The 57,671-nt window shown below is 62.1% G+C and carries 43 protein-coding genes (1 of these 43 cut by a window edge); 25 read left to right on the top strand and 18 right to left on the bottom strand.

All coding sequences use genetic code 11. The features are described from left to right. The 3 genes in view from dsbD to dsbG are tightly spaced (each overlapping or abutting the next) and all read left to right on the top strand, a layout consistent with a single transcriptional unit that may run on beyond the window. Positions 1-600, top strand: partial view of a protein-disulfide reductase DsbD gene (dsbD, locus tag AC09SL_RS01275; RefSeq protein WP_058545826.1) — the end only. The gene continues 1,128 nt to the left of window position 1, outside the view; only the last 600 of its 1,728 coding nucleotides appear in the window; the start codon falls outside the window, past its left edge; the stop codon is at positions 598-600. Then, on the top strand, positions 600-1,469 hold the full coding sequence (locus AC09SL_RS01270; RefSeq protein ID WP_058545827.1) for a TlpA family protein disulfide reductase: 870 nt from the start codon (positions 600-602) through the stop codon (positions 1,467-1,469). Before dsbD ends, AC09SL_RS01270 begins: the two co-directional genes overlap by 1 nt. Further along, positions 1,445-2,212: a thiol:disulfide interchange protein DsbG gene (dsbG, locus tag AC09SL_RS01265; protein WP_058545828.1), complete on the top strand. Its 768-nt coding sequence runs from the start codon at positions 1,445-1,447 to the stop codon at positions 2,210-2,212. The genes AC09SL_RS01270 and dsbG overlap by 25 nt, the downstream gene beginning before the upstream one ends. 210 nt (positions 2,213-2,422) lie before the next feature. Here dsbG and AC09SL_RS01260 read toward each other — a convergent pair whose 3' ends face one another. After that, on the bottom strand, positions 2,423-3,235 hold the full coding sequence (locus AC09SL_RS01260) for an alpha/beta fold hydrolase (RefSeq protein WP_058545829.1): 813 nt from the start codon (positions 3,233-3,235) through the stop codon (positions 2,423-2,425). Positions 3,236-3,453: 218 nt separating this feature from the next. After that, positions 3,454-16,440, bottom strand: coding sequence for a non-ribosomal peptide synthetase (locus AC09SL_RS01255; protein ID WP_064106900.1), 12,987 nt, complete (start codon positions 16,438-16,440; stop codon positions 3,454-3,456). 270 nt (positions 16,441-16,710) lie between these two features. On the opposite strand from AC09SL_RS01255, the gene AC09SL_RS01250 reads away from it, so the two are divergent. Then, a complete protein-coding gene (locus tag AC09SL_RS01250) occupies positions 16,711-17,259 on the top strand; it encodes an RNA polymerase factor sigma-70 (RefSeq protein WP_024619408.1) in 549 nt (182 codons plus the stop codon). A gap of 151 nt (positions 17,260-17,410) precedes the next feature. Here the strand turns inward: AC09SL_RS01250 and AC09SL_RS01245 are convergent, their stop codons facing one another. The 3 genes from AC09SL_RS01245 to AC09SL_RS01235 form a co-directional block, all read right to left on the bottom strand. Then, positions 17,411-18,424, bottom strand: coding sequence for a GNAT family N-acetyltransferase (locus tag AC09SL_RS01245; protein WP_058545478.1), 1,014 nt, complete (start codon positions 18,422-18,424; stop codon positions 17,411-17,413). 70 nt (positions 18,425-18,494) lie between these two features. Then, positions 18,495-19,271, bottom strand: coding sequence for a substrate-binding periplasmic protein (locus tag AC09SL_RS01240; protein WP_058545503.1), 777 nt, complete (start codon positions 19,269-19,271; stop codon positions 18,495-18,497). Positions 19,272-19,387: 116 nt separating this feature from the next. Further along, on the bottom strand, positions 19,388-20,014 hold the full coding sequence (locus AC09SL_RS01235) for a TetR/AcrR family transcriptional regulator (RefSeq protein WP_058545479.1): 627 nt from the start codon (positions 20,012-20,014) through the stop codon (positions 19,388-19,390). Between the two features lie 179 nt (positions 20,015-20,193). Here AC09SL_RS01235 and AC09SL_RS01230 point away from each other — a divergent pair, with 179 nt between their 5' ends. The 6 genes from AC09SL_RS01230 (at position 20,194) to ppnP (ending at position 28,056) form a co-directional block, all read left to right on the top strand. Continuing rightward, the gene (locus AC09SL_RS01230) at positions 20,194-22,011 is read left to right on the top strand and encodes an acyclic terpene utilization AtuA family protein (protein WP_058545480.1); all 1,818 of its coding nucleotides are present in this window, start codon (positions 20,194-20,196) and stop codon (positions 22,009-22,011) included. A gap of 148 nt (positions 22,012-22,159) precedes the next feature. Then, on the top strand, positions 22,160-23,776 hold the full coding sequence (gene atuC / locus AC09SL_RS01225) for a geranyl-CoA carboxylase subunit beta (protein WP_058545481.1): 1,617 nt from the start codon (positions 22,160-22,162) through the stop codon (positions 23,774-23,776). Positions 23,777-23,809: 33 nt separating this feature from the next. After that, positions 23,810-24,967 carry a citronellyl-CoA dehydrogenase gene (gene atuD / locus AC09SL_RS01220; RefSeq protein ID WP_058545482.1) on the top strand — a complete coding sequence of 386 codons (1,158 nt, stop codon included), beginning with the start codon at positions 23,810-23,812 and terminating at the stop codon, positions 24,965-24,967. Between the two features lie 135 nt (positions 24,968-25,102). Continuing rightward, positions 25,103-27,073 carry an acetyl/propionyl/methylcrotonyl-CoA carboxylase subunit alpha gene (locus AC09SL_RS01215; RefSeq protein ID WP_058545483.1) on the top strand — a complete coding sequence of 657 codons (1,971 nt, stop codon included), beginning with the start codon at positions 25,103-25,105 and terminating at the stop codon, positions 27,071-27,073. 62 nt (positions 27,074-27,135) lie between these two features. Further along, a complete protein-coding gene (locus AC09SL_RS01210; RefSeq protein ID WP_058545484.1) occupies positions 27,136-27,678 on the top strand; it encodes a 3'-5' exonuclease in 543 nt (180 codons plus the stop codon). A gap of 93 nt (positions 27,679-27,771) precedes the next feature. Then, complete coding sequence (ppnP, locus tag AC09SL_RS01205; protein WP_058545485.1) at positions 27,772-28,056, top strand: pyrimidine/purine nucleoside phosphorylase; 285 nt, start codon at positions 27,772-27,774, stop codon at positions 28,054-28,056. Positions 28,057-28,260: 204 nt separating this feature from the next. Here ppnP and AC09SL_RS01200 read toward each other — a convergent pair whose 3' ends face one another. Beyond that, positions 28,261-29,070, bottom strand: coding sequence for an MOSC domain-containing protein (locus AC09SL_RS01200; RefSeq protein WP_058545486.1), 810 nt, complete (start codon positions 29,068-29,070; stop codon positions 28,261-28,263). Positions 29,071-29,141: 71 nt separating this feature from the next. After that, complete coding sequence (locus tag AC09SL_RS01195) at positions 29,142-30,065, bottom strand: chemotaxis protein CheV (RefSeq protein ID WP_058545487.1); 924 nt, start codon at positions 30,063-30,065, stop codon at positions 29,142-29,144. 483 nt (positions 30,066-30,548) lie between these two features. On the opposite strand from AC09SL_RS01195, the gene AC09SL_RS01190 reads away from it, so the two are divergent. The 3 genes from AC09SL_RS01190 to AC09SL_RS01180 all read left to right on the top strand — a co-directional run bounded on the left by AC09SL_RS01190 (position 30,549) and on the right by AC09SL_RS01180 (position 32,801). Further along, complete coding sequence (locus AC09SL_RS01190; protein WP_058545488.1) at positions 30,549-31,019, top strand: hypothetical protein; 471 nt, start codon at positions 30,549-30,551, stop codon at positions 31,017-31,019. Positions 31,020-31,251: 232 nt separating this feature from the next. Beyond that, entirely contained in the window at positions 31,252-32,145 is an 894-nt protein-coding gene (locus AC09SL_RS01185; RefSeq protein WP_058545489.1) for a sensor histidine kinase, read from the top strand. Next, positions 32,142-32,801 (top strand): response regulator, encoded by a 660-nt coding sequence (locus AC09SL_RS01180; protein WP_058545490.1) that lies wholly within the window; start codon positions 32,142-32,144, stop codon positions 32,799-32,801. Before AC09SL_RS01185 ends, AC09SL_RS01180 begins: the two co-directional genes overlap by 4 nt. On the opposite strand, the gene yegS is transcribed toward AC09SL_RS01180, so the two are convergent. Further along, positions 32,785-33,702 carry a lipid kinase YegS gene (gene yegS, locus AC09SL_RS01175; RefSeq protein ID WP_058545491.1) on the bottom strand — a complete coding sequence of 306 codons (918 nt, stop codon included), beginning with the start codon at positions 33,700-33,702 and terminating at the stop codon, positions 32,785-32,787. The two genes, AC09SL_RS01180 and yegS, sit on opposite strands and share 17 nt — an antisense overlap. A 347-nt stretch (positions 33,703-34,049) precedes the next feature. On the opposite strand from yegS, the gene AC09SL_RS01170 reads away from it, so the two are divergent. Then, positions 34,050-34,358 (top strand): hypothetical protein, encoded by a 309-nt coding sequence (locus AC09SL_RS01170; RefSeq protein ID WP_226921063.1) that lies wholly within the window; start codon positions 34,050-34,052, stop codon positions 34,356-34,358. Between the two features lie 59 nt (positions 34,359-34,417). On the opposite strand, the gene AC09SL_RS01165 is transcribed toward AC09SL_RS01170, so the two are convergent. Together AC09SL_RS01165 and moaB are read right to left on the bottom strand one after the other, a co-directional pair. Continuing rightward, positions 34,418-35,605 carry a molybdopterin molybdotransferase MoeA gene (locus AC09SL_RS01165; RefSeq protein WP_175359756.1) on the bottom strand — a complete coding sequence of 396 codons (1,188 nt, stop codon included), beginning with the start codon at positions 35,603-35,605 and terminating at the stop codon, positions 34,418-34,420. Positions 35,606-35,627: 22 nt separating this feature from the next. Then, positions 35,628-36,167, bottom strand: coding sequence for a molybdenum cofactor biosynthesis protein B (gene moaB / locus AC09SL_RS01160; RefSeq protein WP_058545493.1), 540 nt, complete (start codon positions 36,165-36,167; stop codon positions 35,628-35,630). A gap of 78 nt (positions 36,168-36,245) precedes the next feature. Between moaB and mobA the strand changes: the two genes are divergently transcribed. Both mobA and AC09SL_RS01150 read left to right on the top strand, forming a co-directional pair. Then, on the top strand, positions 36,246-36,848 hold the full coding sequence (gene mobA, locus AC09SL_RS01155; RefSeq protein WP_058545494.1) for a molybdenum cofactor guanylyltransferase MobA: 603 nt from the start codon (positions 36,246-36,248) through the stop codon (positions 36,846-36,848). Between the two features lie 75 nt (positions 36,849-36,923). Further along, on the top strand, positions 36,924-37,145 hold the full coding sequence (locus AC09SL_RS01150; RefSeq protein ID WP_003199454.1) for a YgdI/YgdR family lipoprotein: 222 nt from the start codon (positions 36,924-36,926) through the stop codon (positions 37,143-37,145). 100 nt (positions 37,146-37,245) lie between these two features. On the opposite strand, the gene AC09SL_RS01145 is transcribed toward AC09SL_RS01150, so the two are convergent. The 3 genes from AC09SL_RS01145 to AC09SL_RS01135 form a co-directional block, all read right to left on the bottom strand. After that, the gene (locus AC09SL_RS01145) at positions 37,246-38,136 is read right to left on the bottom strand and encodes a pseudouridine synthase (RefSeq protein ID WP_058545495.1); all 891 of its coding nucleotides are present in this window, start codon (positions 38,134-38,136) and stop codon (positions 37,246-37,248) included. Positions 38,137-38,208: 72 nt separating this feature from the next. Then, positions 38,209-38,529 (bottom strand): hypothetical protein, encoded by a 321-nt coding sequence (locus tag AC09SL_RS01140; RefSeq protein ID WP_058545496.1) that lies wholly within the window; start codon positions 38,527-38,529, stop codon positions 38,209-38,211. A 91-nt stretch (positions 38,530-38,620) separates the two neighbouring features. After that, positions 38,621-38,857 (bottom strand): glutaredoxin family protein, encoded by a 237-nt coding sequence (locus AC09SL_RS01135; protein ID WP_058545497.1) that lies wholly within the window; start codon positions 38,855-38,857, stop codon positions 38,621-38,623. Between the two features lie 189 nt (positions 38,858-39,046). Here AC09SL_RS01135 and AC09SL_RS01130 point away from each other — a divergent pair, with 189 nt between their 5' ends. After that, a complete protein-coding gene (locus AC09SL_RS01130; protein ID WP_058545498.1) occupies positions 39,047-40,759 on the top strand; it encodes a cation:proton antiporter in 1,713 nt (570 codons plus the stop codon). A gap of 8 nt (positions 40,760-40,767) precedes the next feature. Here the strand turns inward: AC09SL_RS01130 and AC09SL_RS01125 are convergent, their stop codons facing one another. Continuing rightward, positions 40,768-41,976, bottom strand: coding sequence for an ammonium transporter (locus AC09SL_RS01125; protein WP_058545499.1), 1,209 nt, complete (start codon positions 41,974-41,976; stop codon positions 40,768-40,770). Positions 41,977-42,315: 339 nt separating this feature from the next. Here AC09SL_RS01125 and AC09SL_RS01120 point away from each other — a divergent pair, with 339 nt between their 5' ends. The 7 genes from AC09SL_RS01120 to AC09SL_RS01090 all read left to right on the top strand — a co-directional run bounded on the left by AC09SL_RS01120 (position 42,316) and on the right by AC09SL_RS01090 (position 52,616). Then, a complete protein-coding gene (locus AC09SL_RS01120; protein WP_058545500.1) occupies positions 42,316-42,630 on the top strand; it encodes an ElaB/YgaM/YqjD family protein in 315 nt (104 codons plus the stop codon). Between the two features lie 2 nt (positions 42,631-42,632). Further along, positions 42,633-43,022 (top strand): phage holin family protein, encoded by a 390-nt coding sequence (locus AC09SL_RS01115; RefSeq protein ID WP_058545501.1) that lies wholly within the window; start codon positions 42,633-42,635, stop codon positions 43,020-43,022. Further along, positions 43,019-43,354: a hypothetical protein gene (locus AC09SL_RS01110; RefSeq protein WP_058545502.1), complete on the top strand. Its 336-nt coding sequence runs from the start codon at positions 43,019-43,021 to the stop codon at positions 43,352-43,354. The genes AC09SL_RS01115 and AC09SL_RS01110 overlap by 4 nt, the downstream gene beginning before the upstream one ends. Positions 43,355-43,560: 206 nt before the next feature. Beyond that, a complete protein-coding gene (locus AC09SL_RS01105; protein ID WP_053183171.1) occupies positions 43,561-44,889 on the top strand; it encodes a deoxyguanosinetriphosphate triphosphohydrolase in 1,329 nt (442 codons plus the stop codon). 404 nt (positions 44,890-45,293) lie between these two features. Next, on the top strand, positions 45,294-45,920 hold the full coding sequence (locus AC09SL_RS01100; protein ID WP_014337291.1) for a response regulator transcription factor: 627 nt from the start codon (positions 45,294-45,296) through the stop codon (positions 45,918-45,920). A 9-nt stretch (positions 45,921-45,929) separates the two neighbouring features. Further along, positions 45,930-49,550, top strand: coding sequence for a transporter substrate-binding domain-containing protein (locus AC09SL_RS01095; protein WP_058543219.1), 3,621 nt, complete (start codon positions 45,930-45,932; stop codon positions 49,548-49,550). A gap of 117 nt (positions 49,551-49,667) precedes the next feature. Next, positions 49,668-52,616 (top strand): HD domain-containing phosphohydrolase, encoded by a 2,949-nt coding sequence (locus tag AC09SL_RS01090; protein ID WP_058543218.1) that lies wholly within the window; start codon positions 49,668-49,670, stop codon positions 52,614-52,616. Between the two features lie 188 nt (positions 52,617-52,804). Here the strand turns inward: AC09SL_RS01090 and AC09SL_RS01085 are convergent, their stop codons facing one another. Together AC09SL_RS01085 and AC09SL_RS01080 are read right to left on the bottom strand one after the other, a co-directional pair. Beyond that, the gene (locus AC09SL_RS01085; RefSeq protein ID WP_058543217.1) at positions 52,805-53,287 is read right to left on the bottom strand and encodes a GAF domain-containing protein; all 483 of its coding nucleotides are present in this window, start codon (positions 53,285-53,287) and stop codon (positions 52,805-52,807) included. Beyond that, entirely contained in the window at positions 53,284-54,174 is an 891-nt protein-coding gene (locus tag AC09SL_RS01080) for an ATP-binding protein (RefSeq protein ID WP_058543216.1), read from the bottom strand. Before AC09SL_RS01080 ends, AC09SL_RS01085 begins: the two co-directional genes overlap by 4 nt. 163 nt (positions 54,175-54,337) lie before the next feature. Here AC09SL_RS01080 and AC09SL_RS01075 point away from each other — a divergent pair, with 163 nt between their 5' ends. Next, positions 54,338-56,659 (top strand): hybrid sensor histidine kinase/response regulator, encoded by a 2,322-nt coding sequence (locus AC09SL_RS01075; RefSeq protein ID WP_058543215.1) that lies wholly within the window; start codon positions 54,338-54,340, stop codon positions 56,657-56,659. Here the strand turns inward: AC09SL_RS01075 and AC09SL_RS01070 are convergent. Beyond that, complete coding sequence (locus AC09SL_RS01070) at positions 56,643-57,104, bottom strand: MarR family winged helix-turn-helix transcriptional regulator (RefSeq protein WP_058543214.1); 462 nt, start codon at positions 57,102-57,104, stop codon at positions 56,643-56,645. The two genes, AC09SL_RS01075 and AC09SL_RS01070, sit on opposite strands and share 17 nt — an antisense overlap. Beyond that, complete coding sequence (locus AC09SL_RS01065; protein ID WP_003199416.1) at positions 57,101-57,586, bottom strand: glutathione peroxidase; 486 nt, start codon at positions 57,584-57,586, stop codon at positions 57,101-57,103. The genes AC09SL_RS01070 and AC09SL_RS01065 overlap by 4 nt, the downstream gene beginning before the upstream one ends. Positions 57,587-57,671 lie beyond the last annotated feature (85 nt).

Genomic DNA, 57,671 nt, shown 5'->3' with positions numbered 1-57,671 from the left:
GGTTCGTTGTGGGTCGGTCTGTGGGGCGTGCTGCTGTTGATCGCCGCCTACAGCGCCTGGCGCCAGACCGAAGGCTTCGGCCGCACCGCCTATATCTGCGGCAGCGCCTCGTTGCTGTTCGGCCTGTGGGGCAGCCTGCTGGTGATCGGCGCAGCGGGCGGCGGCGATGACTTCTTCCAGCCCCTGAAGGTCTACGCCGGCACCGAGGGCAGCGCGACCGTCAGTGCTCACGACGCGTTCGTCACCGTCAGCGAGCCCGCCGCCCTGCAACGGGAACTGGACGCCGCCAAGGCCCAGGGCCAGTGGGTGCTGCTGGACTACTACGCCGACTGGTGCGTGTCCTGCAAGATCATGGAGAAACAGGTTTTCGGCCGCAGCGAAGTGCTGGACGCCCTGAGCGGTGTGCGCCTGCTGCGCCTGGACGTCACCGCCGACAGCCCCGCCAGCCGCGAACTGCTGGGCCGTTACCAGGTGCCGGGGCCGCCGAGCCTGCTGTGGATCGGCGCCGACGGTAAAGAGCGCCGCAGCCAGCGGATCACCGGGGAAGTCGATGCCAAGGCGTTCCTGGAGCGCTGGAACCTCACCCGGGACGCGCGCTGATGCTGACGTTTACTTTGGGCACCTTTGCCATCGCCCTTAATCACCTGTTGCTCATCAGCGCCCTGGCGCTGGCAACCTTCGTGGGTTGGCGGGTGGCCAAGCGTGGAGGCGAAAACCCTGAGTCGGTGCTTTTCGTGCTGTTTCTGCTGGGCCTGCTGGCCGCACGAATCGGCTTCGTCGCCGCCTATTGGCAACATTACCGGGACGACCCGTGGCAGATCGTCGACCTGCGCGACGGTGGCTTCCTGGCCTGGCCGGGCATCGTGGCGCTGCTGATTGGCGCCTTGTCGTGGGCCCGGCGCCGTCCGCCCCTGCGTCGGCCATTGGGCTTCGGCGTCGGCAGCGGCTTGCTGTTCTGGCTGGTGGCGACAATGTCGTTGGCGATTTATGAACAGGGCACTCGGCTGCCGGACATCAACCTGCGCACCGCCGACGGCGAGACCGTGAAACTCACCGATTATCAGGGCGGTCCCCTGGTGATCAATCTATGGGCCACCTGGTGCCCGCCCTGCCGGCGTGAAATGCCGGTGCTCGAAGAAGCCCAGCAACAGCGTCCGGACCTGACCTTCCTGTTCGTCAATCAGGCCGAAAGCATGCAAAGTGTCAGCACCTACCTGGCCACCCAAGGCCTGAGCCTGACCAACGTATTGTTCGATGGCAGTGGCCGCCTCGGCCAGGCTGTCGGTTCCATGGCCCTGCCGACCACCCTGTTCTACAGCGCCGATGGTCGCCTGCTGGGCAGCCACCTGGGGGAATTGTCGGAAGCGAGCCTGGCTCGTGCCCTGGAGAACTTCGAAACGCCGGACTCGTCCACGACACCCCACTCCGCCATAAGGAAATCGCCATGCCCCGCCTCCGCCACCTGCTGACCCTGGCCGTCGCCGCCACACTGTCGCAGGCCCCGCTGCTCCAGGCCGAAGAATTGCCGGCGGCGATCAAGAAGATCGAAGCCAAGGGCGCAAAAATCATCGGCACCTTCGACGCGCCGGACGGCTTGCGTGGTTACGCGGCGCAATACCAGAACCGTGGCATGGCGCTGTACCTGACCCCGGATGGGCAGCACGTCCTGCTGGGCAACCTGTACGACGCCGACGGCAAGGACCTGAGCGCCGAGCCACTGCAAAAACTGGTTTATGCACCGATGGCCAAGGCCATCTGGGCGAAGATGGAGGGCAGCAACTGGATCACCGACGGCAGCAAGGACGCACCGCGCACGGTGTACCTGTTCAGCGATCCGAATTGCCCGTACTGCAACATGTTCTGGGAACAGGCACGGCCCTGGGTCAAGGCCGGCAAGGTGCAGTTGCGCCACATCATGGTGGGCATCATTCGCGAAGACAGCCCCGGTAAATCCGCTGCCTTGCTGGCGGCCAAAGACCCGGAAAAAGCCCTCGCCGAGCATGAAAAGGCCGGCAAGGGCAGCTCGCTCAAACCGCTCAAGGACATACCGCCCGCCATCCAGGCGAAACTGGACGCCAACCAGCAATTGATGGACGAGCTGGAACTGTCCGCCACCCCGGCGATTTTCTATCTGGATGAAAAAGGCGACCTGCAACAGCAGCAAGGCGCGCCTTCACCAGACAAACTGGTGAAGATTCTCGGGCCGAAGTGATCCAAAGTCCAAAACTGCTCTTGTGGCGAGGGAGCTTGCTCCCGCTGGGGTGCGCCTGGAGCTGTGTAGGAGCTGACGAGTGCAACGAGGCTGCGATCTTGTCCCAGACAATTGAGTCCCAAGCGAAAGATCAAGATCAAAAGATCGCAGGCTTCGCCAGCTCCTACAGCCCCAGCGGGAGCAAGCTCCCTCGCCACGGTTAGCCAGCAGTCAGTGCTTGCGCGTCAGGAACTCCAGCAACGCCCCGGTCACGAATTCTGGATTCTCCAGGTTGGAGATGTGCCCCGCTTCCGGAATCGACACATGGGGACACCCGATCAATTCGGCCATCTCCAGCGACTCGGACGGCGGACGCGGTTTGTCCTGGTCGCCAAACATCACCGTCGTGCGCTTGGCATCCAGTTCATGCAGGCGCGGCAGGATATCGTCCCGGCCAAAAATGATCCGCCCCAACGGTACGATGCTGTCGCGCAAGCGATCAACCGGCAGTGCGGCCAATGTGGCGCGAAACTGTTGGTAGAGCGCCGACTGCGGGTCGATGCCCGGCCGGAAGAAAATCGGCACGATAATGTCCAGCAACGGTTCGGGAATACTGCCGCCAGCTTCGATCTTGTCGAACAGCGAGAAATAATATTGTCGAGTCGGCTCCGGCTCGACACCAACATAGGTGTCCATCAATACCAGCGACTGCACGCGCTCAGGCGCCGCCAGCGCCAGCCGCGCGCCCCACATCCCGCCCACCGAGAGCCCGACCAGGTTGAAGCAGTCGATGTTCAAGTGATCCATCAATGCCAATGCCTGACGAGCCAGGTCGTCCAGGGAGGTCATGCCCTCAGGCAAACGCCCGGACTGGCCGTGCCCCCACAAGTCCAGGGCGATGACCCGATAGTGCTGGGACAACACCTCGATCTGCGGCGCCCACATGGTGTGGTCCCACAGATAGCTGCTGCCCAGCAGCACCACCGGGCCCTGGCCTTGGTCCAGGTAGTGAAGCGGTTGTCCGTCGATCGTTGCAAAGGGCATGGGTAAGCTCCTTGTTTGAGTCTGGGAAAAAAGCCTTGGGGAGACTGAGCTGTGCTAGGTGAGCAGTCAACCTTTGAGCCAGCAGTGCCTGTGCTGCCCCCATCGCGGGCAAGCCTTGCTCCCACAGGGTTGATGCTCGAACACAAATACTCTGTTCACAGCTGATCCCTGTGGGAGCAAGGCTTGCCCGCGATGAAGCCGCTACAAGCGCTGCAAAACTACAACCCTTCCAACTCCGCCATCAAATCATTCAACCGATCCACCTTCTCCTCAGTGATCTCGCTGGCCGCCAACCCATCGATGTAGTCAGCCAGCTCCCGCACCGTGCTGCATTCGAACATCGCCCGCAGCGGTACGTTGCGTTGCAAGGCCTTTTGCACCCGCGAGGCGATTTGCGTCGCCAGCAAGGAATGCCCGCCCAGCTCGAAGAAGTTGTCCCGAACCCCCACCCGCTCGACTCTCAATACCTGGGCCCAGATGTCGGCCAGGGTCTGTTCCAGCTCATTGCCGGGGGCCTGGTAGTCCTGGCTTTGCAACTGGCCGATCTCCAGGGCCGGCAAGGCCTTGCGGTCGAGCTTGCCGTTGGCATTGAGGGGCAGGCGGTCGAGCCATAACCAGTGCAGCGGCACCATGTATTCCGGCAGTTCATTGCGCAGGCGCCGCTTGATGCACTCAAGGCGTTCGACCGGCGTCAATGACGACTCGGCGGCGACCAGGTAACCCACCAGATGCTTGCCATTGGCGCCCTCCTGTACTCCGACAGCCGCATCGCGGACCTCGGTTTGCTCGTGCAGGCGCGCTTCGATTTCGCCCAACTCGATGCGGTAGCCACGAATTTTCACCTGATGGTCGATGCGTCCAACGTATTCCAATACCCCATCGCTGCGCCGCCGCGCCAGGTCGCCGGTGCGGTACAGCCGCTCCCCCGGCGCGCCGAACGGGTTCGGCACAAACACCGGAGCCGTGCGCAACGGATCGCTGACATAACCACGCCCGACCCCGGCGCCCGCCACGCACAACTCACCCACCGCGCCCAGCGGCACCAGGTCCAGCGCGCCGTCGAGCAGGTACAGACGATTGTTGTCGGTGGGCGTGCCAATCGGCAGATACGTGCCACGGGTCGAGGCCAGGTCGACCCGAAAGAACGCCACGTCATCGGAGCATTCCGCCGGGCCGTAGGCGTTGACCAGACCGATGTCCGGGTAACGCAGCAACCATTGATGGGCCAGTTCCGGCGGCATCGCTTCGCCGGTGGGCAGCATCCAGCGCAAGCCATCCAGGCCGATGCGTTCCTGGGCGAGCATGCCCTGGATCAGCGATGGCACGCTTTCCAGCACGCTAATGCCCTGCTGCTGTACATGCTCCAGCAGCCCTTGCGGGTCGTGGGCGATGGCGTTGGGCACGATGTCGACCCGGGCGCCGAACAACGGCGCGGCCAGGAACTGCCAGACCGAAATATCGAAGCTCTGGGACGCCGTCTGGGCGATCACATCCGCCTCGCTCAGCGCCAGGTACGGCACCTTGCTCAGTTGGTTGTTGAGCATGCCCCGCTGTTGCACCATCACGCCTTTGGGCAGGCCGGTGGAGCCAGAGGTGTAGATCACGTAGGCCAGGTTATCCGGCCCGCTGTAGACGCCCGGGTTTTCCAGCGAAAGAGCGCTGGCCTGGACGGCTTCCCACACCAGCAACTTCGGGCGCCCGGAGCAGGCGAACTCATCCAGCAAGGCCTGCGCCTGGGCCTGGCAGGCCTGGGTGCAAACCAGCAACGGCGTGCGGCTCAATTCGATGATGCGGCTCAGGCGCTGGCTCGGCAGGCCCGGGTCCAGCGGCAAGTAGCCGGCACCGGCCTTGAAGCTGCCGATGATCATGCCCAGCAGCTCGGCATCCCGTTCGGCCAGCAGCGCCACCGGCTGATCCAGGCCGACACCGGCAGCGATCAGGGCATGACCGAGGCGGTTGCTGCGCGCATTCAATTCAGCGTAGCTGTAGCTCGCGTCCAGGCAACTGACCGCAGGACGTTGCGGATGAGCCGCGACCCGCGCCTCGAACAGTTCGACGTAGCTCTGTTCCAACGGATAGGCACGCTCGCTCTGGTTGCAGCCTTCGATGAGCAAATCCTGCTCTTGAGCACCGATCAGCGGCAGCTCGCTCATGTCGCCGTGCAAGCCCTCCATCAACGCCAGCAGCAACCGCTTGAACTCACCCAGCAGCCCCTGGACGGTACTTTCATCGAAGTAGCGCTGGTCGTACGAAAGGTGCAGGCCCAGGTCATCCCCCGGATAGCAGACCGCCGTCAGCGGGAAGTTGGTGTGGGTGCGGCCCGAGTCCGAAGTGGCGTTGAGGCTTTGCGCGCGGTCCAGCACCGAGACCTCCACCGGCGCGTTCTCGAACACGAACAGACTGTCGAACAGCGGCTGGCCCTTGGGCAGTTCGCTGACCTCCTGAATGCTCACCAGCGGCAAGTATTCGTACTCGCGCAGTTGCATGTTGCTGTCCAGCAGATCGCTGAGCCACTGGCGCACACTGCAACGCTGATGGTCCTCAGGCATTTGCACGCGCAAGGCGACGCTGTTGATGAACAGCCCCACGGTGCGTTGCATCTGCGGCAGCTCCACCGGGCGTCCGGCCACAGTGACGCCAAACAGCACGTCGCGATCCCCGCTGACCCGCCGCAGCACCAACGCCCACGCCGCCTGGGCAAAGGTGTTGGCCGTCAGTTGATGGGCCTGGGCCAGTTCCCGCAGCCGTGCGCCATCCCGGGCATCGAGACGGGTGTAGCAGTCGCCGACGCTCATGCCGCCGCTGTCACCAGCGTGCTCGCGCAGCAACGGCCGGTCGCTGGGGATCGGCGTGGTCCGCTCAAAGCCTTGCAGGTTGTGCCTCCACCACTGCCGGGCTTCGGCCAGGCTCTGGTGCTGCAACCAACCGATGTAGTCGCGATAACGCGGCGGCACAGCCAACTGCGGTTCGCGGTTTTCACCCAGGGCGGTGTAGATCTCGAAGAAGTCGTCCATCAGCAGCGAACGGCACCACGCATCGATGAGGATGTGGTGGTTACTCATCATGAACCAGTAGCGTGCCGCGCCGACCCGAATCAACCGCAGGTGGAACGGCGCCTGGTTCAGCAGATCGAAACCGGCCTCGCGCTCGTTCTTGAGCAGCGCCTGGAGCCTGGCTTCCTGGGCGTCTTCGGGCACCTCGGACCAGTCGAGGTAATCCACCGGCGTGCGGCCCGGCTTGTGGATGATTTGCAGCATGTCTTCGCCGACGTTCCAGCAGAACGAGGCGCGCAAGGCTTCGTGGCGGGCGATGACCGCTTGCCAGGCCTGGGCAAAACGCTGCGCGTCCAGTTCGCTGTTGATGCGATAGCGATCCTGCATGTAGTACAGGCCCGTACCCGGTTCCAGCAAGGTGTGCAGGAGCATGCCTTCCTGCATCGGCGTCAGCGGGTAGACGTCTTCGATCTGCCCGGCCGGCACCGGCAAGCTGTCGAGTTGGCCCTGGGTCAGTTTCGCCAGGGGGAAGTCCGATGGCGTCAGGCCGCCCGCCTCGTCCGTCAGGCAATGCTCGATCAGGTGTTGCAACTCATCGAGGTAGGCCTCGGCCAGCGAGGCAATCGCCTGGCGGTCATGGCGCTGGGCACTGAAGGTCCAGCGCAGCACCAGCTCGCCGCCGCTGACCTGGCTGTCGACGCTCAGTTCGTTGGGCAGTGGTGCCTCGGGATCGTGAATCGCACCCAGCGGCGCATCCAGCGGCTGGAACAACGCATCGTGACCCAAGGTCTGGTCGAGCTGGCCCAGGTAGTTGAAGGTGATCGCCGCGTGCGGCAAGCCGGCCATCGTCTGGCGCGTCGCCGCGTCCGCCAGGTAGCGCAATACGCCATGGCCGAGGCCCTTGTGGGGCACCGCGCGCAGTTGTTCCTTGATGGCCTTGATCGAGGCACCGTAGCCTTCGGCCGCTGGACTCAGGCGCACGGGATAGACGCTGGTGAACCAACCGACGGTGCGGGTCAGGTCGATGTCGTCGAACAGTGCTTCGCGGCCGTGGCCTTCGAGCTGGACCAGGGCCGAGGCATGGCCGCTCCAACGGCACAGCACCCGGGCCAGCGCGGTAAGCAGCAGGTCGTTGACCTGGGTGCGATAGGCGCTCGGCGCCTGTTGCAGCAGTTGCCGGGTGCGCTCGGCGTCCAGGCGCACGCTGATGGTTTCAGCGTGACGTTCCTGGAGTCCGCCGTCGGGATTCGCGCAGGGCAGCTGCAGCTGCGCGCCGCTCAACTGTGCTTGCCACCACTCCAGTTCCTCGCGCAAGGACTCGCTGCCGGCGTAGGCCTGCAAGCGTGCGGCCCAATCGCGCAATGGGCTGGTCTTGGCCGGCAACTGCACCTCCCGCCCGGCGGTGAGCTGGCGGTAGACGGTTTGCAAATCGTCCATCAGCACCCGCCACGACACACCGTCGACCACCAGGTGATGGATGACGATCAGCAACCGTTGCTGGCCGTCGGGTAACTGCGCCAGCACGGCGCGCAGCAATGGCCCGGTTGATAGATTGAAACGGCTCTGCGCCTGGGCAAATAACGCTTCGCAATCCTGCGCGGTGTCCACGCACAGGTGCTGCAACAGCGCAACGCCAGACAATGGCTGATGCTCGGCACGCCAATGCCCGGCGGTCTCACTGAAGCCCAGGCGCAAGGCATCGTGGTGCTGCAAGACGCTGCGCAGCGCCTGCTCCAGCGGTTGCGGCGCCAGGGCCGTGGTCGGTTCCAGCACCAGCGCCTGGTTCCAGTGATGCCGATTGGGGACCTGACGTTCGAAGAACCAGTGCTGGATCGGCGTCAGTCCGGACTCACCCTGCAACAGGCCTTGCTCGGCGTGCACTTGCTGGCTGAGCGTGGCAACGCTGGCCAGGGTCTGTACGGTCTGGTGCTGGAACAGGTCGCGGGGCGTGAAATGAATGCCCTGCTGCCGGGCGCGGCTGACCACCTGGATGGACAGGATCGAATCGCCGCCCAGCTCGAAGAAGTTATCGTTGAGTCCCACCTGCCCGACGTTCAGCACGTCGCACCAGATCGCCGCCAGGGTCTGCTCCAGGGCATTGCTCGGCGCCACGTAGTGTTGGCGATTGAGTTCGGGATCGGGCAGCGGCAAGGCGCGGCGGTCGAGCTTGCCGTTGGCGGTCAGCGGCATGCTCGCCAGCAGGATCAGGTGCGCGGGCACCATGTAGTCCGGCAGTTGGGCCTTGAGGTGGTTTTTCAAGGCGTCGCGCAAGGTCGCTTGTTGCGCGTTGTCCTGGCTGGCGACGTCGCTCACCAGATAACCGGCCAGTTGCTTGCCGCCGGGCGTGTCGAGGGCCAATACCACGGCCTCGCGCACCGCGTCATGCTCCAGCAGGCGGGTTTCGATTTCCCCCAGTTCGATGCGAAAGCCGCGGATTTTCACCTGATGGTCGATCCGCCCCAGGTATTCCACCAGACCGTCGGCACCCTGGCGCACCAGGTCGCCGGTACGATAGAGGCGTCCGCCCTCGGTGGCGAACGGGTCGGCGACGAAACGCTCGGCGGTCATGCCCGGACGCTGGTGATAACCCTGGGCCAGACCGGCACCGCCCACATACAACTCACCTGTGGCGCCTGGCGGCACCAACGCCAGGTCGGCGTCGAGGATGTACGCCACGCGGGCGCCAATCACGCTGCCAATCGGCACACTGGCCGCGCCCTCTTCCAGTCGCTGCGCAGCCAGGCTCGCCAGCGGCATGACCACGGTTTCGGTCGGGCCATAGGCGTTGAAGAACAGATTTGGGCTGAACGCCGCGCGAATGCGTTGCAAATGCTCGCCGGTCAGGGCCTCGCCGCCGGTGATGCACATGCGCACCGGCAGGGTCTGGCCCTGGGTCGCCAGCCACTGCGCCAACTGGCTGCCGTAGCTGGGGGTGAAACCAAGAATGTTGATGCGATGCTGGCGAATCAGCCCGCAGATTTCCTCGGCGTCCCATTGGCCCTGGGCCCGCAGCACCACCTGGGCGCCGCTGAGTAATGGCACCAGCAGACGTTCGGTGGCCGCGTCGAAGTTGATGGAATAGAAGTGCAGCTCGCAATCGTCCGGGCGCATGCCGAAGCGTTGGATCACTGCCTGGCAATGCATGGCGATTTCACCGTGGGACACCACCACGCCCTTGGGCTTGCCGGTGGAGCCGGAGGTGTAGATCAGGTACGCCTGGTGTTGCGGCAGGTTGATCAGCGGCAGCGGGTGATCCGGGTAGTGCGCCAGGGCCGCCGAATCATCTTCCAGGCACCAGCACCCCACTTCCTCGGGCAACGCGCCAAGGGCCTGGAACATCGCCCGGTCACTGAGCAGCAGGCTGACGCCGCTGTCCTCGATCATGTAGCTCAAGCGGTCCAGCGGGTATTCCGGGTCCAGCGGCACGTAGGCGCCGCCGGCCTTGAGGATCGCCAGCAGGCCGATGACCATTTCCAGCGAACGCTCCAGGGCCAGGCCGACCCGCACCTGCGGCCCGACGCCTCGCTTGCGCAGCATCCAGGCCAGGCGATTGGCGCGGCTGTTCAGTTGCGCATACGTCAGGGTCTGCCCGGCAAACGTCAGGGCCGGCGCATCGGGACGCATCCGCGCCTGTTCGTCGAACAGTTCGTGGAGGCATTGGTCCAGGCGATGCTCACCGGGCTCGACGCCCAGGCTGTCGAGCAGCTGTTGCTGCTCGCGGGTGTCCAGCAACGGCAGTTCGCTCAGGCGTCGGGCCGGATCGACCAGCAACGCCTCCAGCAGATTGCGCCAGTGCCCGGCCATGCGCGCGATGCGCGGTTCGTCGAACAGGTCGGTGCTGTAGGTCAGACAGCAACCCAGGCGCTGATCCAGGTCGGTGACTTCCAGGTTGAGGTCGAACTTGGTGGCCCGGGCGTCGTTGACCAGGTATTCCACCGTCATACCGGCCAGCGTGCGGCTCTGCTGAAATTCCCAGCGCTGCACGTTGCACATCACCTGGAACAGCGGGTTGTAGGCCGCACTGCGCGGCGGTTGCAGGGCTTCCACCAGATGATCGAACGGCAAGTCCTGATGGGACTGGCCTTCGATGACGGTGTGGCGCACCTGTTCGAACAGTTCGCCCACCGACATCTGCCCGTCGAGCTGGCAACGCAACACCTGGGTGTTGAGGAACGCCCCGATCAGCCCTTCGCTTTCCGGGCGGATGCGGTTGGCCACCGGCGCGCCGATGCGCAGGTCGGTCTGGCCGCTGTAGCGATAGAGCAGCACGGCCAGGGCGGCGGTCATGGTCATGAACAGGGTCAGGCCCTGTTGCGCGTTGAAGGCACGGACTCGCGCCGCCAGCTCATCGCTGAGGTCAAAACGGAACAATTCACCGCGATGACTTTGCACCGACGGACGCGGACGGTCACCGGGCAGTTCCAGCAGCGGATGTTCGCGGCCCAATTGCGCGGTCCAATAGTCGAGTTGTCGCTGGCGCTCGCCGGACTCCAGCCACTGACGCTGCCAGACGCTGTAGTCCAGGTATTGCACCGGCAGCGGTTCCAGCGGGGATTCACGGTCGTCGACAAAGGCTTCGTACAGCGCGCTCAGTTCACGGGCGAAAATGTCCATCGCCCAGCCTTCGGTGACGATGTGGTGCAGCGTCAGGACAAAGTAATGCTCATGCTCGGCGGTCTTGACCAGGCAGGCCCGCAGTAGCGGCCCGGTTTCCAGGTCGAAAGGCTGGTGGGCCTCGCTGTCGGCCAGTTGCTGTACCCGCTGTTCGCGGACGTCGGCGGCCAGCTTCGAGAAATCCTTCCAGCCCATGCGCAGGCCCGTTCCACTGTGCACCTGCTGACGAGCCACGCCATCGACGCTCGGGAACGTGGTGCGCAGGGTTTCGTGGCGCAGGATCAACGCCTGCAAGGCCGCCTCGAAGCGCCCGACATCCAGCACCCCGCGCAACCGCGCCATGCCGCCGACGTTGTAGGCCGGGCTGTACGGCTCCATCTGCCAGAGGAACCACATGCGCTGCTGGGAATAGGACAGCGGCACCGGTTGGCTGCGGTCGACCTTCTCGATGGGCGGCTGGCGGTTGGTCTGGCCGCTGGCCTGGATCAAGCGCACCTGCTCGGCAAAAGCCCCCAGTTCACTGGCCTCGAACAGCGTGCGCAGCGGCAGTTCGACGTCACAGGTTTGGCGGGTACGGGAAATGATCTGGGTCGCCAGCAGCGAATGGCCGCCGAGGGCAAAAAAATCGTCCCGCAGGCCGATGCGCGCAAGGCCCAGCACGTCGCGCCAGATGCCGGCGATTTGCTGCTCCAGGGGGCTGGCCGGTTCGACGTGCTCGCGCACCTGCCATTGCGGTTCGGGCAAGGCGCGGCGGTCGAGCTTGCCACTCGGGCCCAGGGGCATGGCGTCCAGGCGCAGCAACTGGGCGGGCACCATGTAATCGGGCAGCTCGGCAGCCAGGGCGGTTTTGAGTCGATGGCTCAACTCGTCCTGATCCTGAGCGACATCCGAGGCGGTGTAATAGCCGATCAACTGCGGACCGGCCGAGGTGTCGCGCACCAACACCGCCACTTGGGCGACGCCGTCCTGGGCCAGCAGGCGCGCTTCGATTTCCTGCGGCTCGACCCGAAAACCGCGCAGCTTGACCTGCTGGTCGAGGCGGCCAAGGTATTCGATCACGCCATCGGCGCTCCAGCGCGCACGGTCGCCGGTGCGATACAACCGCGCACCGGCCGGCCCCAATGGGTCGACGACGAAGCGCTCGGCGCTCAGGCCCGGACGGCCGAGGTAACCCCGGGCCAGGCCCAGGCCGCCGATGCACAGCTCGCCGGGCACGCCGGCCGGTACGGGGTTGAGGTCGCTGTCGAGTACCCGGCACAGCACGTTGCCCAGGGGACGGCCGATCGGCGAGCGCTCGCCATCGGCCTCGGTGCAATACCAATGGGTGACGTTGATCGCGGTTTCGGTCGGGCCATAGCGATTGTGCAATTGCACCGCCGGCAGTTGTGCCAACACCCGGTTGCGCAGTTCGGCGGGCAAGGCTTCACCACCGGAGAACAGCCGGCGCAGACTGCTGCAGCGGGCGCTCAGTGGTTCGTCGACAAACAGGCTGAGCAACGGCGGCACGAAGTGCAGCGTGGTGACGCCAAACTGCTGCACCAACTGGGCGATGCGGTGCGGGTCACGGTGTTCGCCGGGGCCAGCCAGCACCAATTGGCTGCCGGTGATCAGCGGCCAGAAGCATTCCCAGACCGACACGTCGAAACTGATCGGCGCTTTTTGCATCAGCACATCGGTAGCATCCAGCCCGTAGGTCGCTTGCATCCATTGCAGGCGCTCGGCCAGGGCGGCGTGGGTGTTGCCGACGCCTTTGGGCTGGCCGGTGGAGCCGGAGGTGTAGATCACGTAGGCCAGGTGGTCGCCGTGCAGGTGCAGGCCCGGCGGGTTGCTCGGCCATTGCTCCAGGCGCAGGGTGTCCATGGCGATGACACTGACGCCGTCGCAAACCGGCAAACGTTCGAGCAGCGCGGTTTGGGTCAGCAGCAAGTCGACGCCGCTGTCGTGGAGCATGTAGGCCAGCCGTTCGGTCGGGTAGTCCGCATCCAGCGGCACGTAGGCGCCGCCGGCCTTGATGACCGCCAGCACGCCGATGAGCAACTGCGGCGAGCGCTCGGCGGCAATCGCCACGCACACGTCCGGGCCAACGCCCTTGTCCCGCAGGTAATGGGCCAGGCGGTTGGCCTGGGCGTGCAGCTCGGCATACTCGAGTTGGCCACCGTTCCAGCGCAACGCGATACGTTGCGGCGTACGCCGGGCCTGTTCGTTCAACAGTTCCGGCAGCCATTGGCTGGCCGGTGCGCACGGGGCAGCGCTCCATTGCTGCTGTTGGCTGTGTTCAGCAGCGCCCAATAACGGCACATCGCCGATGGCTTGTTGCGGATCGGCGCAGACCGCCCGCAACAGGTTGCAGTAATGCGCCGCCAGCCGCTCGATAGTCGCCGCCTCGAACAGTTCGTCGGCGTAGTCGAACGACAGCGTCAACCGACCGTTGCGATCTTCCTCGCTGTGCAGTTGCAGGTCGAACTTGGCTTCGCGGCTGTGCCACGGCAACTCCTCGGCCAACAACCCCGGCAAACGGCGCAAGGCACTCAAGTCCCGCTGCTGGTGGTTGAACATCACCTGGAACAGGCCCTGCTCACGCGCCTCGGGAAACGCTTCGAGCAGTTGTTCGAATGGCAGGTCCTGGTGGGCCTGGGCACCAAGTGTGGCTTCCCGTGCCTGGGCCAGCAGCGCGGCGAATGGCTGACGTGAATCGACCTGCCCACACAGCACCTGGGTGTTGATGAAGAAGCCGATCAGCCCCTGGGTTTCCAGGCGCGGACGGTTGGCGTTGGGCACGCCGATGCGGATGTCTGATTGGCCGGTGTAACGCTGCAGCAGCGCCTGGAAGGCTGCCAGCAACAACATGAATGGCGTCGCCTCATGGGCCTGGGCCACTTGACGCAGCGCCTCGCCGAGGCCGTTGTCCAGGCGCAGACTATGCCGCGCGGCACTGCGCTGGCGTTGAGCGCCGCGCGGGTGATCCGTGCCCAGCACCAGGGCCGGATGTTCAGCACCCAATTGCTGCTTCCAGTAGCTCAGTTGGCGCTCGGCCTCGCCCTGGGCGAGCCATTGGCGCTGCCAACTGCCGTAGTCGGCGTATTGCAAGGGCAATGGCGCCAGCTCGGCGACCTGGCCTTGGGAAGCAGCGGCGTACAAGCGGGAGAATTCTTCAATCAACACATTCATCGACCAGCCGTCGGCGATGATGTGGTGCAGTGTCACCAGCAGTTGATGGTCATCCTCGTCGAGACGCAACAGGCTGACCCGCAGCAGCGGCCCCTTCTGCAGATCGAACGGCGTGGCCGCTTCGTCTTCTCGAACCTGTCGCGCCCGGGCTTCACGCGAGGCGGCGGGCAGGTCGCCGAGGTCGATGACGGGCAGCTTGAATTCACCGGCCGGATCGACTTGTTGCAGGGCCACGCCATCCCGCTCCAGAAACCGCGTGCGCAGGGACTCATGACGCTCGATCAATTGCTGGAAACTGGCGCGCAACGCGTCTTCGTCCAGCTCGCCGCGCAGGTGCAAGGCGCCAGGAATGTTGTAGGCATGGCTCGTCGGATCGAGCTGCCAGGTAAACCACAAACGGTTCTGGGCCAGGGATTGCGGCAACGCTTCGTCGCGCGACAATGCGCTGATCGCGCCTTGAGGCTGACCGCCGTCCTGTTGCTGGTTCGCCACCGCGGCGGCGAACGCGGCCAGGGTTGGCGCTTCGAACAGCAGGCGCAGGTTCAGTTCCAGCCCCAGGGTTTCCCGTAGCCGTGCGATCACCTGGGTGGCGGCGATGGAATTACCGCCCAGCAGGAAGAAATGATCGTCAGCCTGGACTTGTTCGACCTGCAGCTGCTCCCGCCAGATTTGGCCGATGAGCGTTTGCAGCTCGGAGGACGGCGCAGATTCATCAGCGATTTCAACCTGGGCCGACGGGAACTGCGCATAGCTGTCCAAGCTACCATCGGCCAATCGACTGCGGCACGCCGAGCGCTGCAACTTGCCGCTGGAGGTCTTGGGCAACGCGCCGGGATTGAGCAGCACCACTACGCTCGGGGCTTGCTGGCAGGCCTCGGCCACCGCCTGGCGAATGGCTTTGATCAAGGCTTCGGGCGGCAGGATTTTCTGCACGCTGCGGCTGATTTCCGCAGCGATGCCGATGCCTTCTTCACCGCCATCGTTGACCGCGAACGCGGCCACGCGGCCCTTGCGCACCACCTCCACTTCACGTTCGATGGTTTGCTCGATGTCCTGGGGATAGAGGTTATGCCCGCGCACGATCAGCAGGTCTTTCAGGCGACCGGTGATGAACAGCTCGCCACCGCGCAGGAAACCCAGGTCACCGGTACGCAGCCAGGTCCGGCCGTCGTGCTGGACAAAGGTCTTGGCGCTGGCTTCGGGATTGCGCCAGTAACCCAGGGCGATGCTCGGCCCGGCCGCCCAGACTTCACCGACCTGATTGTCGGCCAATGGCTGCAACGTGGCAGGCTCGACGATCAGCACTGCGTGCCCGGGCTGGCTGACACCACAACTCATCACCACACTGCCCTGCCCCGGCTCGGCACGGTTTTGCGCCAGCGCCACATCATCCACCCGCAGCGAAGCAATGCCGTGGCGGCGCGGCGTGCCGGCGACGAACAAGGTCGCTTCGGCCAGGCCGTAGGAGGCCATGAAATTGTCCGGCGTGAAGCTGCACGGGGCGAACTTCTCGGCAAAACGCTCCAGCGTGTCGAGGCGGATCGGCTCGGAACCGGAATAGGCCACGCGCCAGCCGCTCAGGTCGAGACGCTGCAGGGCCGAATCACTGATCCGTTCGCTGCACAGCCGATAGGCGAAGTCCGGGCCACCGCTGATGGTGCCGCCGTATTCGCTGATCGCTTCGAGCCAGCGCAGGGGTCGGGCCAGGAAGTAGGCCGGCGACATCAATACGCACGGAACGCCGCTGAACACCGGCTGCAGCAAGCCGCCGATCAAGCCCATGTCGTGGTACAGCGGCAACCAGCTGACGATGACGTCATCAGGGTTCAGGTCGATGCCGAAGCCATGGCGGATCAGCAGTTCGTTGGCGACCAGATTGCCGTGGCTGACCTGCACACCCTTGGGTAACGCGGTGGAGCCGGAGGTGTATTGCAAGAAGGCAATGTCATCGTCCTGCAGCGCCGGCATCCGCCATTGCCCGGCGCAAGCCGGGTCGAGGGTATCGACGCACAACACCGGCGGCGCCGAGTCGATGGCTTGCAATGGCTCGCGCAGATCGCTGCTGGTGAGCAGCAGGCGCGGTTCGGCGTCTTTGAGGATCGACAGCAAGCGCTCTTGATGATGGCGACGGGCGGACTCCGGTGGATAGGCCGGCACGGCAATCACCCCGGCATAGAGGCAGCCAAAGAACGCCGCGACGTAATCCGGGCCGCTGGGGAACAGCAGCACGGCGCGATCACCCAGCGCTGCCTCGGCCTGCAAGGCGGCGGCGATGGTCCGGGCACGCAGGTCCAGGTCGCGATAACTCAACACCACGCCCTGCCCAGGGGTGTCGGCAAGGAAGCGCAGGGCCACCCGGTCCGGCGTCAACGCGGCGCGGCGCTGGAGGGCATGAGCCAGGGTGATGGGGAGTTCGAACGCGTCGGTCATGGGGGGTTCCTGCCTGGATTCGGCTTGCAAGTTGTCACCCATGGGAACGGATAGCACCGATAAATAATTAGTCGGGGAGCCGGCTCGCCGAAGCCGCCGACAGCCACGCACCGCGGCAATGGGTCGCAGCACCGAGGCTGGACGTCACATCATCAATAATTCTTCTTCTCAATTGACAATCATTATCATTAAGCCTAATTTGGCGCTCGATGTGTAGGACGGGTGCGGCATCCGGACGTCCTGCTAACTTTTTGCAGCAAGGTGAATTCCATGACGGAACAAGTATCCACAAGCAGGTGCGACTCACCGTTACTCCAGGCATTCGTGGACAACCGATTGATCCTGGTCAAGATCGCGGCACGCATTACCGGCTGCCGCTCCCGCGCGGAAGATGTGGTGCAGGACGCGTTTTTCCGACTGCAATCGGCGCCCCAGATCACCTCCTCGTTCAAGGCGCAGCTCAGCTATCTGTTCCAGATCGTGCGCAACCTGGCGATCGACCATTACCGCAAGCAGGCGCTGGAACAGAAATACTCGGGGCCGGAAGAGGAAGGGTTGAACGTGGTGATCCAGGGTGCTTCGCCAGAAACCTCCCATATCAACTTTTCCACGCTGGAGCACATCGCCGACGCGCTGACCGAACTGCCCAGCCGCACCCGCTATGCCTTCGAGATGTATCGCCTGCATGGCGTGCCGCAAAAGGACATCGCCAAGGAACTGGGCGTCTCGCCGACCCTGGTGAACTTCATGATCCGCGATGCCCTGGTGCATTGCCGCAAGGTGTCGGGGGTTCGGGGGGATACCTTCGCCCGGCGGTGATATGAGGTGTCAGTTCCGGCCCCATCGCGGGCAAGCCTTGCTCCCACAGGTTTTTCTGGCAGGCAGATAGTGTGTGAAGCCCGGGGCCTGTGGGAGCAAGGCTTGCCCGCGATGGCGTCCTGATGACCACCACCTGGCCCCCTGCCAAACCTCACATCAACCCACACCGATCAAAAAACCGCTCACGCCCCAGGATCATCAGCGCCGCGCGCTTGTGAGGGAAGTCGAATTCCTTTTCACAATGGAAGCACTGGTTGTGCAGGTGCCCGATCATCCGGGCATTGTCGGCCCGGGGCTCGGCGACCACGCACTGAGTACGCGGGTCATCCAGGAACAGGTAGTGCACCAGCGCCGACAACCAGCTGGCCACCTTGTGCGGCCCCCGGTGGTGCTCTTCGCCCACCAACATGTGGATACCGCGATCGTAGTTGCCGGCGTCATAGAACGGCGCGATCCGATCCTCCTTGGCCCAATAGGCTTCGAAATAAGCGAACGGCTGGTCATCGAAGCACCCGATCAGGGTCAAGACCCGGGGATCGGCCTGCAGCTTGCCCAAGTACTCGCGATGCTGTTCCAGGCTGCCCTCCTCCTGCCAGAAACACGCCACCCGCGGACTGTTCTGCCAGCGGTTGAAACGCGTAAGGTCGTGCTCGATTTCCAAGGTGCGCAAGGACACCCAGGCCCCCAGCCGCGCATCGAAACGCCGGTACACCTCGCCACGGGGCTTGATGGGCCGGCGTGGATGGCGCTGGCCATCGGTGATGATCATGTGTTGCGGGTAACTGCCGTTGAACGACACCCCCAGCCAGGGCTGCGGCAATTGCCAGAATATCGTGCGCTCGCAAATGTATTCACCGGCACGCTCAGTGGCCGTCAACAAACCGCTGAGCAAGGCTTCGCCGGGGCGCTCGTCGAGGTGCCAGGTCAGGCGCTGGCAGTCGGGATCGCGAGCAAACAGCCAATAGCAGGCCGCCCACAGCGCCGGGCCCACCGGTCGGTCGTTGATTTGCTGCAAGTGCACGTGCAACTCCGGGCCGCGCGCAAGGCGCAGCCGGATCAGCGGCGCGCCTTCGAGCATCAGGCTCAGGTGGCGTTCGGTTTCATCGGCGCCGAGGCGACGGCCACCGGGCAAGGGCAGCGTCGTAAGGTGGTTGAGGTTGGACATGGGAGGGGCTCGCGTATTCGTCGGTAGTCAACGTGGGACGTGAGCCAGGAAGGGAAATTTAGTGACGCATTCAATGGGAATGCGTGGACACCAGATGAATTTGGTAGGGCTGGAAAATCTTCAGTAACTGACCGTTATCCCGCAACATTTGCAGCAACTGGGCAAACGCTTCACTGGAGATCGGCGCCTGCGGCCGGATCAAAGCGTAATGGTGGTAAACCTGATCGATGCGATCAGACACCAGCAATTGCGGGCCGACTTCGGGATTGCGCAACACGTAATCGTTGAGGTACGAACGGGTCACCAGGGCGATATCCGCTCGCCCGCGCAAGACCATCAGCAGGTTGCTGTCGTGGGAATACGTCAACGTGGCGTTGTATTGGCCGGTAAGGAACTTGGGATCGGCGTTGAATTCGGCAAAGGCATAGTGATAACCGCTGAACAAGGCCAGGCGCTTGCCCCTGAGATCGGTGAAATAACTTTGCTCTCGATCCGGCTGGCGCTGGGCGACGAAGACTTCCGCATCCTCCAGGCCCATGTCTACCAAGGTGTGCGGCACATTCTGCCAGCCCCATTCGGGGTTCTCGAAAATCGCCATGTCGACCCGACCATGCCTGAAATCATTGAAGCGGCGCGGGATCGACGTCGGCACCAGCACGAACTGGTAGTCGGTTTGCGACTGGTTCAAGGCCTCCACCATTTGCGGCAGCAGGCCGGTGTCGGCGCCGTTCTCGGGACGAACGGTATAAGGCGGAAAATGCGCCGCGCCAATCCGTACCAGTTGCGCTGCCTCGGTCGGCAACGCCAGGAAAACGGCCAGAGCAGCCAGCAGCAGACGCGAGGTCATCCCCATCGGCGAAAACGTCAAGATAACCCACTCCCCAAAAGTTCCCATCAATAACAATCAAGCTAGGCGGTTTCAGCCACTTAGCCAGCCACACGGTCATTCAAGGCGTTGCTCGATTATTGTTTTTCTTCAAGCACCAGGATCAGGGCTTGCTCGGCGAGCTCATCGAGGCTCAGGCTGCCTTCGGCGCGAAACCAGGTGGTGGTCCAGGACAACGCTCCCGTGAGGAACCGTCGGGTAATGAACACATCCCCACGAATATACCCGGCCTCCTTGGCCTGGCCCAGGACCTCGAGCCACAAGTCTTCATAAATATCACGCAGGGCCAGTACGTGCCGCTGTCCGTCCTCCGACAGCGAACGCCATTCGTAGACCAGCACCGCCATGGCCTCGCCGGTGCCGCCCATGATCGACTGCAATTCGCAGCGGATCAGCGCCAATACCCGTTCACGCACGCTGTCGGCCTCGGCCAGGGCGGCGCGCATCAAAGCGGTATTGTAGCGGATGGTTTCTTCCATCACGGCCCGCAGGATTTCGTCCTTGCTCTTGAAATGGTGAAAAATGCTGCCCGACTGAATGCCCACGGCACTGGCCAGGTCACGCACCGTGGTGCGCTCGAAGCCTTTGTTGCGAAACAGGTGGGCGGCGGTCTGGAGCAGTTTGCCGCGAGCACTGTCCGGGTCGGTCAGTTGCCCGTTGTCGACCAGCTCCCGCATCACGCCCAGGGCTTTTTGCTCGTCCACCCATTCTCTCCTACAGTCGATCAACCAACGCACGGCCGTTGCGCCCAAACCAACAGGGGCGCGGGCAATTTAAGCTGACCGAGGCAGCCAAGCAAGCGCTCGGCCAGAAGAACCAGCGGTCGTTTACAAACCAAGCGCTTGCTTGGTAGTCTCGAGCCACCTTTGCCGGAGGGAGCGCCATGCCAAAAACGATCCGTATCGGTTGCGCCAGTGCCTTTTGGGGCGATACCTGTACTGCGGCGGCGCAACTGGTCGAGGGCGGGGCGCTGGACTACCTGGTGTTCGACTACCTGGCCGAGGTGACGATGTCGATCATGGCCGGGGCGCGCCTGAAGGATTCTTCGAGCGGCTATGCCACAGACTTCATCGAGGTTCTCACACCGCTGCTACGGCGTTTGCATGACGACGGGATCCGTGTCATCAGCAACGCCGGCGGGGTCAATCCCCAGGCCTGTGCGAAGGCCCTGCAAGCGGCCTGCGATCAGGCGGGGGTGGCATTGAAGATCGCCGTGCTGCTGGGCGATGACCTGCAACCGCAATTCGATCGACTCACCGCCCAAGGCATTCGCGAAATGTTCAGTGGCGAGCCCCTGCCCTGCGCGTGCGTATCCATCAACGCCTACCTTGGCGCGCCCGGCATCGTCGAGGCGTTGCGCCTGGGGGCCGATGTGGTGATCACCGGCCGAGTGGTGGACAGCGCCGTGGTCAGCGCCGCCTTGGTGCATGAATTCGGCTGGGCCTGGGACGATTACGACCGATTGGCCCAGGCTGCACTGGCCGGGCACCTGATCGAGTGCGGCGCCCAGTGCACGGGCGGCAACTTCACCGACTGGCAGCAAGTCCCGGATTACGAGCACATCGGCTTTCCCATCGTCGAGGTCAGCGCCGACGGCCAGTTCACGGTTACCAAAGCCCAAGGCAGCGGCGGGTTGGTCACGCCCTTGACCGTCGGCGAGCAGTTGCTCTACGAAATCGGCAACCCGCAGGGCTATCTGTTGCCGGACGTGATCTGTGACTTCAGCCAGGTCAGGTTGATCCAGCAAGGCAAGCACGCCGTGCATGTCCACGGGGCCAAGGGCTTGCCGCCCACCGATCGATACAAGATCAGCGCCACCTGGCTGGACGGATTTCGCTGCACCGCCACCTGCCTGATCGCTGGCATCGATGCGGTGGCCAAGGCTGAACGGGTCAGCCAGGCAATCGTCGCCAAGACCTCACAGATTTTCAACCAACGTGGCTGGGCGCCCTACAGCGAAGTGAACATCGAACTACTGGGCAGCGAAGCCACTTACGGCCAGCACGGCCAGCGTCGGGACAGCCGTGAGGTGGTAATCAAGCTGGCGGTACGGCACCCGGATAAACCGCCGCTGGTGCTGTTCTCCAGGGAAATCGCCCAAGCTGCCACCGGCATGGCACCGGGGCTGACCGGCCTGGTCGGCGGCCGGCCGACGGTGTCGCCGTTGATTCGCCTGTTCTCGTTCCTGATCGACAAAACCACTTGCCGGCTCGACATTGAACTCGACGGCCAGCGTCACACTTGCCCCCTGCCCGCTTTCGAACCGCTGCACACCGTCGATCTGCCCGTCGCCCCGGGCCTGCCCAAACCCCAGGGCCGGGCCGATGCCAGCGTGCCGTTGGTCAAACTGGCGGTGGCGCGCTCCGGTGACAAGGGCAACCACAGCAACATTGGCGTGATCGCCCGGGAACCCGAATACCTGCCCTGGATCGCCGAAGCGCTGACACAGGAGGTGATGGTCGACTGGATGAGCCACGTGCTCGACCCGCGGCTGGGCCGGGTCGAACGCTGGTACCTGCCGGGCACCCACAGTTTGAATTTCCTGCTGGAAAACGCCCTCGGCGGCGGCGGTGTCGCCAGCCTGCGCATCGATCCCCAGGGCAAGGCGTTCGCCCAGCAACTGCTGGAGATTCAGATTCCGGTGCCGCAAGACATTGCCGACCGGGTCAACGCCTCCCCACACCACCCTGATGCATGCTGACCCCGTAGGAGCTGACGAGTGCAACGAGGCTGCGATCTTGTCCCAGACAATTGAGTGGCAAGCGAAAGATCAAAAAATCGCAGCCTTCGGCAGCTCCTACAGAGGAGTGCAGGTTTTGGGCTAATCCGTTCGAGCAAAAGGAGTGTGTATGCCAGTCATCGAATCGCACCTTGATCCGCACAACACTGACTTCATGCGCAACCATGCGGCGATGCTGGCCGGGGTCGAACAGCTGCGCCAGCTCGAACAGGCCGTGCTGGAGAAAGCCGCCCAGGCCCAGGGCAAATTCGACCAGCGCGGCCAATTGTTGCCACGCCAGCGCCTGAACCTGCTGCTGGACCCTGGCGCGCCGTTTCTCGAACTGGCGAGCCTGGCCGGCTACAAACTTCATGACGACAAGGACGGCAGCCAGGCCGGCGGCGGCCTGATCGCCGGGATCGGCTACGTGTCAGGGGTGCGGGTGCTGGCGGTGGTCAACAACAGCGCAATCAAGGGCGGCACGATTTCCCCCAGCGGCTTGTACAAGACCCTGCGCCTGCAACAGATCGCCATGGAAAACAAACTGCCGGTCATCACCCTCGCCGAAAGTGGCGGCGCCAATCTCAATTACGCCGCGCAGATTTTCGTCGAAGGCGCGCGCTGCTTCGCCAACCAGGCACGTATGTCGGCCATGGGCCTGCCGCAGATCACCGTGGTGCATGGCTCGGCCACCGCAGGCGGGGCTTATCAGCCAGGGTTGTCGGATTACGTGGTGGTGGTGCGCGACAAGGCGCGGCTGTTTTTGGCCGGGCCACCGTTGCTCAAGGCCGCGACGGGGGAAGTGGCCAGCGAAGAGGAACTGGGCGGTGCGCAGATGCATGCACAAGTGGCCGGCACCGCCGAATACCTGGCCGAGAACGACGCCGATGGCGTGCGCCTGGCTCGGGAGATCCTCAGCCTGCTGCCCTGGAATGCGCAACTGCCGCTCCAACCCGAACGGAGCTGGACAGAGCCGCTCTACCCCACCGACGAATTATTGGGACTGATCCCCGACGACCCGAAGAAACCCTATGACGTGCAGGAAATCATCGCGCGCATCGCCGATGGTTCGAAGTTCCTGGCCTTCAAAAGCGAGTTCGACGCCCAGACGATTTGCGGCCACCTGCACATTCGCGGCCACGCCTGCGGCCTGATCGGCAACAACGGACCGATCACACCCCAAGGCGCCAGCAAGGCCGCGCAGTTCATCCAGCTGTGCGACCAGAGCCGCACGCCGTTGCTGTTTTTGCACAACACCACCGGGTTCATGGTCGGCACCGAGTCCGAGCGACAAGGGGTGATCAAGCACGGCGCCAAAATGATCCAGGCCGTGGCCAATGCCCGAGTGCCCAAGCTGACCGTCGTGGTGGGCGGCTCCTACGGCGCCGGCAATTACGCCATGTGCGGCCGCGGGCTGGACCCACGCTTCATCTTCGCCTGGCCCAACAGCCATACGGCGGTGATGGGCGGTGCCCAGGCCGGCAAGGTCCTGCGCATGGTCACCGAGGCCACGCAGATCAAGAACGGCCTGAGCCCCGACCCGAAGATGCTGGACCTGCTCGAGCAAACTACCGCGCAGCAACTCGACAGCCAGTCCACCGCCCTCTACGGCAGCGCCAGCCTGTGGGACGACGGGCTCATCGATCCGCGCGACACCCGCACACTGCTGGGTTACCTGCTGGACATCTGTCACGAGGCCGAGCAGCGGCCACTGCAAGCCAACAGCTTCGGCGTGGCCCGTTTCTGAGGACGCTCCACGGCTCACAGGAGAACAACAACAATGATCTTCACCCAGGAACACGAAGCACTGCGGCGCACCGTTCGCCAGTTTGTCGAGCATGACATCAACCCTTACGTCGACGAATGGGAAAAGGCCGGGCGTTTCCCCATCCATGAGGTTTTCGGCAAGGCCGGCGAGCTCGGCCTGCTGGGCATTTCCAAACCAGCTGCCTTCGGCGGCATGGGCCTGGACTACAGCTATTCGATCGTCGCGGCCGAGGAATTCGGCACCATCCATTGCGGCGGTGTACCGATGTCCATTGGCGTGCAGACTGACATGTGCACCCCGGCCCTGGCCCGTTTCGGCTCCGATGAGTTGCGTGAAGCGTTCCTGCGTCCAGCCATCCGCGGCGAACAGGTCGGCTGCATCGGCGTCTCGGAGGTTGGCGCCGGCTCCGACGTTGCGGGGCTCAAGACCACGGCGCGCAAGGACGGCGACGACTACGTCATCAACGGCAGCAAGATGTGGATCACCAATGCACCGAGCGCCGACTTCATGTGCCTGCTGGCTAACACTTCGGATGACAAGCCCCACGTCAACAAATCGCTGATCATGGTGCCGATGCGCAGCCCCGGCATCAGCCTCGGCCAGCACCTGGACAAACTCGGCATGCGCAGCTCGGAAACCGCCCAGGTATTTTTCGACGACGTGCGGGTGCCACAACGCAATCGCATCGGCCAGGAAGGCGCCGGGTTCATGATGCAGATGCTGCAGTTCCAGGAAGAACGCCTGTTCGGCGCGGCCAACATGATCAAGGGCCTGGAGCATTGCATCGACCGCACCATCGAGTACTGCAAGGAACGCAAGACCTTCGGCGCGGCCCTGATCGACAACCAAGTGATCCACTTTCGCCTGGCGGAACTGGCCAGCGAGGTCGAATGCCTGCGGGCGCTGGTTTACCAGGCCACCGAGCAGTACATCAACGGCCAGGACGTCACACGGTTGGCGTCGATGGCCAAGCTCAAGGCCGGGCGCCTGGCCCGGGAAACCACCGACAGTTGCCTGCAATACTGGGGCGGCATGGGCTTCATGTGGGACAACCCGGTCGCCCGGGCTTATCGCGACGTGCGGCTGGTGTCCATTGGCGCCGGTGCGGACGAGATCATGCTGGGCATCATCTGCAAGCTCATGGGAATTTTGCCAGGGAAGAAAAACTGAGTACATCGCCTGCCAGACCGCCATCGCGAGCAAGCTTTGCTCCCACAGGTGAATGCAATCACTGGCCATTGTGGGAGCAAAGCTTGCTCGCGATGAGGCCCTACCAGACAGCGCAAAACGCCAGGAATGAACCCCATGCCCGCCTTCAGCAAAATCCTCATCGCCAACCGCGGTGAAATCGCCTGCCGGATCCAGCGCACCGCCCAGGCCCTGGGCTACCGCACGGTGGCGGTGTTCAGCGAGGCCGACGCCGAGGCGCTGCACGTGCGCATGGCCGATGAAGCCGTGCTGATCGGCGCGGCCTCGGTGCAGCAGTCCTACCTCAACCCCTCGGCCATTCTCGATGCAGCCCGGCGCTGCGGGGCCGATGCGCTCCATCCCGGCTACGGCTTTCTTTCGGAAAATGCTGGGTTCGCCAAGGCCTGCGAAGCGGCCGGCATCGTGTTCATCGGCCCCAGCCCCGAGGCCATCGACCTGATGGGCAGCAAGCGTCGGGCAAAAATCGCCATGATCAACGCCGGCGTTCCCTGCATCGCCGGCTACCAGGGCACCGCCCAAGACGACGACACGCTGCAGCGCGAAGCCGGGCGCATCGGCTACCCGTTGATGATCAAGGCCAGCGCCGGTGGTGGGGGGCGAGGCATGCGTCTGGTCCAGCGCGCCGATGACCTGCTGGAGCAGTTGCGCAGCGCGCGCTCGGAAGCCTTGCACGGCTTCGGCAGCGACGAGTTGATCCTCGAACAGGCCCTGATCGATCCGCGACATGTGGAAGTGCAGATCTTCGGCGACCACTACGGCCAGTTGATCCACCTGGGCGAACGGGACTGCTCGATCCAGCGGCGCCATCAGAAAATCATCGAGGAAGCGCCCTGCCCGGTCATGACCGCCGACCTGCGCCAGGCCATGGGCGACGCAGCACTCAAGGCCGGACGCGCAGTGAATTATGTCGGCGCCGGGACCGTGGAGTTCCTGCTCGCTGCAGATGGTCGGTTTTACTTCCTGGAGATGAACACGCGCCTGCAGGTCGAACACCCGGTCACCGAGTTGATCACCGGCCTGGACCTGGTGGCTTGGCAATTGGACGTCGCCGCCGGCAGGCCGCTGCCCCTGCGCCAGGAGCAAGTGATACTCAGCGGCCATGCCATGCAAGTGCGGCTGTACGCCGAAGACCCGGCGGCGGGTTTCCTGCCCCAGACCGGTCGGTTGATCGGTTGGGAGCCGCCTATATGGGACGGCGTGCGAATCGACCATGGCCTGCTGGAGGGCCAAGCCATCACCCCGTTCTACGATTCGATGCTGGGCAAGCTCATCGTCCACGGCGCCACTCGCGAGGAGGCCCGGCGCAAATTGTTGCAAGCGGTGGAAGATTGCGTCCTGCTTGGTGTCCAGAGCAACCAGCGGTTGCTCGCAGGGTTGCTGGCACACCCGCGGTTCATCGACGGTGACTTCGGCAACGGATTCATCGGGCAGCACTTTGCCGATCATGCGACGCTCCAGCCCCTTGAGCCCTCCGCCGAACAACTCGCCATCGCCACGGCGGCGTTTTATCAGGCCTCTCAGGCACGGCATGCGCCGGGCCTGGGCGGTTGGCACAACAACATCGGCGCGACACTGCACTACCGGATCGGCGTCGGGGAGCGCGACTGGGCGCTGAGCCTGGTGGCCGAAACCGACGGTACACTCAAAATCCGCAGCACCGGGCGCTTGATCGAACTGAAGCTGCTCGACGCTGCCCCCCATGGCGCGACAGGGGTGATCGATGGCATTCGCCGGCGGCATGCGTGGCGCCTCGATGGCAACGATCTCTGGCTGTTCACCCGCCCCGGCAGCCTGCTCCTGCAAGACCGGACCCTGGCCGCCGTCGCCGCCAAGGCCAGTCCCAGCGACGGCACGCTGAAGGCGCCAATGGACGGCGCCATTGTCGAGCTGCTGGTCCGAGAAGGCAGCACGGTGCGCCAAGGCCAACTGCTGATGGTGCTTGAGGCCATGAAAATGGAGCACCCACTCAAGGCAGGCGTCGACGGCGTGGTCAGGCAATTGCAGGTCTCGCGGGGTGACCAAGTGAAAAAAAGCCAGGTTTTGTTGCGCGTTGAAACGGCCCACTAGTCGGATGCCGAGGGTTTGACTACGCTCAAACCCATCAGCACGCCGATACCGGGAACCCTGCAATGCCTCACTGGCTGGTGATTGATCTGGAGGCCACCACCGATGAAGGTGGTTGGCCCGTAACCGAAATGGAAATTATCGAAATCGGCGCCACGCTGGTGAATCGTGACGGCCGCGAAGTGGATCATTTCCAGCGCTTCGTGCGGCCCCTGAGGCGACCGCTGCTCACGCCCTTCTGTCGCGAACTGACCCACATCACCCAGGCCAATATCGACAGTGCCGCGCCCTTGACCGAGGTCTGGCCGGCTTTCGAGCGTTGGCTGGCGCCGTATCAGTCGAAGCTGGAAAGCTGGGTCAGTTGGGGCGATTACGACCGCAAGCAACTGCTTCAGGAATGGCAGCACCAGCAGCTGCACAGTGCTCTCGGTCAGGTGCCGCACATGAACCTCAAGCAACGCTTCGCCAAGGCCCGTCGGCTGGAACGCCCGCTGGGGCTCAATGGCGCACTGCAACTGGCTGGCCTGCAATTCTGCGGTCAACAGCACCGTGCACTGGAAGATGCCCGCAATACCGCGCGGTTGCTGCCCCTGGTGCTTCCGGGTTGAGCGGCAGCTACCCCCCAGTGCGGCAGATGACGAATCTTGAAGCCTTGTGCATACTGGCCGGCCTTTTTCAGCCCCTTTTTCGAGGAATCGCCCATGTTTAAAGTCAACGAGTACTTCGACGGCACCGTCAAGTCGATCGCTTTTGGTACTGCCGAAGGCCCTGCGACCATCGGCGTCATGGCACCGGGCGAATATGAGTTCGGCACGGCCCAACGGGAAATCATGCACGTGGTCTCCGGCGCCCTGACCGTGAAGCTGCCTGACAGCACCGACTGGGAAACCTTCGAGGCCGGCAGCCAGTTCAATGTCCCGGCCGACAGCAAGTTCCAGCTCAAAGTAGCCGTCGACACCGCCTACCTGTGTGAATACCGCGGCTGATTCTGCCCACACAACCCGTGGCAATGTAGGAGCTGTCGAGCGAAGCGAGGCTGCGATCTTTCCCCGGACACTTGAGTATCAAGCCAAAGATCAAAAGATCGCAGCCTTCGGCAGCGCCCACAATGCAGCCCTGCGGGAGCAAGCTTCCTCGCGAATAAAAATGCCCGTGTCCAGTGACACGGGCATTTTTATTTACGGATCTTTTTATTCCAGCACTTCAACCGGCATGCCGACTTCAAGCCGACCGTTGCTGTCATTGACCAGGTTCTGGCCGAACATCGCACCGTCCGGTGTCGAACGGTATTGCTGCAACGTGGCAAAAGGTTCGCGATTCGGATCGCGTTCGCCGGTTTGCGGATCGACCGTGGTCATGATGCAACGTGAGCATGGCTTGACCAGCCGGAACTCAACCTCGCCGATACGAATGCGCTTCCAGCCGTCCTCGGCAAACGCCTCGCTGCCCTCGACCACCAGGTTGGGGCGAAAGCGCAGCATTTCCAGCGAACGGCCAACCCGACTCGACAGGTCCTGCAAGGACGCCTGACCAATCAGCAGCAGAGGGAAACCATCGGCAAACGCGACCTTGTCGTCATCCTTGCCATAACCGGCGGCGGTGGTACGCGCCAGTTCAACCGGCACATGCACCAGGCGGGTGGGATTGCCGATGAATTCGCTGACCCAGGCCGCGGCCTCGTCACCGGCATCCGGCACCCGCAAAGTGTCACGCCAGATGATCACCCCGCGCTGCTGTTCCTCCACCGTTGGCGGTAGCGGCACATCAATGGCGCCATGGCCCGGCGCGCTGAGCGTCAGGCCGCCCGTCTCGTTCCACAAGGCTGAGAGCTGGCTCATCTTCGCCACGGCGCGCTGGGTCAGGAACCGCCCCGTGCCCGCATCCACCAGCATCCAGCGCCGATCGCCGTCCAGCCCGAGCTTGTCCAGGCCGATTCCTTGCAAGGGCTGGCCCTTGCCGGACTTCAACGGATACCGATACAGCGCGCTCAGCCGCAACATGGTCAACTTCCCTGGTGGCGAAAAAATGCCACCTTATACGAGCCGGCCATTGAAGCAAACCACCATCGGCTTCAGTCGAGCATCAGCCGCTGGCGCACCACATCGACCAGCTTGTCCGGCTGGAATTTGGAGAGGAAGTTGTCGCAACCGACCTTCTTGACCATCGAATCGTTGAAGCTGCCGGACAGCGAGGTGTGCAGTACGACATAGAGCCCACGCAGACGCGGGTCGTTGCGGATTTCGGTGGTCAGGCGGTAGCCGTCCATTTCCGGCATTTCCGCGTCGGTGAAGACCATCAGCAATTTATCGGTCATCACCTCGCCGGTATCGGCCCAGGCCTTGAGCATGTTCAGCGCTTTGAGGCCGTCGCTGGCGATGTGCATTTTCACCCCCAGTTGCCCCAGGGTATCGCGCAGTTGCGAGAGCGCGACGTTGGAGTCGTCCACCAGCAACACTTCGCGACCACGGGCGCGTTCCAGCACCGGGTCTTCGAGTTTGTCCCGGGAGACCTTGGCGTTGTAGGGCACGATTTCGGCCAGGACTTTTTCCACGTCGATGATTTCCACCAACTGATCGTCCACCTTGCTGATGGCGGTCAGGTAGTGCTCGCGGCCAGCGCTGGTCGGCGGTGGCAGGATCGCTTCCCAGTTCATGTTGACGATGCGGTCGACACCGCCCACCAAAAATGCCTGAACCGAGCGGTTGTATTCGGTCACGATAATGGTGCTGTTAGGGCCCGGCACTAACGGACGCATGCCAATGGCCTGGGACAGGTCGATCACCGGCAACGTCTGGCCCCGCAGATTGACCACCCCGCACACGAACGGGTGGCGCTGCGGCATCAGGGTCAGCTTCGGCAGTTGCAGCACTTCCTGGACCTTGAACACGTTAATGGCGAACAACTGTCGACCCGCCAGGCGGAACATGAGAATTTCCAGGCGATTCTCACCCACCAGTTGGGTTCGTTGATCTACTGTGTCGAGAATGCCGGCCATCGATGACTCCTGGGCTTGTTCGGATGAATCCAATAAAAGAGATATCGGCTGCACGAGCCGGATCTTGACCCCCGGATAAAATACAAACGCGGGGGCATTGATGTCACATTAACATCATGCTTTACTGGCTTCATGATTTCATCTGCAATTGCCCTGCGCCGCGCGACCCTGGTTTGCGTGCAAAGTTCCCCTGCCTAAGGGATTCCCCTAGGCACAATCAGGTCCAACCTGATATTCCCGTTATCCAATAGCCATTAATGTGACGCCATTCTCATTGCTGAACGGAGTCAGGCTTTTGTGCGCGACCGCAGGACATCGGACCTACAGCCTTTCGGCCGATCCCACCCGTGCAATTGTTTGCGAGTTCACCTTCGCTGAACCGCACGGGCGTGTCGCCGTGCGTCCGTCCGCGGTCGACCTTGAGATCCAGCCGTTCGCCGTACGCGGTTTTCTTTCGCCTGACATGATGTTGTGGAGATAAGCATGCCGAACGATCGTAGGAACTGGAGTCAGCGTCTTCCCGAGCTTCTGATCGAGGCCGAGACGCTGCTGGCCAAGTCGGAGGAATGCCTGAGCCATCTGCAATTGATCAACAACGACAAGGACGCCATCGATTGCATGCTCAGCACCTTGCTGAAACTGTCGAACAAGGCCAATGCCCTGGCGCTGGAAGCCGTTTCGGAGTTTTCGCTGCATATCCATGGCTTGCTCAACCACGCGCAAAACAACATGGAGTTGCATGACCAGGCCCTGGACGCCCTGAAGGATTGCTTCACCCTGATGGCCTGGCAATTGGAACTGGTCGATCACACCACCGGCCAATTGAGCCTGGACAGCAGCGAGCAGACCTCGTTGATCGAAGCATTCGCTTTCCAGGTGGGCCAGAGCCCCGGCCAGGCATTGGCAGCGTCACGTCCGCTGGCGTTGGTATCCTACTCCCAGAAACAAGCCTGATACGATGATGCCGGCTCAATGCGGCGTGCCTGGTCCATGGCGCTTTCACCGGCCATGCCGAGCGCGACCAACGATAGGCGAAGTGGTACTATCCCCCGCGTCAGCCACTTCAAGACAGCGCCGTAAAAGCCGCCAATCGAAGCCGCCGTCGACCTGAAACGTTTACCCGACCCGGCCTGTCAGATGCGCTGACCGGCCTGCCCGCAGCGAACATTCATTGGCTCCATCCGCTATGTACGCCAGCCTCAAGTCATTCATCACCTGGCCTCCCTCTCGAGAAAACGCCCGTCGCTTCACATTACTACTGTGCATCTGCTCGGCCGTGGGCTGCCTGCTGGCCTACCTGTTCGCCCCTACGGTGCCGTTGAGCCTGCTGGTACTGAATGTGGCGGCCACGACCTGTGTCTGGATCCACCATCGGCTGTCGCGCAAATCCATCAGGTTTCAGCCTCAGGAGCTGGCCGACCGGTTGCTTGAGGTCCAGGAAAACGAGCGCCATCGTCTCAGCCGCGAATTGCACGACGACATCGGCCAGTTACTGACCGCGGCGAAACTGCAAGGCGAATGGCTCAAGCGGCGGACGCCGGAAGAATTGCAAGGCCAATGCGCGCTACTCTGTGAGACGCTGGACGAAACCCTAAACAAGGTCCGCGATGTATCGGCGATCCTCAACCCGCGGCAACTGACCAGCCTCGGACTGGAAGCCAGTCTGCGGGCGCACCTGCTCAAGACGCTGGCCAATGCTCCGGTGAAGTGGAGCCTCGATTGCCAACAGCGCATGGCAGGGATCCCGGAGGAAATGTCGGTCGCGGTGTTCCGGATCACCCAGGAAGCGGTCACCAACATCTTGCGTCATGCCCGGGCGACGAATCTGCTGGTACGCCTGCAACGCCTGCCTGACGGCCTGACCTTGCTGATCAGCGACGATGGCCAGGGGTTTGTCCCGGCCACCCACCCCGCTCGCGAAGGCCAACGGGGCATGGCCGGCATGTCGGAGCGGGTCGAACAATTGGGCGGCACCCTCAAGGTCATGAGCGAGGCCGGCAAAGGCACGCATATCGAAGCACGCTTTCCGTGGGCGCCGCGTGCCCTGGAGCGAGCCAGTAAGAATAAGGTTTTCCTTTGATTTGTAATTTGCTGCTGGTAGATGACCACTCCCTGATCAGGGCCGGCGTACGCGCGCTGGTCATGGATATACCGGGCTATGCCGTCATCGGCGAAGCCAGTGATGGCACGCAATTGGTCGAATTGGTCGAACGACTCAACCCCGATATCGTGCTGCTGGACATTTCCATGAAGGACACCTGCGGCCTGGACGCCTTGCAACAGCTCAAGCGGGTGCGCCCCCACAGCAAGGTGCTGATCCTGTCGATGCATACGGATCCGGCGCTGATCATGCAGGCGCTGGAGTCCGGAGCCCATGGCTACCTGCTCAAGGACACCACCGCCAATGAGCTGAAACATGCCTTGGAGGCGCTGCGCAACAACGAACGCTACCTGAGCCCGGCCATCGCCCATACTGTGATCAACCAAGCGCTGACCCGCGTCCAGAAGCTTCAGCCGGACCCTGCCCAGACCCATAACCTGACGGCACGCCAGCTGGAAATACTGCGGCTGATCGTGCGCGGCAAGTCCACCCGGGAAATAGCCAACGGCTTGAACCTGAGCATCAAGACCGTGGAAACCCACCGGGCGCAAATCATGAAGCGCCTGCAGATCCATGACGTGGCCGGCCTTGTGCTGTTCGCGGTGCGCGAACAGATCATCAGCCTGGACGATTGAGCGCCGTGGCGCCGCCCAACAGCGGCGAATCGGACCGCAGGTGCACGCGCAGTACCTTTGGGTGGACAGTGAAACGCAGGGCGTCTATCTGCAACGGCTCGCCATCGAGATTGATATCCAGGCCTTGCGCGACCTTGATCTCCACCCACGGCAACCGCGCGCGGACAAACATGTTGTCGATGCCCAGGCCACCCGCCAGCAAGTCCTTTAACGTACTGACCACTTCCTGAGGCGCCGGCAGGATGCTGATGTCCAGCAAACCATCATCGACCAACGCCTCCGGGCAAAGCACATGGCCACCTCCCGCCTGCCGGCCATTGCCGATACCCAGCGCGAGCAGATCGCCCTGCCAGTGGAAATCGGGGCCCTGCAACTCACCATAGGCGGCACTCAGCTCACTGAATCGCGATAGGCCGGTGAACAGGTAAGCCGCGCCCCCCAGGACTTTCTTGAGGTCCTCGGAGGTGTTCGCCGTCACCTGGCTGCCAAAACCGCCGGTGGCCATGTTCAGGAAAATCCGTCCGCAGACTTCACCCACATCAACAGCCTGCGGCGCAACGTCGAGCAAATCCAGGGCCTGCACAGGCTCCAACGGCACACCGGCCGCCCGGGCGAAATCGTTGGCAGTGCCCAGCGGCAGCAGCACCAGGCTGGCATCGCTCGACTTGAGGACGATCGCTTCGACGACATCACGCAAGGTCCCGTCACCGCCACCGGCAATCAGTCGCGTATAACCGGCCTCCAGCGCCTCATCGACGCATCGCTGGGCATCACCGGCCTCCCAGGTCAACCGTACCGCCAGGTCCCAACCCTGCTCGCGCTTGAGCATCACTGCCGTGCGAACCTCTTCGTTGAGCGCTTGCTTGCCATGCAAAATCAACAGCGCCTTGCCTTTGCTCATCGTGGTCTCCGTCATTGGAAGGTTCAGGAAATGGGACCGCTCAATCGACTGAAAAAGCCCGGCGTACCTCAATTTATTAAAAAAAGCAGGAAAGCGTGCCCCGGGAGAAAGTCCGCAGGGCAGCTCGCTCGACCGGGATGCCTTAATTCGAAGAGTTTTCTTACAAGATCTGGCGAATCAGCTCAATTGACCCTTTAGCGGTATTAAGACAATTTGGCCTTCTGTTCTGCTGGAACGCTAAAAACCTCATCGCACAAGGAAGCACTTACCCATGGATGGATACGTCACGGCCCCCTGGGGTCGGTTCAGTCGTTCGAACAGTTATGACCAAGGGGATGAACCGTCCCATGCATAACCATGAATACAAGCTGTTGCCCCGGCAGCGCGCGTTCTTTGGAAGCGAGCGGGCCGATACTCAGAACGAATGCAAAAGTTGCAGTAATCCCGTTGGAGGAATTGATTTGGAACCGCGCGTCGTTGAATTGGAAACCCACCTCAAATACATCCGCAAAGACATGGATGAAATCCGCACCGACGTAAAGGTGATCCGCCACAGGCTGGCCTATTCGGCTGGCGCGGCAGCGGTGGTGCTCGGCCTGCTGGGCTGGATTGCGAACAATCGATTCGATCAGTTGGTGATGCTGCTCACACGATGAAGGTGAGGTGCATGAAGGCCCGAGCGTCCGACTCGGGCCGTAGAACACCCACCACAGTGCTAGCCCAGGACTTCGCTCAAGGGTATGAAGCCTACTTCATCGCCCTCCACCAGCGTTCGCCCCTCGAGCACTTCGACCAACCCTTCGGCCCAGGCCGCGCTACGCAGGACACCTGAGCTTTGATTCCGGTAGATGATCGCTCGCCCATTCTCCATGCGGCCTCGCAAGTATTCTCGGCGACTGCCCGCCTTCAGCCAGGCGAAACCGGCCGGCACCTTGAACTTGAGTGGCGCCACCTGCTGAACGCCCTGGCGTCTTAGCAGGTAGGGCCGTGCCAGCAGTGCGAACGTCACGAGGGTCGAGGCAGGGTTTCCAGGCAAGCCAATGACCGGCACACCACGGTAATGCCCGAACGTCAGCGGCTTACCCGGCTTGATGGCGAGTTTCCAAAGCGCCAACTCGCCATCCTCGCGCAAGGCGATCCCCAGGAAGTCCGCTTCCCCCACCGATACCCCACCCGTGGACAGGATCAGATCGACATCCGACAACTGTGTCAGGCGCTCGCGGGTGGCCGATAAATCATCAGGCAGGATACCGGCGTCAACCACCTCACAACCCATGCGTTGCAGCCAGCCACACAGCAGCACGCGGTTGCTGTTATAGATCTGACCCGGGCCCAGCGCCTGACCGGGTTCGACCAACTCATCCCCCGTGGACAGGACTGCGACGCGAACCTTGCGCACCACTTCCAGCGATGCACAACCCAAGGAGGCCGCCAGCCCCAGCTCGATCGGGCCCAGGCGAGTGCCGGCAGAGAGAACCTGCTCCCCGACGGTGGTCTCCTGTCCTTGAGGGCGAATGTTCTGTCCGCTGACCATAGGCTCGGTAAACCGCACCCGCTGGTCGTCTTCAACCACGGCATTTTCCTGCATCTCGACGCAGTCGGCGCCCGCAGGGACTGGCGCCCCGGTGAAGATTCGCGCACACGTGCCAACGGCCAGCGGCTGTGGGGCCTGCCCGGCAAAAATCCGCTGGCTGACCTTCAACGGCTCGCCATTCCAGTCAGCCAGCCGCAAAGCGTAACCGTCCATGGCGCTGTTGGGCCATGGCGGCAAATCCAGGGTCGACACCAGATCCTCGGCGAGCACTCGCCCTAGCGCCGCGGCCAAAGGCAAATGCTCGCGCTGGACAATCGGCGTGGCCGCCGCCATCTCGAGCAATCGCTCCAACGCGACCTCAACGGCCATCAAGGCACTGGCCTTGCCCGGTTTACCCACGGGATTCACAAGGCGCAGCCTGTTTCAAATGAGCCACGAAGTTGCACGGTCGATGCCGCACATCCAACTGTTCGGCCAGGATGCCATCCCATCCGGTACGCACCGCGTTGGTCGAACCCGGCAGGCAACACACCAGCGTGCCATTGGCCAGGCCTGCCAGCGCGCGGGACTGCACGGTGGAAGTGCCGATGTCGGCCACGGATATCTGTCGGAACAACTCGCCAAAGCCATCGACCAGCTTGTCCAGCAGGCACGTGACGGCTTCCGGCGTGCTGTCACGTTCCGTGAAACCGGTGCCGCCGGTGATCAGCACCACCTGCACCACGTCCTCGGCAATCCAGGTCGCGACTTGCGCCCGGATCTTGTACAAATCATCTTTGAGCAGGACCCGCGCCGCCAGGTTGTGGCCGGCCGCCGTGAGCCGATCGACGAAGACCTGGCCGGACGTATCGGTTTCCAGGGTACGGGTATCACTGACAGTCAGCACCGCGATATTGAGCGGTACGAAAGGTACATCAGCCTTGGCTTTCATAGGCTCGTCCAGTTGTGAAGGAAACAGCCCGGTGTTATATCACAGCGCTTCATTTTTTCGCCCGTGCGGAGACACGCCATGACCTCGAATACGTCACTGCCACCCTGCTCCATCCTGCTCTTGGCGGGCGGACGCGGACAACGCATGGGCGGCCAGGACAAAGGCCTCGTGCTGTGGCAGGGTGAACCGCTGATTGCCCATATCCATCGACAGACCCGCGCCATGAGCGATGACCTGATCATTTCCTGCAACCGCAACCCGCAACTTTATGCGATGTATGCCGATCAGTTGGTGCATGACGAGGAAGGCGACTTTCCCGGGCCGCTGGCGGGCATCCGGGCAGGCCTGAAGGCTGCGAGGCATCCGTATTTGCTGGTGCTGCCATGCGACGTACCGCAAATCGACGCGAGCTTGCTCGACAACATGCGCAAGACGGCCAGCCAGCACCCCGACAAGCCGCTGATGGTGCGGCACGGCGAGCACTGGGAGCCGCTGCTGTGTGTCATCCCGTTGGCCCTGGCGCCAAGCTTCGAACGCGCCTGGAGCGAAGGCGAACGCAGCCCCGGCCGTATCATGCGCGCACTGCACGCCGTTGCACTGCAATGCCCAGCCGACGATCCCCGCCTGGCAAACCTGAACACGCCGGAGTTACTGGCCCGACACCAAGGCGTGTCAGATTGACACTAGCCAGGAACTTGCACGCGATGTATACGTCTGAAGGTCAGTAACTTGAAGAATTCATTTCGGAGAAACACCATGACACAACGGACCCTCGCCACGTTCATGCTCGCTCTGGGCCTCGCCACCCTAGCCGGGTGCGCTTCGCCAACAGTGATCACCTTGAATGACGGTCGCGAAATCCAGGCCGTCGACACCCCACATTACGATGAAGAAAGCGGCTTCTACGAATTCGAGCAACTGGATGGCAAGCAGACTCGCGTGAACAAAGATCAGGTTCGTACCGTTAAGGATTTGTAATCTGTAACGCTGCTGCCCTAAGTCGCTAGAAAAAACGGCGCTTCCTGAAGAGGGAGGCGCCGTTTTTTTTGGGCTTGGTTTTGGGTTTTGGGTGCACTGACTACCACTGCAACGAAATACCGCTCTCAAACACACGTTCCAAGCCAGTAACCGGATCAACAAAACGCAACCCTTGAGCCAGCAGCTTCAAAGGATTCGAGTAATCATCCTCAACATCCCGAAGTACATCAGGATAAAACGGATCATTGCAGATCCCCGCCCCAAGGGCATTCATGTGAACCCGCAACTGATGCTTCTTACCCGTAACCGGATACAAGCCATAGCGCCACAACTCGCCGTTTCTTTCCAGCACTTCGATGGCCGTTTCGGTATTGGGCTCGCCGGGCCCTTCCTGCATTCGGAAGAACGGTTCGCCATCGATCATCCGGCTTTTATGCACCCGCGGAAAGGTCAGCCCAGGCAACGCACGGGCAATGGCCTGGTAGCGTTTTTCGATCTGCCGCGTCGGGAATAACGACTGATACGCCGAGCGGGTGTTCGGGTTGGCCGAAAACAACACCAGCCCGGCTGTGTGCCGGTCGATGCGGTGCAGGGGCACCAGATGAGGATTGTCCAGCCGCCGGATCAGCCGTCGCAACAAGGTTTGCTCGACGTATTCGCCCGCTGGGGTGACGGGCAGAAAATGCGGTTTGTCTGCCACCACCAGGTGCTCATCGGCATACAGGATCGACTCCACCACCGGAATCGGCTTCTCGTCGGGCACCTCACGGAAGTAGTGGATGCGCAGGCCTTCGCGGTATGGCAAGTCGACCTGGATGGCCTTGCCCTCCCCGTCCAATACTCGGCCCCGAGCGATCCGGTCCAGCCACTGCTCGCGACTGATGGCACTGAAATGCTCGCACAGGCACTCCAGCACCGTTTGCCAGGAACCGGGCGGCAGGTACAGCGTACTGGCCTGATGATGAGCGGCGGAAAACGATGAACCGGACATTGGAAACTCTTAGGCATTTTTGCAGGGCGGTATTATCCGACAGTCACACCAGCCAGCCCAGCGATGATTGCTTCACGCCGTGACTGACGTCGGTTCTGCCGCCGCTTCGGTGAACTCTTTCAACCAGCGCAGCACTTCCACCGCTTCCCAGCGACCCGGATCGTACAGCGCGTACAACAGGCCCTGGTAACCCACCACATCCAACTGCTTGTGATAGCCGGCACGCTGGAACAACGCTTCGATCTCGGCGAAACAGGTGTTGAAATGCAGTTTATTGAAGGGGGTCTTGGCTTCGGTAACCAAGCCATCCAGGCGCAGCTCCAGGACTGCCTCGCGCACAACGTCCGCGGACATCCTGTTCACGCTGCTTTTCAGTTGTTCGACATTAACCAAGGGGAGCACTCCAGATAGCTGTATACCCATACAGTAACCGAAGCATACTATTTTCGCCAACCGCAGTATCAGAAACCGACGGACGAACCGCTTAGCGGAGAAAGGTCACGATCTGTTCGGCATCGAAAGGCCAGTCCAGCTCCGCAGCCGTATCGATCCTGCGCAGGACCGGGATGCGTAACCCATAAGCGTCGAATAAAGCCTCACTCTCGGCGATGTCCACCAGTTCCACCAACAATCCATGTTCGACGAAAGGCATCAACATCCCTTCGGCAACTTCGCATAGATGACACCCCAGGGTGCCGAACAACTGGCATTCAGGAAGCATGGCGGGTAGACCCAAAAAAGATAGACGGTCATTCTAGGCCTGACCCGGCAAACCGTCGAGTCGCTGGCTCGCTTCACGGTGTTTCGGTAAAACGCTGATGCAAATCACTGAACGCCAATGCTTTTCCAGCGACGCTTGTGGCGTTTTTCCCTCTACGCTGTGCGTTGTAGCCTTGAAACGGAGTTCCCCTTGTTTGCCAACCTGCTGATCATCCTTGCCTCGTCCCTGGTGGTCATCGCCCTCTTCAGACGGCTGCGCCTGCCGCCCGTACTGGGTTATCTCTGTGTCGGGCTGGCGGTCGGGCCTACCGCGCTTGACTGGGTGAACGACAGCGAAGAACTGCCAGACCTGGCCGAGCTCGGGGTGGTGTTCCTGCTGTTCTCGTTGGGGCTGGAGTTTTCCCTGTCGAAAATGCTCGAACTGCGTCGGGTCGTGTTCGGCCTCGGCAGCCTGCAAGTGCTGTGCTCGGGAGCGGTTCTGGCGGGATTGCTGGCATTGGGTGGCGCGCCTGTGATCGCCGCATTGTTGCTCGGTGCCGGGCTGGCCTTGTCCTCCACTGCCATCGTCAGCAAGGAATTGAGCAGCCTGGGAGAAATCTTCAGCAGCCACGGCCAAAACGCCATCGGGGTGCTGTTGTTCCAGGACGTTATCGCAGTGCTGTTGTTGACCCTGGTGCCGGTATTCGCTGGCAGCAGTGAGCACTCGTGGTATTGGGCACTGCCCTTGACCCTGGGCAAGACCCTGGTTTTATTTGGTGGCCTGCTGCTGGCCAGCCGGCTGCTGTTGCCGCGGCTATTCCATGAAGTGGCGGCGTCCCGGTCCGCAGAGCTGTTCGTGCTGCTGGCCCTGGTGATCGTGTTGCTGACGGCATGGCTGACCCACCTGCTCGGCTTGTCACCGGCCCTGGGGGCTTTCCTGGCGGGCATGCTGCTGGGGGAAAGCCACTACCGGCACCAGATCGAAGCCGACATACGCCCGTTCCGCGACATCCTGCTGGGGCTGTTCTTCGTCAGCATCGGCATGCTGATCGACTTGCAGCTGTTCCTCGACGACGGCTTGCTGATCCTGGGGCTGACCCTCGGCTTGATGCTCATCAAGGGCTGCTTGGTCGCCGTCCTGGTGAAATGGCGCGGCAGCGACGTTGAAACCGCCTGGCGCAGTGGCCTGGCGCTGGCCCAGGGCGGTGAATTCTGCTTTGCCCTGATGGCCCTGATGCAGCAGAACCGCCTCATGCCCGCCGACATCAGCGGCCTGCTGCTGGCCGCGACGTTCTGCTCGATGCTACTGACCCCGCTATTGCTGCGCGCCGCGCCACGCATCGCCGCGCGCCTGCATCGCAAACCCAACGAAGAGGCGCAACTGGACCAGATCAGCGCACTCAACGCCGGCTTGTCGGGCCATGTGGTCATTTGCGGCTACGGGCGCGTCGGCCAATCCATCGGGCGGTTCCTGCGCCGCGAAGGCCAGGCATTCGTCGCCCTGGATGACGACCCGGTGATCATCCAGGAAGCCACTGTTGGGGAAAACTGCGTGCATTACGGGGATTCGCGCAGAGGCGACCTGCTTGCGGCCGTTGGCTTGAGCCGCGCCAGGCTGCTGGTGATCGCGGTGGACAAGACCGACATCGCCATCACCGTGCTCAAGGCGGCCCGACAAGTCAATCATCGGGTACCGATCCTGGTGCGCACCCGTGACGACAGCCAGTTGGCCGAATTGCAAGCTGCCGGGGCCAGCGAAGTGGTCCCGGAGCTGCTGGAGTCGAGCCTGATGCTGGCCTCCCACGCCCTGATCATGCTCGGCCTGCCCGAACAGCAGGTCCGGCATCATGTGGATCAGGTCCGTCACGACCGCTATCGCCTGCTCCATGGGTTTTATCCTGGCAACCAGGACAAGGAGCCTTAGTGCGACGCTCAGTCCTGGCTGACCGCGCCGATCTTGTGAATCGACAGGTCGGCGCCGTAATACTCTTCTTCCTGGGTCAGGCGCAGCCCCAGCACGGCCTTGATCACGCCATAGACCGCAAACCCGCCGGCCAGGGCGACGACAACGCCCAGCGCCGTGCCGATCAACTGGCTGATCAGGCTGACCCCACCCAGGCCGCCCAAGGCATTCTGCCCAAAGATGCCACAGGCAACGCCGCCCCAGACCCCGCACAGCCCGTGCAACGGCCAGACGCCGAGCACATCGTCGATCTTCCACTTGCCCTGGGCCGCCGTGAAGCACCAGACAAACAAGGCACCAGCAATGGCACCGGTGGCCAGGGCACCGACCGGGTGCATCAGGTCGGAACCGGCACAGACCGCCACCAACCCGGCCAGCGGGCCGTTATGCAGGAAGCCCGGGTCATTGCGTCCGACAATCAATGCCGCCACGGTACCGCCCACCATGGCCATCAACGAATTGACCGCTACCAGGCCGCTCACCCCGGGCAAGGTCTGGGCACTCATCACGTTGAAGCCGAACCAGCCGACAATCAGGATCCACGAACCCAGGGCCAGGAACGGAATGCTCGAGGGCGCGAACGCCACCAGGCGTCCGTCCCGGTAGCGGCCGTTACGCGGGCCGAGCAAGAGTACGGCAGCCAGCGCCAGCCAGCCGCCCATGGCATGCACCACCACGGAGCCGGCGAAGTCATGGAAACTGGCGCCAAATTGGGCTTGCAACCAGGCCTGCAGGCCAAAATTACCGTTCCAGACCACGCCTTCGAAAAATGGATAGACAAACGCCACGATCAGCACCGTGGCGCACAACTGCGGTGCGAACCGCGCACGTTCGGCAATACCACCGGAAATGATGGCCGGGATCGCGGCGGCAAAGGTCAGCAGGAAGAAGAACTTCACCAGGCTGTATCCGTGATCGGCGCTGAGCACCGCCGCCGGTTGCAGAAAGGTCACACCGTAGGCAATCCAATAGCCTATAAAGAAATAGGCCAGGGTCGAGACAGCAAAATCGCTGAGGATTTTCGACAGCGCATTGACCTGATTCTTTTGCCGGACCGTTCCCACTTCAAGAAACGCAAAGCCGGCATGCATGGCCAGGACCATGACTGCGCCGAGCAGGATGAACAGCGTGTTGGAGCTGTGGACCAGACTGTCCACGGCACTTTGCATATTTTCCATGGTATTGGCAGACCTGAAAAAGTTGAAAAAAGCACCAAACCGGTTCGCTTGCCTCGCGAACGCACCAAGTTGAAACGACTCATTGGCCGGACACAGGCCGATGAACCGCTTTGGTGCGCAAGAACGGTCAAAACGAAATCCCGCTTGGAGGTGCTTCGCGGTTTTTAATTATTTGGGTCAAGGTTTTTCGGGCTTTCGCCCAGCTTCAGCGCACTGGCGCAAGCTGATGCACCAGTACATGGCAAAAGCCTGAGCAAAAGTTGTACCAGTCACTTGTACTGAACCTTCCAGCAAGGCTCATACTCGAACGTCTCAGACGTCACTTACGGAGATCCACCGATGGCCAGAACCCAGGCAAAGACAGCTCAAGAGATCCTGATCGAAGACTTCCAGACGCTGGTCAGCGACACGGAACGCTTGCTCGATCACACCGCGACGCTGGCAGGCGACCAGGCCGATGCACTGCGCAGCCAGATTCACGAAACCCTCCTGCGCGCCCGCGAAACGCTCAAGCTGACGGAAGATTCCATGCGCGAACGTGGCCAGGCTGCGGTGGTCGCCACCGAGGAATATGTACAGGCCAACCCTTGGCAATCCGTGGGCATTGCCGCCGGCGTTGGTTTTCTGATTGGTCTGCTGGCGACACGGCGCTGATGATGGGTATCAATGAATCCGGCTCGTCCGAAGAGGGCACGCAACCTACTGCACGCCGCCTGGGCGCGGCGTTTCTTGGTTTGCTGCATAGCCACGTCGAATTGTTCGGCATGGAGTTGCAGGAACAGAAGGCACGTACCGTCAGCCTCCTGCTGTTCGCAGGCCTTGCGCTGGTGTTCGGCTTGCTGCTGTTGGTCGGGCTTTCGGCACTGGTACTGATCCTGGTATGGGACACCTATCGTCTGGCGGGCATCATCGGCCTGTGCCTGTTCTATCTGCTGGCGGCGCTGTTCTGCGGCCTTCGGCTCAAGGCAGCGATCTACGACGAGTCCTCCCCTTTCAACGCCACCCTCGAAGAACTGGCCAACGACCGGGAGCGCCTGCTGCCATGAGCCTGCCTGATATCCCTCAAGCCCGAACCCGACAGGAAATGCGCAAGGCGCTGGTGCGCCTGCGCATGGAAATGCACCGCCAGGAAATTCGTCAGGAAACGCGCCAGTTGCTGCAGCCCTTGCAACGGGTGCGCGGCTTGACGCAAAGCTGGCACGAAGGCTTCGGCATCAAGCACGCGCCACTGTGGGGCGTGGCGGCGGTGTCGCTGCTCGGTTTCCTCACCGGCAAACGGACCCGCACGGGTGGCGGCGGTGGCTTGACTGGCCTGATCCGCCTGGCAACGACATTGCTACCATTGATCAAGTTGGCCAACAGCGTGCGCAAACCTTGAGAGCCTGCCCCCCGCGGGCCTGCATCGCAGTAGCTGTGTAGGAGCTGTGTAGGAGCTGTCGAGTGCAACGAGGCTGCGATCTTGTCCCAACCAATTGAATCGTGAGCGAAAGAAAAGATCGCAATCTCCTACCTCCATAAGCCTTGCAGGGCAACCCACGAACCGGGAAGCTAGGGCATCGACATCATCAAACGGAGCAACCAGCCTTGGATTGGCACACCCTGCTGACTCGCGAACGCCTCGGAAAACCGCTGCACAGTCCGCAAGAGCTGGGCCGCAGTCCGTTCCACAAGGACCACGACCGGATCATCTTTTCCGGCGCCTTCCGCCGCCTCGGACGCAAGACACAAGTGCATCCGGTTTCCAGCAACGACCACATCCATACGCGCCTGACCCATTCGCTGGAAGTCAGCTGCGTCGGGCGTTCCTTGGGTATGCGCGTGGGAGAAACCATCCGCAACGCCCTGCCTGACTGGTGTGAACCAAGCGACCTGGGCATGGTGGTGCAATCGGCCTGCCTGGCCCACGACATTGGCAACCCGCCGTTCGGTCACTCGGGCGAGGATGCTATCCGCTATTGGTTCCAGCAGGCCGCCGGCCGAGGTTGGCTTGATGCAATGAGCGAAGCCGAGCGCAACGACTTCCTCAATTTCGAAGGCAACGCCCAAGGATTCCGCGTCCTCACCCAGCTTGAATACCATCAGTTCGACGGCGGGACGCGGCTGACCTATGCCACCCTCGGCACCTATCTGAAATACCCCTGGACCGCCCGCCACGCGGACTCGCTGGGCTACAAGAAGCACAAGTTCGGTTGCTACCAGAGCGAACTGCCGCTGTTGGAGCAGATCGCCCACAAGCTCGGTTTGCCACAGATCGAGGATCAACGCTGGGCCAGGCATCCCTTGGTGTACCTGATGGAAGCCGCCGATGACATCTGCTACGCACTGATCGACCTGGAAGATGGCGTGGAGATGGATCTCCTGGAATACCCCCAGGTGGAGTCGCTGCTCCTGGACCTGGTGGGCGACGATCTTCCGGACACTTACCGGCAGTTGGGGCCGCTGGACTCGCGACGGCGCAAACTGGCAATCCTGCGCGGCAAGGCCATCGAACACCTGACCAACGCCGCCGCCCGGGCGTTTGTTGAACAGCAGGAAGCATTGCTTGCCGGCACATTGCCCGGGGATCTGGTGGAGCATATGCACGGCCCGGCAAAACGCTGTGTGTTGAATGCCAAGGACATGGCGCGCCGGAAAATTTTCCAGGACAAGCGCAAGACCTTGCATGAAATCGGTGCCTACACCACCCTGGAAATCCTGCTCAACGGTTTTTGCGGAGCCGCCCTCGAACAGCACGGTGGCCGCACGCCTTCGTTCAAGAATCGCCGCATTCTCGACTTGCTGGGGAACAACGCGCCGGATCCCAACGGTCCTTTGCATGGCGCTTTCCTGCGAATGATTGATTTCATCGCCGGGATGACTGACAGCTACGCCAGCGAAATGGCCCAGGAGATGACCGGCCGCACGCGCCAATGAGCGATGTGGGATCTGCCAGGCAGAAACCTGTGCGGGCTTGCTCGCGAAAGCGGCGGGTCAGGCTGCGGCGATGTTGAAGAAGCTGCGCCTTCGCGAACAAGCCCGCTCCCACAAGGTTCAGCGTGCAAGTTTCCCACCGTGAAACTTGCACGCAATATTGAACAACACACCGACCCACTTGTTTGCATAAACATCCACCGCAAGAAATATCCTTTCACAAACGGTCAGCAATCCTCCCGTCCTATTTCATCCGCCTACTAAAAACCCGATTACATCGTAATATCTTGCCTCTTTTTTTGTAGGAAACTTCTGAAATTGAAGTTGCATGCCTGTCTCTTCGTACGGCCCTGGTTGCAAGTGGGCTAAGGTGCGCGCTTTATTCAAGTTCGCAGGGTAATTTATTCATGAACTCCGTTTTCATTGTCGACGATCATCCGGTTATCCGCCTTGCCGTTCGCATGCTTCTGGAACATGAGGGGTACAAGGTCGTAGGAGAAACTGACAACGGCGTCGATGCGATGCAAATGGTGCGCGAATGCATGCCAGACCTGGTTATCCTGGACATCAGCATTCCCAAACTCGACGGCCTGGAAATCCTCTCGCGTTTCAACGCCATGACCACTCCGCTCAAGACGCTGGTGCTCACGGCCCAGTCGCCGACGCTTTTCGGCATTCGATGCATGCAGTCCGGGGCCTCTGGTTACGTGTGTAAACAGGAAGACCTCAGCGAACTTGTCAGCGCAATCAAAGCGGTATTGTCCGGCTATAACTATTTTCCCAGCCAGGCGTTGAATCCGGTACGCCCGGATGACCCACGCAGTATCGAGCTGGACCTTTTCAAAAGTGTCAATGATCGGGAACTGATGGTGCTGCAACTTTTTGCCCAAGGCCGTACCAACAAGGAAATAGCCAAGGGGATGTTTCTAAGCAACAAGACCGTCAGTACTTATAAGAAACGGCTGATGCAGAAACTCAAGGTCAAGTCGCTGGTCGAGCTGATTGAAATGGCGAAGCGCAACGCGCTGGTGTGAGAAAAAAGGATGCTCAGACGCATAATCGAATGTCTGCTGCTGATCAGCGCAGCGTTATATACAGGAGTGCTCACGGCAGCAGCGGATGCGCCCGAGCGATATACGCTGCTGGGCCGTTCGTCCGTTGCCCATACCGAGGTCAAGCTGGATGGCGTTCACCGCGCCTGGCTACAGGATCGGCAGGCGCTGGTCCTGGGAACTTCCGCCCCGGATTACCCGCCCTTCGATCTCTCCACCAGCGGACGCGACTACGAAGGCCTGACTGCCGATTATGCCAACATCATCGCCAAGGCCACGGGGCTGCCCATAACAGTGCTGCGCTTCGGTTCCCGCGAGGCTGCCATCGCCGCACTCAAGGATGGGCAAATCGATATGCTTGGCACCGCCAACGGTTTCGAAGCCCGCAACCCCGACATTGTGCTGTCGACGCCCTATGCAGTGGACCAACCCGTTCTCGTCACCCGAACGAATGAAAGCCGATCCCTGACTGACGATCTCGAGGGGCTGCGGCTGAGCATGGTCTACCACTACCTGCCGCTACGGGAAATTGAAAAACTCTACCCCAAGGCACTCATCACCACCTACCCGTCCTACCAGAATGCCATCAACGCCGTGGCCTTCGGCCAGGCCGACGTATTTCTCGGCGATACCCTTTCCACCCACTACATGATCAACAAGGGCTATTTGAGCAATATCCGCATGGCCAACTTTGGCAAACACGAATCCCATGGGTTCGGTTTCGCCGTACGACGTAGCGATACCCGCCTGTTGGAAGTCATCAACGCTACGCTGAACCAGGTCTCCATTGCTGAGCAAGCCGCCATCTCCAAACGCTGGAGTGCAGGCAGCGACTTGTACCTCACGGACCACAGGATACAACTGACCGACCGTGAGCAACGCTGGCTGGCGAGGCATCCGGTGGTCCGGGTGGTGGTGAACGAAACCTCCGCGCCGTTCACCTTCTTCGATGCGGACGGTGATTTTCGCGGCATAAGTGCCGACCTGCTGGAACTGATCCGGCTGCGCACCGGCCTGCGCCTGGACATCCAGCGCCGTCAGAACGATAGCGAAATGATTACTGCGGTCCTGAACGATCAAGCCGACATGATCGCCGCACTTTTGCCCAGCAGTGAACGACAACTCCAGTTGAAGTTCAGCCGCCCCTACATCGACAGCTCGTTCGTCCTGCTGACCCGCAAACAGTCCGACACGCCCACGACACTCGATCAGTTCGGCCACGCCAGCCTGGCAATCGCCAAAGGCAACCCGGTCATTGAATGGCTACGCAGCCAGTACCCGGACATTAGAATCATCGAAACGGACGGCCCCTTGCTCGCCGTGGAAATGCTCGCCCACGGTCAAGTCGACGGCAGCGTCAACTCACAGGTGATGGCCAACTATTTCATCTCTTCCTATGCGTGGCGCGACAGGTTGCAAATCAGCAGCACGGTGGGCACCCAACAGGCCATGTTCGCGCTGGCCACGGCAAAAAACGCCACCGAGTTGAACGCCATCCTCGACAAAGCCCTGACCAGCATCGACCCCGACGAGCTGGGGGTGATCAACAACCGCTGGCGCGGTTACGTCTCACCCTCGGAACACACCTGGCGCACTTATAACCGCCTGTTCCTCCAGATCGTCGCGGGCGTTGGCCTGTTGCTGCTGTTTTCCCTGGCGTGGAACGCCTACATGCAGCGCCAGATCAGGCAACGTCAACGGGCAGAACTGGCCCTCAATGATCAGCTCGAATTCATGCATTCACTGGTCAACGGCACCCCCCACCCCATCTACGTGAGGGATCGCAACGGCATCCTGCAAAGCTGCAACGACAGTTACCTGCAAGCGTTCGGCGTAAAACACGAGGACGTCATTGGCAAGAACCTGATGCCAGGTTCCATGAGCAACGCCTTCGAAGCGCAGGAGTACCAGGCAGATTACCAACGTGTCATGGCCGAAGGCACCGCCCTGATCATGGATCGCCCCCTGCACATCGGGGGCAGGAAGCTGACGATCTATCACTGGATCCTGCCCTACCGAAACTCCGCTGCCGAAGTGCAAGGCATCATCGGCGGCTGGATCGACATCAGTGAACGGCGCCAGCTGTTCGAGGAACTGCGCGCGTCCAAGCAACAGGCCGATGACGCAAACCGCGCCAAAAGCACGTTCCTGGCAACCATGAGCCATGAAATCCGTACGCCCATGAACGCGGTGATCGGCATGCTGGAGCTGGCCCTGAAACATGCTGACAAAGGCCACGTGGACCGCTCGACCATTGAAGTCGCGTACGAGTCGGCCTCCGGTATGCTCGAACTGATTGGCGACATCCTGGACATCGCCCGCATCGAATCCGGCCATCTGAGCCTGGCCCCCGAACGAGTCGATCTCAGGGCCCTGTTGCAATCGGTCATACGGGTATTCGAGGGCGTGGCCCGGCAGAAAAACCTGGCGTTGTCCTTGCAGTTCGATGATGCCGAGGGCAGCCCTGACGTGTTGATGGACCCGTTGCGATTCAAACAGGTGCTGTCGAACCTGATCAGCAATGCCCTCAAATTTACCGAGCAGGGCCAGGTCGTGATCAAGGTCCGGCTGTCTCCAGCCGACCGGGACCACGTCCTGCAAATGCACCTGGAGGTCAACGACAGCGGCATCGGTATTGGCCCTGCGGACCTGCAACGTTTGTTCGAGCCTTTTGCCCAGGTCGATAACACCAGCCGGGTGGCCCGCAACGGCGCGGGGTTGGGGCTGGTGATCAGTCGCAACCTGTGCCAAGCGATGGGCGGCAGCCTGCACATGAGCAGCCAACCTGGCGTCGGCACCCAGGTCCAGGTCCGCCTGCAACTGACCGTCCTGTCGACAGCGCCGGTCAGCCCCTCACCTGAACCGGTCATCGAAACGGCCCAGTCCACCCTGAACGTCCTGATCGTGGACGATCATCCCGCCAACCGCCTGTTGATGTCGCAGCAATTGGAATACCTGGGCCATCATTACCAGGTCGCCCACGATGGTGCCCACGGGCTCGAGGTCTGGCAAAAAAACCACTTCGATCTGGTCATCGCCGATTGCAACATGCCCATCATGAGCGGCTACGAACTGGCCCGCTCGATTCGTCGCGACGAGTCCGAGCAGCAACGGCCACCTTGTACCCTCCTGGGGTTTACCGCCAATGCACAACCGGAGGAAAAACAACGCTGCCAGGATGCTGGGATGGATGACTGCCTGTTCAAGCCCATCAGCCTGAGCGCCTTGAGCCAATGGATCAAGACCGTCAAACCCACCGGCCGCCCGGCGGTTTTCAGCGTCCAAAGCCTGCAGGCGTTGACCGGCGGCGACCCTTCGTCCAACCGGCGCCTGCTGGCTGAATTACTCAGCAGCAGCCGCTCGGACCGCCAGGAGTTGCTCGACGTTGCCCACGGCGCAAACCGGCAAGCGCTGAGCGAAATGGCGCACAAGATAAAAGGCGTCGCCCGCATCGTCCAGGCGACCGCGCTGATCCAGCGGTGCGAGGCGTTGGAGCACGCTTGTCACCAGCCGCAGGCACCTGAGCGAATCAAAGATTGCATCGACGCTCTCGACCGCGCCATGCGCGAACTGGAGCGGGCCCTCGAAACGGAGATCGCCAAGGCAAAATAATCCAGCGTTTACTATGCTATTCGCTCAGCAGTGCGTACCTGGGAGGGTTCTCGAGCGGTTTTCCCTGCACGCGGCAACACCCATCGAGAACGCCCCCTGACACTTGGAGTGACTGCAATGCCCAGCGCACCGCGTCCGGAAAAACGCCGGTTTCCCCTGCACGTCCACATCAGCGTGATGTTTACCCTGCTTCTGTTGCTGACCGGGGTGGTGCTGGGGATTTTCAATTACCGGCAAACCACGCAGATCATCCTGTCCAGCAGTGAAAAACTGTTCAATCGTATTGAACAGGATGTGCGCCTGGATCTGTACGACACCTACGAACCCATCCGCCACCTGTTGAGCCTGCTGGCCGACTATCCAGCGACGCGCACGCCCCAGATGGCGCAACGCCTGGCCCTGCTCGTGCCCTTCAGCCAGGCACTGCGGGACAACCCGAACCTGGCGTCGTTGTACCTGGGCGATCATCACGGCAACTTCCTGATGGTCCGGCCATTGCGCACCGCAGCCCTGAAAGCCGCCCTGCAAGCACCGACCGAGGCGGCCTATCAGGTCTGGACGGTTGAGCGGGCCACCGAGCAAGGCCCGGTTCATTCCCAATCGCTGTTCTACGACGAGACGCTGACGCTCATCGGGCGCCGGGACATTGCCGACGAGACCTACGATCCGCGCAGCCGCAGCTGGTTTCGCAGCGCCGCCGACAGCACCGAACAGATCACCACCGAGCCCTACGTTTTTTTCTCCACCCATAACGTCGGCACCACCCTCGCCCGACGCAGTGGCGAGCAGGCTGTCATCGGCGCCGACCTGACCCTGGCGGCCCTGTCCCAGACCCTGGCCAAGCACAAGGTGACCACCGGCACCGAAATCGTCCTGCTCGATCCCACGGGCAACGCAGTGGGCTATCCCGACAGCAGCCGGCTGCTCGCCGACGCCCAGTCGGCACGCCTGATCAAGGCCCGCGACCTCAGCCCGGCCATCGCCGCCGCGCTCGACGACAACACCGACACCACGCGCCTGGAAGCGGCTGGACGCCAGTGGATCGTTTCTCGCAGCCACATGCAGGAAGGCGGGCCCCAGGGCCTGGAACTGGCGTTGCTGGTCCCTGAAGATGAGCTGCTGGACAATGCCTATCGCATGCGCTGGCAAGGCGCGCTCATCACCCTCGCCACCCTGCTGCTGTGCCTGCCCCTGGGTTGGCTGACGTCCCGGATCCTGGTCAAGCCTTTGCGCGAACTGGTGCAGGAGGCCGATGCCATTCGCAGCTTTGACTTCAACTACCCGGTGTCCCGTCGCTCCCCGGTACTGGAGGTCGACCAGTTGAGCGTATCGATGGCGCGCATGAAAGAGACCTTGGCGAGTTTCTTTGAAATCACCGCCAGCCTGCGCGCCGAAACCCGCTTCGCCCCGTTGCTGGAGCGGGTGTTATTTGAAACCGTGAAGATCGGCCAGGCCCAGGCCGGCCTGATCTACCTGCGCGAGAACGACGACAATCGGGTCAAGCCGTATGGGCTGGTAATCGATGGAACGCCCAGGGACCTCGACGCCTTCAAGCTGCGCACTCATGAGCTCCAGACTGGCGACAGCCCGCAATGGCTCCAGCAACTGGCCACCTCGGACAACCTCGTGGCTTCCCTGGGCTTCGAGCAGGCCGGCGATCTGCAGGGCGTCCTGCAGGCACTGGACTCGCCGCGGGTCCACTTGATCGGTATTCGCCTGCGCAATCGCCACCAGGAAACCGTCGGCGTACTGGTCCTGCTGATCACCGACAGCGGCACCGAAGCGGATCTGGAAAAACTGCAGCCCGACCGCATCGCCTTCCTGCAGGCCGTGTCCGGTGTCGCCGCCGTGAGCATCGAGGGCCAGCGTCTGCAAGCCAGGCAAAAGCAGTTGCTGGACGCCTTCATCCAATTGCTGGCCGGCGCGATCGATGCCAAGAGCCCCTACACCGGCGGCCATTGCCAGCGGGTGCCGGTCCTGACCCTGATGCTCGCCCAGGCCGCCGCTGCCAGCCAGGCACCGGCATTCGACGCCTATCGGCCAACGGAGGATGAATGGGAAGCCCTGCACATCGCCGCCTGGCTGCACGATTGCGGCAAGGTCACCACCCCCGAATACGTGGTCGATAAAGCCACCAAATTGGAAACCCTGAACGACCGGATCCATGAGATACGTACCCGCTTCGAGGTGCTCAAGCGCGACGCCTGGGTCGATTACTGGCAGGCCGTGGCCAGCGGCGGCGAGCCGTCATCCCTGGCGCAGCGGCGCGACGCGACACTGACGGCCCTGGATGACGACTTTGCTTTCGTCGCCCGCTGCAACCTGGGCTCCGAAGCCATGGCCGAGGCCGATCTGCAACGCCTGCAACAGATCGCCCAACGCCCGTGGACCCGGACCCTCGATGATCGTCTGGGGGTTTCCTGGGAAGAGAACCGTCGCCAGGGTCGCACGCCCAAACCGACCCTACCGGTCACTGAACCGCTGTTGGCAGACAAGCCCGAGCACCTGCTCGAGCGCCACGATGCCGAACTGATCCCGGCGGACAACCCGTGGGGCTTCCAGCTCGATGTACCGGCCTGGAAATACAATCGCGGCGAGCTTTACAACCTGAGCATCCCCCGGGGCACGCTGACCCGCGAGGAGCGTTACGTCATCAACCATCACATGGTGCAGACGATCCTGATGCTCAGCCAGTTGCCTTTCCCCAGTCACCTGGACAACGTCGCGGAGATCGCTGGTGGTCATCACGAGAAGATGGACGGCAGTGGTTATCCCAAGCGCCTCAAACGCGAAGAGATGAGCCTGCCGGCGCGCATGATGGCCATTGCCGACATCTTCGAAGCGCTGACAGCAGCCGACCGCCCCTACAAGAAAGCGAAGAAACTGAGCGAGGCCCTGGGCATCATGGCCACCATGTGCCGTGACGCCCATATCGATCCCGAGCTGTTCGCGCTGTTCATCGATGAAAAGATCTACCTGAGCTACGCCAACCAGTTCCTCGACCCGCACCAGATCGATGAAGTCGATCCCCACAGCCTGCTGGTCAAGGCAGGGCTGAAAGCATGACAACTATCCCTGTAGACGCTGCTGTAGGAGCTGCTGTAGGAGCTGCCGAGCGAAGCGAGGCTGCGATCTTTCCACTGCCGATTGAATCTCAAGCGAAAAATCAAATTGAATCTCAAGCGAAAGATCAAATTGAATCTCAAGCGAAAGATCAAAAGATCGCAGGCTTCGCCAGCTCCTACAGGACGCTGTCAGCAATCCGTCAGGCGCAGGAATATCGCGGCCAACTGCTCGATGCCGGCTTGATCATGTTCGGTAAAACGCGCCAGTTTCGGACTGTCCAGGTCGAGCACGCCGATCAGGCGCCCATCCTTGACCAGCGGCACCACCAGCTCGCTGTTCGACGCGCTGTCGCAGGCGATGTGCCCGGCGAAGGCATGGACGTCTTCGACGCGCTGGGTCTGCCGAGTCGCGGCCGCCGTACCGCATACGCCGCGGCCAAAGGGGATCCGCACGCAGGCGATCTGGCCCTGGAACGGTCCCAGGACCAGCTCTTCGTTGCGATTGAGGTAAAAGCCGGCCCAGTTCAGGTCGTCCAATTGACTGGACAGCAAAGCCGAGAACTGCGCGGCGTTGGCGATGAAGTCACGCTCATCGGCCAGCAAGGATTCCAGCTGTGCCGATAACAACGCGTAGCCGTCAAGGCCGACTCCGCTGCCATTCAAATCGATCATGCCTTGTGCTCCAACAATTTAAGGCCTACCCAATAACGGGCAAACTGATAGGCGCAACGTCCGTTGCGGTTGCCGCGGCCGGTTGCCCAGCGTACCGCCAGCACATCCAGCGCTTCGTCGCGCTGCCAGGCCAACCCGGCCTTGGCCGCCAGTTCGCCGATCCAATGTTCCACCACGTTGAGGAAATGCTCCTGGGTAAACGGATAAAACGACAGCCACAGGCCAAATCGGTCGGACAAGGCGATCTTGTCCTCTACCGCTTCGCTGGGGTGAAGTTCGCCGTCGACTCGTTTCCAATTCTCGTTGTCGCTTTCCTTTTCCGGCACCAAGTGACGACGGTTGGAAGTGGCATACAGCAGCACGTTGTCCGGCGCCTGCTCCAGCGATCCATCCAACACGCTCTTGAGCACGCGGTAATCGCCTTCGCCGGATTCGAACGACAAGTCATCGCAGAACAACACGAAGCGCTGGGGCAGTTTCGCAACCTGCTCGACCACCCGGGGCAGATCGGCCAGGTGATCGCGTTCGATCTCGATCAAGCGCAGGCCATGTGGGGCATGTTCAGCCAACAGGGCGCGTACCAGGGACGACTTGCCGGTACCACGCGAGCCCCAGAGCAAGGCATGGTTGGCGGGCATGCCATCGATGAATTGCCGGGTGTTGCGGCCCAGTTGTTCGACCTGGCGGTCCACGCCGATCAGGTCCGACAGGCGCATGTCGAGGCTGACCTGCAGCGGCAGCAGGTAGCCGCTACGGCCGTCACGCTGCCAGCGGGCGGCCAGGGTCTGGGTCCAATCGATGGCGGGCCGTGGCGCCGGCAGCAAAGGCTCGATCCGGGCCAGCACGGCATCGGCACGCTCAAGAAAAGCATTCAATCGCGAGTCCACGTCTTCTCCTCGGACAGGTTCACAGTAATGATGGCGCTACAGCAACGAAACGCCGTATCCAATGGCGGGTCTACTTCACACAATACACACCGGCTACACCGGACTTCAGAGATGATCAGCTATGCTTGACCGGCGAAGGGAAACGTAAGTGGTTCATCACTCAATGGACATCAGATTCACCCAACGGCTTTCCTACAAGCAGGCCCGCCTGACCGTCCTGGTGGGCTTTGTGTTGGGCACTTTGCTCAGCCTGATGCAGATCGGCATCGATTATGCCAGCGAAGACGCATCGATCAACCGTGAAATCCTCTCGCTGCTGGAAATCAGCCACAACCCGGCCTCGCGCATCGCCTACAACATCGACGCCGAACTCGCCCAGGAGCTGTCCATGGGCCTGTTGCGCTCACCCGCCATCATTGGGGCCGAGTTGATCGACAACAACAATATCGTGCTGGCCAGCGTCAAGCGGCCAGAGCTGCAAAGCAGCTACCGGTTCATCAGCGACTTCCTGTTCGGTGCCCAGCGTCAGTTCGAGGACCGGCTCTATCTGGACCACCTGCCCGCCGAGTCCCTGGGCATATTGCGACTGGACGTCGACACCTATGCGTTCGGCAGTCGTTTTTTGCGCCGTGCCGAGGTCACCTTGCTCAACGGCTTCGCCCGCAGCCTGATCCTCACCGGCCTGCTGCTGGCACTGTTCTACGTGATGCTGACCAAGCCCCTGGTGCGGGTCATTCGCGAACTGAGCAGCCGCGATCCGAGCAGCGGCGAACAGAGCCGCCTGGAATGCCCCAGCGGCCACCAGTCCGATGAAATCGGCGTACTGGTCTCCGTCGCCAACCAACAATTCGAAAATATCTCCACCGAAATCCAGCAGCGGCGCACGGCCGAAAATCGCCTCACCGAATACCTGGCGCAACTGGAGAACATCGTCTCGGCACGCACCGCCGAACTCAAGGCCATCAATGCCCGCCTCAGCCAGTCCAACGAGGAACTGGAAGTGGCCCGGCGCACGGCCCTGGACATGGCCGAGGCCCGCTCTGCGTTCCTCGCCAACATGAGCCACGAGATCCGCACACCGCTCAACGGCCTGCTGGGCATGATCGCCCTGTCCCTGGACGGCCCCCTGACGGCCGAACAACAGCAGCAGCTATCGATTGCCCATGACTCGGGCAAGGTATTGGTCGAACTGCTCAACGACATTCTCGACCTGTCGAAATTCGACGCCGGTCAACTGGAGCTCGAACGCATCCCGTTCGACCTCGGCTCCCTGGTGGAGGATACCGCCAACCTGCTTTCCCAGAATGCGGCCCCCAGCGTCGAACTGGCCTGCCTGATCGACCCGCAGTTTCCGGCGCAGGTACTCGGCGACCCGACCCGGGTGCGCCAGATCGTCAGTAACCTGTTGTCCAACGCATTGAAGTTCACGCGCTTCGGCCGGGTTGACGTAAAGTTGAGTCATTACGAAGGCGGCGTGCGCATCGAGGTCTGCGACACAGGCATCGGCATTCCCCAGGAAGCCCAGGCAAGAATCCTGCAACCGTTCACCCAGGCCGGCGCCGGGATTACCCGCCAGTTTGGCGGCACCGGGCTGGGCCTGGCACTGACTTACAACCTCTGCGAAGCCATGCAGGGCCGGTTGACCATCAGCTCCGAAGCCGGCTTTGGCAGTCAGTTCTGTGCCGACCTGCCCCTGCCCTGCCATCTCCCGGCAACGCCGGTCGAACCGTTGCGCGGCAACGTCGTCGCCATCACCGCCAGCAGCAGCGGCCTGGCCGAGTTGCTCGGCATGCTGTTGCCGGGGTGGGGACTGGATTATGTGCAGCGCTCCATCGATGACGGGTTGCTGGGCCTCAAGCCTGACGTGCTGATCACGGACTGCCCGGAATGCCTGTTCAACCTGCGGCCGACCTTTGATGCGCCGATCCTGCTGGTGACCGCCTATGGCAGTTTCATGCCCAGCGAAGAAGCCGCCGCCCTCGCCCCGCTGATACAACAGGCCCGACCGCTGGCACGCCATGCGCTGTACCAGATTCTGCGGCGCGCCATGCAAAGCGAGGCCACCACCATCAATGACGCACAGATCGAAACCCTGACGCCAGCCAGGCGTGGACGGGTGCTGCTGGTGGAGGACAATCCGGTCAACCAACTGGTGGCCAAGGGCATGCTGGTGAAGCTGGGCTGCGAAGTCAGCGTCGCCGCCCACGGCGTCGAAGCGCTGGATCAACTGGAACAGCGAGTGTTCGACCTGGTGTTGATGGACTGCAACATGCCGGTGATGGACGGTTACGAAGCCAGCCGGCAGATCCGCCGCAGCGGGCGCTGGTCGGACCTGCCGATCGTTGCCCTGACGGCCAACGCGATGCCTGAAGAACGCGAGCGCTGCCGCGCGGCCGGCATGAACGATTACCTGTCCAAGCCGTTCCGCCGCGAAGAACTGGCAGCCGTGCTGGACCAGTGGGTGCCGACTACGTCAGCGCTTTGATCTGGCCCAGCAGGTGATCGAGGCCGTCTCGCAACGCGCCCAGGCGGTCCAGGTCGATACCACTGTCACACAACAGGCGAGCCTTGAGCGGGCCAACCTGCTCACGCAAGGCTCGCCCGGCAGCCGTTAGGCTCAAGTGCATCTCTCGCTCGTCCCGGGCCGAACGCTGGCGCTGGACCAGGTCCAGTTGCTCCAGGCGCTTGAGCAGCGGCGTCAGCGTGCCGGAATCCAGCAACAAACGCTCACCCAGGGCCTTGACCGTCGGCTGTGGCGGGGCCGTGTCCTGCCATTCCCACAACACCAGCATCGCCAGGTATTGCGGATAGGTCAGGCCAAGTTGATCGAGCATTGGCTTGTAGCCACGGATCACTGCACGCGAAGCAGCGTACAGCTTGAAGCACAACTGGCTGTCGAGCTTCAGCGAATCGACTGACAGGTCATTCATTTGAGCAGTGCTTCGATCTCACCGGTCAGGTCCTGGGGCTTGGTGGTCGGGGCAAAACGCTTGACCACCTGACCATCCTTGCCGATCAGGAACTTGGTGAAGTTCCACTTGATGCCTTTGGACCCCAGCACGCCGGGCGCCCGCTGCTTAAGCTGGACGAACAGCGGATGGGCGTTGGCGCCGTTGACCTCGATTTTCTTGAACAGCGGAAAACTCACGCCGAAGTTCAGTTCGCAGAATTCGGTGATCGCCCCCTCGTTGCCCGGCTCCTGCTTGCCGAACTGATTGCAGGGAAAGCCCAACACCACCAGGCCCTGGTCCTTGTAGGTCTGCCACAGCGCCTCAAGCCCCTTGTACTGCGGGGTGAACCCGCACTGGCTGGCCGTGTTGACCACCAGCACGGCCTTGCCGGCAAAATCGGCGAGGGTCTTTTGCTCACCCTTGATGGTGGTGCACGGGATGCTCAGCAGGTTGTCGCTCATGGCAAGGCTCCGAAAAGTTATAGGACAGGCGGGTTAAGATAGTAAGCAATTAAATTGCATGCAATTTAATTATCCGAATTACCCA

Source organism: Pseudomonas sp. PF05 (genome assembly GCF_056521845.1).
Note: the sequence above shows the minus strand (reverse complement) of the source record. Positions and strands in the feature narration are given on the sequence as shown.

Excerpts from the sequence above, each read along its gene's own strand:
- AC09SL_RS01270 (WP_058545827.1), top strand. The coding sequence starts at position 600 with ATGCTGACGTTTACTTTGGGCACCTTTGCCATCGCCCTTAATCACCTG.
- dsbG (WP_058545828.1), top strand. The coding sequence starts at position 1,445 with ATGCCCCGCCTCCGCCACCTGCTGACCCTGGCCGTCGCCGCCACACTG.
- AC09SL_RS01260 (WP_058545829.1), bottom strand. The coding sequence starts at position 3,235 with ATGCCCTTTGCAACGATCGACGGACAACCGCTTCACTACCTGGACCAA.
- AC09SL_RS01255 (WP_064106900.1), bottom strand. The coding sequence starts at position 16,440 with ATGACCGACGCGTTCGAACTCCCCATCACCCTGGCTCATGCCCTCCAG.
- AC09SL_RS01250 (WP_024619408.1), top strand. The coding sequence starts at position 16,711 with ATGACGGAACAAGTATCCACAAGCAGGTGCGACTCACCGTTACTCCAG.
- AC09SL_RS01245 (WP_058545478.1), bottom strand. The coding sequence starts at position 18,424 with ATGTCCAACCTCAACCACCTTACGACGCTGCCCTTGCCCGGTGGCCGT.
- AC09SL_RS01240 (WP_058545503.1), bottom strand. The coding sequence starts at position 19,271 with ATGACCTCGCGTCTGCTGCTGGCTGCTCTGGCCGTTTTCCTGGCGTTG.
- AC09SL_RS01230 (WP_058545480.1), top strand. The coding sequence starts at position 20,194 with ATGCCAAAAACGATCCGTATCGGTTGCGCCAGTGCCTTTTGGGGCGAT.
- atuC (WP_058545481.1), top strand. The coding sequence starts at position 22,160 with ATGCCAGTCATCGAATCGCACCTTGATCCGCACAACACTGACTTCATG.
- atuD (WP_058545482.1), top strand. The coding sequence starts at position 23,810 with ATGATCTTCACCCAGGAACACGAAGCACTGCGGCGCACCGTTCGCCAG.
- AC09SL_RS01215 (WP_058545483.1), top strand. The coding sequence starts at position 25,103 with ATGCCCGCCTTCAGCAAAATCCTCATCGCCAACCGCGGTGAAATCGCC.
- AC09SL_RS01210 (WP_058545484.1), top strand. The coding sequence starts at position 27,136 with ATGCCTCACTGGCTGGTGATTGATCTGGAGGCCACCACCGATGAAGGT.
- ppnP (WP_058545485.1), top strand. The coding sequence starts at position 27,772 with ATGTTTAAAGTCAACGAGTACTTCGACGGCACCGTCAAGTCGATCGCT.
- AC09SL_RS01200 (WP_058545486.1), bottom strand. The coding sequence starts at position 29,070 with ATGTTGCGGCTGAGCGCGCTGTATCGGTATCCGTTGAAGTCCGGCAAG.
- AC09SL_RS01195 (WP_058545487.1), bottom strand. The coding sequence starts at position 30,065 with ATGGCCGGCATTCTCGACACAGTAGATCAACGAACCCAACTGGTGGGT.
- AC09SL_RS01190 (WP_058545488.1), top strand. The coding sequence starts at position 30,549 with ATGCCGAACGATCGTAGGAACTGGAGTCAGCGTCTTCCCGAGCTTCTG.
- AC09SL_RS01185 (WP_058545489.1), top strand. The coding sequence starts at position 31,252 with ATGTACGCCAGCCTCAAGTCATTCATCACCTGGCCTCCCTCTCGAGAA.
- yegS (WP_058545491.1), bottom strand. The coding sequence starts at position 33,702 with ATGAGCAAAGGCAAGGCGCTGTTGATTTTGCATGGCAAGCAAGCGCTC.
- AC09SL_RS01170 (WP_226921063.1), top strand. The coding sequence starts at position 34,050 with ATGCATAACCATGAATACAAGCTGTTGCCCCGGCAGCGCGCGTTCTTT.
- AC09SL_RS01165 (WP_175359756.1), bottom strand. The coding sequence starts at position 35,605 with ATGGCCGTTGAGGTCGCGTTGGAGCGATTGCTCGAGATGGCGGCGGCC.
- moaB (WP_058545493.1), bottom strand. The coding sequence starts at position 36,167 with ATGAAAGCCAAGGCTGATGTACCTTTCGTACCGCTCAATATCGCGGTG.
- mobA (WP_058545494.1), top strand. The coding sequence starts at position 36,246 with ATGACCTCGAATACGTCACTGCCACCCTGCTCCATCCTGCTCTTGGCG.
- AC09SL_RS01150 (WP_003199454.1), top strand. The coding sequence starts at position 36,924 with ATGACACAACGGACCCTCGCCACGTTCATGCTCGCTCTGGGCCTCGCC.
- AC09SL_RS01145 (WP_058545495.1), bottom strand. The coding sequence starts at position 38,136 with ATGTCCGGTTCATCGTTTTCCGCCGCTCATCATCAGGCCAGTACGCTG.
- AC09SL_RS01135 (WP_058545497.1), bottom strand. The coding sequence starts at position 38,857 with ATGCTTCCTGAATGCCAGTTGTTCGGCACCCTGGGGTGTCATCTATGC.
- AC09SL_RS01125 (WP_058545499.1), bottom strand. The coding sequence starts at position 41,976 with ATGGAAAATATGCAAAGTGCCGTGGACAGTCTGGTCCACAGCTCCAAC.
- AC09SL_RS01120 (WP_058545500.1), top strand. The coding sequence starts at position 42,316 with ATGGCCAGAACCCAGGCAAAGACAGCTCAAGAGATCCTGATCGAAGAC.
- AC09SL_RS01115 (WP_058545501.1), top strand. The coding sequence starts at position 42,633 with ATGGGTATCAATGAATCCGGCTCGTCCGAAGAGGGCACGCAACCTACT.
- AC09SL_RS01110 (WP_058545502.1), top strand. The coding sequence starts at position 43,019 with ATGAGCCTGCCTGATATCCCTCAAGCCCGAACCCGACAGGAAATGCGC.
- AC09SL_RS01100 (WP_014337291.1), top strand. The coding sequence starts at position 45,294 with ATGAACTCCGTTTTCATTGTCGACGATCATCCGGTTATCCGCCTTGCC.
- AC09SL_RS01095 (WP_058543219.1), top strand. The coding sequence starts at position 45,930 with ATGCTCAGACGCATAATCGAATGTCTGCTGCTGATCAGCGCAGCGTTA.
- AC09SL_RS01090 (WP_058543218.1), top strand. The coding sequence starts at position 49,668 with ATGCCCAGCGCACCGCGTCCGGAAAAACGCCGGTTTCCCCTGCACGTC.
- AC09SL_RS01085 (WP_058543217.1), bottom strand. The coding sequence starts at position 53,287 with ATGATCGATTTGAATGGCAGCGGAGTCGGCCTTGACGGCTACGCGTTG.
- AC09SL_RS01075 (WP_058543215.1), top strand. The coding sequence starts at position 54,338 with ATGGACATCAGATTCACCCAACGGCTTTCCTACAAGCAGGCCCGCCTG.
- AC09SL_RS01070 (WP_058543214.1), bottom strand. The coding sequence starts at position 57,104 with ATGAATGACCTGTCAGTCGATTCGCTGAAGCTCGACAGCCAGTTGTGC.
- AC09SL_RS01065 (WP_003199416.1), bottom strand. The coding sequence starts at position 57,586 with ATGAGCGACAACCTGCTGAGCATCCCGTGCACCACCATCAAGGGTGAG.